Annotated in this window: 44 protein-coding genes and 2 tRNA genes (1 of these 46 only partly in view); 24 read left to right on the top strand and 22 right to left on the bottom strand. The window is 69.4% G+C overall.

Annotation, left to right across the window (positions count from 1 at the left end):
* Positions 1-458 precede the first annotated feature (458 nt).
* A complete protein-coding gene (gene trhA / locus C8263_RS10950; RefSeq protein ID WP_107138146.1) occupies positions 459-1,103 on the top strand; it encodes a PAQR family membrane homeostasis protein TrhA in 645 nt (214 codons plus the stop codon).
* Between the two features lie 86 nt (positions 1,104-1,189).
* On the opposite strand, the gene C8263_RS10945 is transcribed toward trhA, so the two are convergent.
* Genes C8263_RS10945 through C8263_RS10935 form a run of 3 tightly spaced genes read right to left on the bottom strand, consistent with a single transcriptional unit; the run spans position 1,190 to position 4,215 of the window.
* On the bottom strand, positions 1,190-1,822 hold the full coding sequence (locus tag C8263_RS10945) for a site-2 protease family protein (RefSeq protein WP_107138145.1): 633 nt from the start codon (positions 1,820-1,822) through the stop codon (positions 1,190-1,192).
* Between the two features lie 18 nt (positions 1,823-1,840).
* On the bottom strand, positions 1,841-2,950 hold the full coding sequence (locus C8263_RS10940) for a tRNA nucleotidyltransferase/poly(A) polymerase family protein (RefSeq protein WP_233218772.1): 1,110 nt from the start codon (positions 2,948-2,950) through the stop codon (positions 1,841-1,843).
* On the bottom strand, positions 2,947-4,215 hold the full coding sequence (locus tag C8263_RS10935; protein WP_107138144.1) for a S1C family serine protease: 1,269 nt from the start codon (positions 4,213-4,215) through the stop codon (positions 2,947-2,949). The genes C8263_RS10940 and C8263_RS10935 overlap by 4 nt, the downstream gene beginning before the upstream one ends.
* Positions 4,216-4,276: 61 nt before the next feature.
* Between C8263_RS10935 and C8263_RS10930 the strand changes: the two genes are divergently transcribed.
* On the top strand, positions 4,277-5,305 hold the full coding sequence (locus C8263_RS10930; protein ID WP_107138143.1) for a hypothetical protein: 1,029 nt from the start codon (positions 4,277-4,279) through the stop codon (positions 5,303-5,305).
* A 165-nt stretch (positions 5,306-5,470) separates the two neighbouring features.
* On the opposite strand, the gene C8263_RS10925 is transcribed toward C8263_RS10930, so the two are convergent.
* The gene (locus tag C8263_RS10925) at positions 5,471-9,226 is read right to left on the bottom strand and encodes an ExeM/NucH family extracellular endonuclease (protein ID WP_146160658.1); all 3,756 of its coding nucleotides are present in this window, start codon (positions 9,224-9,226) and stop codon (positions 5,471-5,473) included.
* The gene (locus C8263_RS19295; RefSeq protein WP_158263784.1) at positions 9,213-9,389 is read right to left on the bottom strand and encodes a hypothetical protein; all 177 of its coding nucleotides are present in this window, start codon (positions 9,387-9,389) and stop codon (positions 9,213-9,215) included. The genes C8263_RS10925 and C8263_RS19295 overlap by 14 nt, the downstream gene beginning before the upstream one ends.
* A 310-nt stretch (positions 9,390-9,699) precedes the next feature.
* On the opposite strand from C8263_RS19295, the gene C8263_RS10920 reads away from it, so the two are divergent.
* Entirely contained in the window at positions 9,700-10,593 is an 894-nt protein-coding gene (locus C8263_RS10920) for a hypothetical protein (protein ID WP_107138141.1), read from the top strand.
* Between the two features lie 3 nt (positions 10,594-10,596).
* On the opposite strand, the gene C8263_RS10915 is transcribed toward C8263_RS10920, so the two are convergent.
* Positions 10,597-11,982, bottom strand: a complete 1,386-nt coding sequence (locus tag C8263_RS10915; RefSeq protein ID WP_233218771.1) for a lasso peptide biosynthesis B2 protein — start codon at positions 11,980-11,982, stop codon at positions 10,597-10,599.
* On the bottom strand, positions 11,942-12,850 hold the full coding sequence (locus C8263_RS10910) for an Hsp33 family molecular chaperone HslO (protein WP_199188382.1): 909 nt from the start codon (positions 12,848-12,850) through the stop codon (positions 11,942-11,944). Before C8263_RS10910 ends, C8263_RS10915 begins: the two co-directional genes overlap by 41 nt.
* Before the next feature lie 334 nt (positions 12,851-13,184).
* On the opposite strand from C8263_RS10910, the gene C8263_RS10905 reads away from it, so the two are divergent.
* The 3 genes from C8263_RS10905 to C8263_RS10895 all read left to right on the top strand — a co-directional run bounded on the left by C8263_RS10905 (position 13,185) and on the right by C8263_RS10895 (position 18,784).
* Positions 13,185-14,936: an ABC transporter substrate-binding protein gene (locus C8263_RS10905; RefSeq protein ID WP_107138139.1), complete on the top strand. Its 1,752-nt coding sequence runs from the start codon at positions 13,185-13,187 to the stop codon at positions 14,934-14,936.
* A 69-nt stretch (positions 14,937-15,005) separates the two neighbouring features.
* Positions 15,006-15,686 (top strand): response regulator, encoded by a 681-nt coding sequence (locus tag C8263_RS10900; RefSeq protein WP_107138138.1) that lies wholly within the window; start codon positions 15,006-15,008, stop codon positions 15,684-15,686.
* A gap of 128 nt (positions 15,687-15,814) precedes the next feature.
* Positions 15,815-18,784 (top strand): GAF domain-containing sensor histidine kinase, encoded by a 2,970-nt coding sequence (locus C8263_RS10895; protein ID WP_107138137.1) that lies wholly within the window; start codon positions 15,815-15,817, stop codon positions 18,782-18,784.
* 206 nt (positions 18,785-18,990) lie between these two features.
* Here C8263_RS10895 and C8263_RS10890 read toward each other — a convergent pair whose 3' ends face one another.
* Positions 18,991-20,010, bottom strand: coding sequence for a YkoP family protein (locus C8263_RS10890; RefSeq protein ID WP_146160657.1), 1,020 nt, complete (start codon positions 20,008-20,010; stop codon positions 18,991-18,993).
* A gap of 143 nt (positions 20,011-20,153) precedes the next feature.
* Between C8263_RS10890 and C8263_RS10885 the strand changes: the two genes are divergently transcribed.
* The gene (locus C8263_RS10885; protein WP_107138169.1) at positions 20,154-21,335 is read left to right on the top strand and encodes a glycosyltransferase family 4 protein; all 1,182 of its coding nucleotides are present in this window, start codon (positions 20,154-20,156) and stop codon (positions 21,333-21,335) included.
* Here C8263_RS10885 and C8263_RS10880 read toward each other — a convergent pair.
* Complete coding sequence (locus tag C8263_RS10880; protein ID WP_107138170.1) at positions 21,295-21,969, bottom strand: glycosyltransferase family 2 protein; 675 nt, start codon at positions 21,967-21,969, stop codon at positions 21,295-21,297. The two genes, C8263_RS10885 and C8263_RS10880, sit on opposite strands and share 41 nt — an antisense overlap.
* 38 nt (positions 21,970-22,007) lie before the next feature.
* Between C8263_RS10880 and C8263_RS10875 the strand changes: the two genes are divergently transcribed.
* Positions 22,008-23,222, top strand: coding sequence for an MFS transporter (locus C8263_RS10875; RefSeq protein ID WP_233218770.1), 1,215 nt, complete (start codon positions 22,008-22,010; stop codon positions 23,220-23,222).
* A complete protein-coding gene (locus tag C8263_RS10870) occupies positions 23,215-23,919 on the top strand; it encodes a polysaccharide deacetylase family protein (protein ID WP_233218769.1) in 705 nt (234 codons plus the stop codon). Before C8263_RS10875 ends, C8263_RS10870 begins: the two co-directional genes overlap by 8 nt.
* A 66-nt stretch (positions 23,920-23,985) precedes the next feature.
* Here C8263_RS10870 and recR read toward each other — a convergent pair whose 3' ends face one another.
* A complete protein-coding gene (recR, locus tag C8263_RS10865; protein WP_107138135.1) occupies positions 23,986-24,588 on the bottom strand; it encodes a recombination mediator RecR in 603 nt (200 codons plus the stop codon).
* A gap of 118 nt (positions 24,589-24,706) precedes the next feature.
* Entirely contained in the window at positions 24,707-24,997 is a 291-nt protein-coding gene (locus tag C8263_RS10860; RefSeq protein ID WP_107138134.1) for a YbaB/EbfC family nucleoid-associated protein, read from the bottom strand.
* Positions 24,998-25,174: 177 nt separating this feature from the next.
* Here C8263_RS10860 and C8263_RS10855 point away from each other — a divergent pair, with 177 nt between their 5' ends.
* A complete protein-coding gene (locus C8263_RS10855) occupies positions 25,175-26,350 on the top strand; it encodes a metallophosphoesterase family protein (protein ID WP_107138133.1) in 1,176 nt (391 codons plus the stop codon).
* Positions 26,351-26,459: 109 nt separating this feature from the next.
* Positions 26,460-29,195: an AAA family ATPase gene (locus C8263_RS10850; protein ID WP_107138132.1), complete on the top strand. Its 2,736-nt coding sequence runs from the start codon at positions 26,460-26,462 to the stop codon at positions 29,193-29,195.
* Positions 29,196-29,261: 66 nt separating this feature from the next.
* On the opposite strand, the gene C8263_RS10845 is transcribed toward C8263_RS10850, so the two are convergent.
* The 4 genes from C8263_RS10845 to C8263_RS10830 all read right to left on the bottom strand — a co-directional run bounded on the left by C8263_RS10845 (position 29,262) and on the right by C8263_RS10830 (position 31,024).
* Positions 29,262-30,287, bottom strand: coding sequence for a PIN/TRAM domain-containing protein (locus tag C8263_RS10845; RefSeq protein ID WP_107138166.1), 1,026 nt, complete (start codon positions 30,285-30,287; stop codon positions 29,262-29,264).
* Between the two features lie 137 nt (positions 30,288-30,424).
* Positions 30,425-30,739: a hypothetical protein gene (locus C8263_RS10840; protein ID WP_146160656.1), complete on the bottom strand. Its 315-nt coding sequence runs from the start codon at positions 30,737-30,739 to the stop codon at positions 30,425-30,427.
* Between the two features lie 111 nt (positions 30,740-30,850).
* Positions 30,851-30,925 (bottom strand) — tRNA-Val (locus C8263_RS10835).
* Between the two features lie 25 nt (positions 30,926-30,950).
* Positions 30,951-31,024 (bottom strand) — tRNA-Cys (locus C8263_RS10830).
* A gap of 153 nt (positions 31,025-31,177) precedes the next feature.
* Between C8263_RS10830 and C8263_RS10825 the strand changes: the two genes are divergently transcribed.
* The 4 genes from C8263_RS10825 to C8263_RS10810 all read left to right on the top strand — a co-directional run bounded on the left by C8263_RS10825 (position 31,178) and on the right by C8263_RS10810 (position 34,734).
* Complete coding sequence (locus C8263_RS10825; RefSeq protein ID WP_107138165.1) at positions 31,178-32,050, top strand: glycerophosphodiester phosphodiesterase family protein; 873 nt, start codon at positions 31,178-31,180, stop codon at positions 32,048-32,050.
* Positions 32,051-32,071: 21 nt separating this feature from the next.
* Positions 32,072-33,097: a DsbA family protein gene (locus C8263_RS10820; protein ID WP_233218768.1), complete on the top strand. Its 1,026-nt coding sequence runs from the start codon at positions 32,072-32,074 to the stop codon at positions 33,095-33,097.
* 63 nt (positions 33,098-33,160) lie between these two features.
* A complete protein-coding gene (locus tag C8263_RS10815; protein WP_107138130.1) occupies positions 33,161-33,502 on the top strand; it encodes a PadR family transcriptional regulator in 342 nt (113 codons plus the stop codon).
* Positions 33,499-34,734 (top strand): permease prefix domain 1-containing protein, encoded by a 1,236-nt coding sequence (locus tag C8263_RS10810; RefSeq protein WP_107138129.1) that lies wholly within the window; start codon positions 33,499-33,501, stop codon positions 34,732-34,734. The genes C8263_RS10815 and C8263_RS10810 overlap by 4 nt, the downstream gene beginning before the upstream one ends.
* A 79-nt stretch (positions 34,735-34,813) precedes the next feature.
* Here the strand turns inward: C8263_RS10810 and thrS are convergent, their stop codons facing one another.
* A complete protein-coding gene (gene thrS / locus C8263_RS10805) occupies positions 34,814-36,763 on the bottom strand; it encodes a threonine--tRNA ligase (protein WP_107138128.1) in 1,950 nt (649 codons plus the stop codon).
* 248 nt (positions 36,764-37,011) lie between these two features.
* Here thrS and C8263_RS10800 point away from each other — a divergent pair, with 248 nt between their 5' ends.
* Positions 37,012-37,842, top strand: a complete 831-nt coding sequence (locus C8263_RS10800) for a PH domain-containing protein (RefSeq protein ID WP_107138127.1) — start codon at positions 37,012-37,014, stop codon at positions 37,840-37,842.
* A gap of 1 nt (position 37,843) precedes the next feature.
* Here the strand turns inward: C8263_RS10800 and C8263_RS10795 are convergent, their stop codons facing one another.
* Together C8263_RS10795 and C8263_RS10790 are read right to left on the bottom strand one after the other, a co-directional pair.
* Complete coding sequence (locus C8263_RS10795; protein ID WP_107138126.1) at positions 37,844-38,392, bottom strand: GNAT family N-acetyltransferase; 549 nt, start codon at positions 38,390-38,392, stop codon at positions 37,844-37,846.
* Complete coding sequence (locus C8263_RS10790; protein ID WP_107138125.1) at positions 38,389-38,880, bottom strand: GNAT family N-acetyltransferase; 492 nt, start codon at positions 38,878-38,880, stop codon at positions 38,389-38,391. Before C8263_RS10790 ends, C8263_RS10795 begins: the two co-directional genes overlap by 4 nt.
* A gap of 86 nt (positions 38,881-38,966) precedes the next feature.
* Here C8263_RS10790 and C8263_RS10785 point away from each other — a divergent pair, with 86 nt between their 5' ends.
* Positions 38,967-39,983 (top strand): phosphotransferase enzyme family protein, encoded by a 1,017-nt coding sequence (locus C8263_RS10785; RefSeq protein ID WP_107138124.1) that lies wholly within the window; start codon positions 38,967-38,969, stop codon positions 39,981-39,983.
* Positions 39,984-40,233: 250 nt separating this feature from the next.
* Here C8263_RS10785 and C8263_RS10780 read toward each other — a convergent pair whose 3' ends face one another.
* The gene (locus tag C8263_RS10780; protein ID WP_107138123.1) at positions 40,234-40,671 is read right to left on the bottom strand and encodes a DUF805 domain-containing protein; all 438 of its coding nucleotides are present in this window, start codon (positions 40,669-40,671) and stop codon (positions 40,234-40,236) included.
* Between the two features lie 52 nt (positions 40,672-40,723).
* Between C8263_RS10780 and C8263_RS10775 the strand changes: the two genes are divergently transcribed.
* On the top strand, positions 40,724-41,767 hold the full coding sequence (locus tag C8263_RS10775) for a metallophosphoesterase (RefSeq protein ID WP_233218767.1): 1,044 nt from the start codon (positions 40,724-40,726) through the stop codon (positions 41,765-41,767).
* A gap of 179 nt (positions 41,768-41,946) precedes the next feature.
* Here C8263_RS10775 and C8263_RS10770 read toward each other — a convergent pair whose 3' ends face one another.
* On the bottom strand, positions 41,947-42,192 hold the full coding sequence (locus C8263_RS10770; protein ID WP_107138122.1) for a glutaredoxin domain-containing protein: 246 nt from the start codon (positions 42,190-42,192) through the stop codon (positions 41,947-41,949).
* Between the two features lie 133 nt (positions 42,193-42,325).
* Positions 42,326-42,931 (bottom strand): translation initiation factor IF-3, encoded by a 606-nt coding sequence (infC, locus tag C8263_RS10765; RefSeq protein WP_107138162.1) that lies wholly within the window; start codon positions 42,929-42,931, stop codon positions 42,326-42,328.
* Positions 42,932-43,043: 112 nt separating this feature from the next.
* Here infC and C8263_RS10760 point away from each other — a divergent pair, with 112 nt between their 5' ends.
* The 6 genes from C8263_RS10760 to C8263_RS10740 all read left to right on the top strand — a co-directional run bounded on the left by C8263_RS10760 (position 43,044) and on the right by C8263_RS10740 (position 49,894).
* The gene (locus C8263_RS10760) at positions 43,044-45,125 is read left to right on the top strand and encodes an amylo-alpha-1,6-glucosidase (RefSeq protein WP_107138121.1); all 2,082 of its coding nucleotides are present in this window, start codon (positions 43,044-43,046) and stop codon (positions 45,123-45,125) included.
* Between the two features lie 178 nt (positions 45,126-45,303).
* The gene (locus C8263_RS10755) at positions 45,304-45,981 is read left to right on the top strand and encodes an NUDIX hydrolase (RefSeq protein ID WP_107138120.1); all 678 of its coding nucleotides are present in this window, start codon (positions 45,304-45,306) and stop codon (positions 45,979-45,981) included.
* Positions 45,982-46,239: 258 nt separating this feature from the next.
* Positions 46,240-48,630 (top strand): eCIS core domain-containing protein, encoded by a 2,391-nt coding sequence (locus C8263_RS10750; protein ID WP_233218766.1) that lies wholly within the window; start codon positions 46,240-46,242, stop codon positions 48,628-48,630.
* Positions 48,627-48,944, top strand: a complete 318-nt coding sequence (locus C8263_RS18925) for a hypothetical protein (protein ID WP_146160655.1) — start codon at positions 48,627-48,629, stop codon at positions 48,942-48,944. Before C8263_RS10750 ends, C8263_RS18925 begins: the two co-directional genes overlap by 4 nt.
* 234 nt (positions 48,945-49,178) lie before the next feature.
* Positions 49,179-49,451, top strand: a complete 273-nt coding sequence (locus C8263_RS18920) for a hypothetical protein (protein WP_146160654.1) — start codon at positions 49,179-49,181, stop codon at positions 49,449-49,451.
* A gap of 134 nt (positions 49,452-49,585) precedes the next feature.
* The gene (locus C8263_RS10740; RefSeq protein ID WP_107138117.1) at positions 49,586-49,894 is read left to right on the top strand and encodes a hypothetical protein; all 309 of its coding nucleotides are present in this window, start codon (positions 49,586-49,588) and stop codon (positions 49,892-49,894) included.
* A 12-nt stretch (positions 49,895-49,906) separates the two neighbouring features.
* Here the strand turns inward: C8263_RS10740 and C8263_RS10735 are convergent, their stop codons facing one another.
* On the bottom strand, positions 49,907-50,285 hold the 3' portion of the coding sequence (locus C8263_RS10735) for an SIS domain-containing protein (protein WP_107138161.1). It continues 620 nt past the right edge of the window; only the last 379 of its 999 coding nucleotides appear in the window; its start codon lies off the right edge, out of view — the gene reads right to left on this strand; its stop codon occupies positions 49,907-49,909.

The raw sequence follows: 50,285 nt of genomic DNA, 5'->3' as shown, positions 1-50,285 counted from the left end.
GGTGGTCGAATTCTGTAGGACTCAGCCCGACCAGCCGCTCAAAGGAACGTGCTCTGGACGTCAACTTCTCCAGCCGCAACACGCCTCAAGCTACCCACTTCCACTCCTACTGCGCAACAGGTCTTGAGGTGCAACGTCCTGAGGTCGCGGCTGCCCCAGCCCCCTCCCCCAGACTCGCAGAGCTGCGCCCGGCAAACGTGGACTTACGCGGGAGGGCGGCTCTCGTTCGCTCCGTGTCGTCTCGCCTGCCGATGAACAGAGGCAGACGTGCACGACGGCCTCGTCTGGACCCGGGCGGTGCGGGGGCAAGGCGTCCTGGAGCGCCCTGGAAAGTTCTCCTGATGAAGGAACCGTTATGAAGGAACAAAGAACATAGTCCTGGAGACGGGTGCCCTTTCCCGGCTGCACCACGTCCCTGCTGACAGAGTGTCATCACGTTGGAGGCGTAGGGTGGGGGGGTGAGACGCCTGCTGACTGCCCCCCGCGAACCTGTGAGTGCCCTGACCCACTGGGCGGGGGCGCTGGCGGCGCTGCTGGTGCTGTTTCCGCTGCTGGGGTGGGCGCAGCGGCGGGGGCTGGCGCTGTGGCCGTTTGCTGTATTCGGCGTGAGTATGGTGGCGCTGTACGCGGCCAGCGCCAGTTACCACTCGTTTGCGCCGGGCGAGCGCGGGCTGGTGTGGCTGCGCAAGCTGGACCACGCCGGCATCTTTCTGCTGATTGCGGGCAGCTACACCCCGGTGGCCTACTACGGCCTGGACGGCGTGTGGCAAGGCGCCGTGCTGGGGCTGGTGTGGGGGATTGCCCTCAGCGGCATCGTGCTCAAACTGGTGACCATGCGCCTGCCGCGCTGGGTCAGCACCGGGCTGTACCTGGGCATGGGCTGGCTGGCAGTGATCTTCCTGCCGCAACTGGCCCGGTCGCTGGATGGCCCCGCGCTGTTCTGGCTGGCGGCCGGTGGGGTGCTGTACTCCATCGGCGCGGTGATTTACGGCACCAAGCGCTGGAACCCGCGCCCCGGCGTGTTCGGCTTTCATGAAATCTGGCATCTGTTCGTGCTGGCCGGCACCGCTGCCCACGTGGCCATGATGTTCCACCTGGGGTAGGGGCAAGGCGGTTCATCACAGGGCGAAGGCCGGAGAAGTGGAATCCTCCGGCCTTCGCGTTGTCCCTGCCCTTTTGTCGCTGCTGCTCAGGTCACCACACTGAGAATGGTGTCACGCACGGTGCTGATCAGGGCGCCCAGCTGCTCGCTGAACAGAAAGATAAACAGCATCACGATCAGGAAGCTGAAGGGCTGGGCTTCAAACTGCGCGAGGCTGCGCCCCAGCGACGGCACCAGCCCGCCCACGATGCGGCTGCCGTCCAGCAGGGGAATGGGCAGCAAGTTGAAGATGGCCAGGCCCAGGTTCACGCTCAGCACGGTCACCACAATGGTGCCCACGGTGTTCAGGCGAAAGCCGTCTGAGAGGGCCTCGCGGGGCAGCACTGCCACCAGTGCCACACACAGCAGCGCAATCACCAGGTTGCTCAGGGGGCCAGCCGCCGCCACCCCCACGTTGCCCCAGCGGCTGAGGTTGCGGGGGTTCACCGGAACTGGCCGCGCGAACCCGAAGGGCGCGAACAGCAGCAGCAGCGAGCCGATGGGGTCTAGGTGGTTGAGCGGGTTCAGGGTGACCCGGCCGAAGCGGCGCGGGGTGGGGTCGCCCAGCCGGTCGGCCGTCCAGGCGTGCGCGAACTCGTGAATCGCCAGGGACAGCAGCAGCGCCCCGGCCACGATCAGGAAGGCGACCGGGTCGCTGCTCAGCAGTGAGATAAGGCCCATACCCCGGCATTCTAGGGGTTAGTCCTGGCGGCCTTCCGTCGCCACAAACGCTTTGAGGGCCGCGCGTTCCTCGTCCGGGCTGCGAAGGTGTCCGGCGCGGCGCAGCGCGGCCAGATGCGCCAGGGCCGCGCCCACCGCCCGCCCCGGGGGCACGCCCAGCGCCAGCACATCCTTGCCTGTCAGGCCCGCATAGGCGTCCGGGCGCAGCAGCGCGCGCAGGGTGCGCTCTGGCGTGCCCGGTGGAAAAAAGGTGTCGGACAGCGCGCGGGCCAGCAGCGCGCCGGGGCGCTCGCCCAGGGTCAGCAGGCGGGCCAGGGCGGCCGGGTCGGGGGCGGCGTGCAGCAGGGCAGCGGCATAGGCTGTGTCCGGGATGATCTGTCCCTCGTCCCGCAGCCGGTCCAGGGCCAGCAGCAGCGCCGGGTCGGGCAGCAGGCCGCCCGCTCCCCAGTCTGCCAGTTGCGCCGCCGCCTGCCCGGGCCGGGGCTCTTGCAGCAGCAGCTTCAGCTCGGCCCACAGGCGTGGGGTCTGCGGGGCCAGGGCCAGCGCCGCCGGCACCTGGGCCAGCAGCTCCGGGTGGGCGCGCAGCTCCAGGCGGGCCCCCACCCGCGCGGCGCGCACGAGGCGGCTGGGGTCGTCCTCAAAGGAGCGTCCATGCAGCGGGCGCAGCACCCGGGCCTCTAAATCGTTCAGGCCGCCGGTGGTGTCCCGCAGGGTGACCTCGCCGCTGGGGGACACCTGCAGGGCCAGGGCATTCACGCTGAAATCGCGCCGCCGCAGGTCGTCGTCCAGGGTGCCGGGTGCGGGTACCGGATTGCCGCCGGGCACCGGGTAGTGTTCGCGCCGCGCCTGCACCAGATCGGCAGTGCGGCCGTCCGGCAGGGTCAGGGTCGCGTTGCCGAAGGCCGGGTGAAAGACAAAGGGCCGCCCCGAGGCGCGGGCCAGGGCTTCCACCTGGCCCCCGGGCACCACCACGTCCAGGTCCAGCGGGGTGTGGCCCAGCAGCGCGTCGCGCACGGCGCCGCCGACCAGCGCAATGCCTTCAGGGGCGGCGCGGGCGGCCAGGGCCGAGAGCCACTGCACATCCCCGGGTTGCAGCCTCGCCCAGATGCGCTGCGCGGGGTCAGTCACTGCTGGGCGGTCCCGAACGCCGAGGCGTCCAGTGTGAGCTGGACCTGACGGGTCTGCCCGGCGCGCACCACCGTCAGGGTCACGGTGTCGCCCTCCTTGCGGTCAATCAGGGCCGATTGCAGGTCCTCGTAGGCGTCCACAGGCTGGCCGCCAGCAGCCGTGATCACGTCGCCGCCCAGCAGAATCACGCCGCCCCGGAACGCGGCCTCGCGGGTGCCGGGGCGCAGGCCGGCGCGCGCGCCGGCGCTCCCCGGCTGCACCGCCCCCACCACCAGCCCGCGTTCGGGCAGCCGCAGGTCGCGCTTGCCCCGGGTGGAGAGCACGCTCAGGCCCACCGGCAGCACCTGCCCGCGCGACTGCACCAGCAGCCCCGGCGTCACGCCGATGTCCGGGGCGCGCACCACCTGCCCCCCGGCCGCCTGCAGGCGGGGCAGCAGGCGGCGCGCCGTGTTGATGGGAATGGCAAAGCCCACCCCCGCGCTCTGGCCCACGCCCGTGGCCTGCCCGCTGGGCGAGTAGATCTGGGTGTTGATGCCAATCACGCGCCCGCTGCTGTCCAGCAGGGGCCCGCCACTGTTGCCTGGATTGATGGCGGCGTCGGTCTGAATGGCCTTCTGGGTCAGGCCCGCGCCCGCGCCAGAGGTGGAAAACCCGATGGGAATCTGGCGCGCGGTGCTGCTCACAATGCCCTCGGTGACGCTGAACTCTAGCCCAAACGGCGCGCCCATGGCAATGGCCTTCTGGCCCACCTTCAGGGTGTCGCTGTCCCCCAGCGGAATGGGCCGGATAAGGTTTTTGCTCAGCTCCGGCGCCCGAATGAGCGCGAGGTCGTACTGCGGCGCCAGCCCAATGACCTCGGCGGGCACGCTGCGCTCCTGGTTCATCACCCGCACGGTGATGCGGTCGGCGGCGCCCTGTCCGCCTTCTCCGGCCACCACGTGGTAGTTGGTCAGGATGTCGCCCGCCTCGTTCACGAAAAAGCCGCTGCCCAGGCCCTGGCGCACCTGATCGGGCGCGGCGCCGAACATCATGGCAAAGGGGTCCTGGGCCACCACATCCTCGGTGCTGATAAAGACCAGCCCCGGCTCAAAACGCCCCACCACGTCAATGGTGTTCTGTTCGTTCTGCAGCCGGGCGCCGCTCTCATTCAGTGGCGCCCGGGCTGCTGGCTGCGCCCCGCCGGTGGGCACCTGGTCCCGCAGCAGGGTGGCGCCCAGCCCCAGGCCCAGCAGCACCAGCAGCACCCCCAGTCCTTTGCTTCTCATGGGGGCATTATCCGCCAGCCGGCGGGCGCGGCCTGAAGCGGCGGTGTGCTCTGCTTTATGGATGGCAGCGACCTTTCCACTTGAAGCGGCCCAGCAGGCGCTGAAGGCGGCGCTGGGTGACGTTCTGGCCCGGGGCCGCCCGGACGGCGTGTTCGCCCTGGCGCCCGGCGGCCCTGGCAGCGTGCCCGCCCTGGCCGATCTGGACGCCCCCGAACTGCACCTGGACCTGCTGCCCGAAACGCCGACGCTGGCGCAGGTACAGCAGTTGCGTGCCCTGGGGTATGTGCCCGCGCAGGCCCCCGGCGAGTGGACCCACCCGGGCGGCTGGCGACTGGTGCTGTGTGATCACGGCAGCGGCTGGCGCGCCCAGCAGGCGGCCCTGCGCACCCTGCTACTGGCCGATGCAGCCGCTGCACAGACCTACCGCGCTGTGTTCACCCACAGCGGGCGACAGGCCGCCGACGAAGCGCTGGCCCCGGCGGCGCTGGCCCACCACGCCCGGACGGTGGGGTTCACGCCCGCCGCGCAGGTGGCCGAACTGTTCTGGCCGCTGGACGGTTTCTGGATGTTCGTGGCCGGCACCGCGCTGGACCTGCACCTGGGCCGCGTGGCCCGCCCCCACGATGACCTGGACGTGGCCCTGGAGCGCGCCGCGCAGGCCCAGCTGCCACAGCTGCTGCGCGGCTGGCGGCTGGATGTGCCGGTGGACGGGGCCTACCAGCCCTACACCGGGCCGCTGAACGCCCCGCTGCATCAGGTGCACGCCCGGCACCCGGCCCTGCCCGGCGTACAGCTGCTGGACGTGTTGCTGAGCGACCTGAGCGGCGGCCTGTGGCGCTACCGGCGCGAGCCCCGCCTGACCCTGCCTCTGGTCCGCGCCCGTCGCTTCAGCCCGGACGGCCTGCCCTATCTGGCCCCGGAAGCCGTGCTGCTGTTCAAGGCGGGCGCAGCGGACCGTCACCCCCGGGGCAAGGATCAGGGCGACTTTGAGCGGGTGGCGCCCACACTGGATAGGGCGGGCAGGGCGTGGCTGCGCGGGGCGTTGAAGGAGACGCAACCGGGGCACCGCTGGCTGGGGGAGCTGGACTAAGAAAACCGCCCCCGGGGAGGGGGCGGCGAGAGAAGGAGGGTTAAGGACGTTGCCCCTCACGTTGCGACTTTGCAGGAGAGCACCGCAAAGTCTCCACGCCCGGTGCAACGTCCTTTTTTCGAGACTCGCTTCGCTCGGTTGATCGGGGGCTTGGCAGCGAGTGACTTAGTTGGTGCCGCTAAACGTCACTGAGGTGTTTTGCGGGTTGGCCACGGTGCTGGTGCCGTCACGGAAGACAAAGTCGGTGGCGTTGTCACCCGTGTCACTGATCTGCCCGTTGGTCACACGCCGGGCCCAGCTGATCTGCGTCGTGACCCCAGTGGTCGGGCCGTTGGTCAGGCAGGTGCCCTCGCAGGCGGTGCTGCCAGCCGTCGCGAAGCCGGCCAGATCGACGATGGCACTCGTGCCGTCAAGCACGCGGATGGCGCGGTTGTCAGTAAAGCCCGTGTTGTACGTACCGTTGCCCGTGACGGTCATGCTGTAGCCACCTGAGCCGTTGTTGGTGATCAGGTAGAACTGCCCTGGTTGCAACGTCGTATTGGCGGGAACGGTGAAGCGGGTGAACCAGAAGGGGCTGGTGGTGGTGTTGGCCTGCACCAAGTACCCACCGATATTCATCGCTGCGTTGCCGGCGTTGTACAGCTCGACAAATTCATCGTTGCCACCAGCGGGGCCCCGGAAGCGGAATTCGCTGATCATCAGCCTGCCCATGGCGCCACTGGTCACCGTCACGGTGAAGGTCACACTACGGCTCTGGCCTCCACTGCCGGTGGCCGTCAGGGTCGCCGTGTAGGTGCCTGCGCTGCCGCCCGTGGCCGTGATCGTGAGGGGGGTGGTGTTCCCCGTGGTTGTTCCAGGGGTCACCGTCAGGGTTGGTGCGCCAGCACCTGCCGCCGTGGCGGTGTAGCTCAGGGTCCCCACGCCGTAGGCCGTGACTGTCGTGCTGCTGGCCCCGGTGTTATCCGAGGTGTTGTAAGAGATGTTGTTGGGCGTGCCCAGCACAATGCCGTTGACATTGACGTTGTAGGTGGACGTGGCGCTGTTGGTGCCGCCCGGCGCTGTGGTGCTCACCAGCACCCGGTATGCGCCCGGCGTGGCCTGCGCGCTGGCATTGACCGTGACGTCAAAGGTGCCGTTGGCGGGCGCGCTGGTCGGTGCAGTCACCGTGGGATTGGTGCCTGCGGCGGCGCCGTCCACCTTGCTCAGGCTGGTGCTGACCACCAGATTGTCGCTGACATTGGTGCTGCTGGTGGTGAAGGTCTGGGTCACGCTGTTGCCGGGCGTCACGTCACTTGTGGGCGAGGTGGGGGTCAGCGTGGTGGAGGGGGCCGTCACGGGCAGCGGCGCCTGTGCCGTCAGGTCCATACCCACCAGGATGGGGTCGTGGTCACTGCTGCGGAAGGGGTCGGCGTTGAACAGGCTGGTGATCTGCCCGGCGCTCTTGAACTCCTTGTTGTAGTCCAGAACGATGGGCTCATCGGCGTTGATGTGCCACTTGGTCTTTCCAGTTACCTGCGCGGCCATGGTGGCCGAGGCGGTGGCCTGGTCCAGGCTGCCCCACTGGCCGTCAAACTGGTAGGAATAGGTGCTGGCGCTGAACAGGTTGCCGTAGCCACCCGTTGCCAGGATGCTCAGGGGTTCTTCCTGGGCATAAGCGTTGTAGTCGCCCATCAGAATGCGGTCGTCTTCCTGGACGCCAGTGGGGTTGGTGCCCAGCCAGCTCACAATGGCGTTGGCGGCGTTGCGCCGGGCAATGTAGCCGTTGCCCTGGCCGTCTCCGGTGTCGCCGTCATTCAGGCCGCTGCACGCACTGCCCTTACTCTTGAGGTGCATCATGACGGCCGTGAAGCGCCCGCCGTTGGCCTTGCTCTGGAAGGTCTGGGCCCAGGTGGGGCGGTTACAGGTGTCGGTGTACGTGGCGTTCACCGAGTTATCCAGAATGGCCAGATTGCCCACGGGGTCCACGGCGGCGGGCTTGTAGATCATGGCCACGCTGATAGCGTCGCTGCCGATCTTGCGCCCGGGATTGATGTAGGCGTAGGTGCCCGCGCCCAGCTCAGTGTTCAGGGCGTTGACCAGGGCAGCCACGGAGCTGTAGGCGCCCTTGTCGAAGTCGTTCTGCATCTCCAGAATGCCCAGCACGTCGGGGTTCAGGCCCGCGATGGCCTTGACAGTCTTGGTCTGCTGGCGCAGGAACTCCTCGCAGTCGTTGGCGCCGCGCGAGTTCACGCTGTCCACTCCGTTCGGGGTGCAGCCGCTGTTGCTGCTCACCAGTGTGGTGAAGTAGTTCAGCACGTTCATGCTGCCCACGCGCAGGCTGCCGCCGACAGCATCCGGGCTTGCCGTGCGCGAATTGGTGCCGGTGAACGCCGCACTCTCCGACATGATGCGGTACAGGAAGTTGCTGCCGCTGCGGTTGCCAAAGCCGTCGTGGTCGTAGTGCAGCACGCCAGTGGCTGTGCCGGTGTCGCCGCCGCGCAGGGTATTGCTCGCGCTCAGAGGCTGGCCGTTACGACCGAAGAGCGGATCGGGGTTCTGGGCCATCGTAAGGTCGTCCACGCGCAGCATCTGGTCGGGCAGAGCCGCGGTAAAAGCGCTGTAGGCGTTGACGTCTGGTGCATTGACCTGGGTAAAGTTGGCAATGCGCGTCTGGGCCAGGTCCACACTGTTGAAGCGGCCCAGCGAGAAGTTATTGGTGACCACGCCCGAGGTGCTCACGCGCATCCCTTCGAAACGCTCACGCTGGGCCACAGGCAGGTTGGGCGCAATGCTGATGGCGTCGGGCCGCGGCGCGCCGCTGCTCAGCACCGTTACCGTGGGCGTGGTCAGCTGTGTGGTGGTGAAAGGCGCCGTCACAGTAACGGGCGTAACGTTGCCGTTGGCGTCGCGGTCGTTGTAGGTCTGGCTGCGCCGGAACTCGGCCACCGTGCCGCTTACCCGCACGCGGTCACCCGCGGCCAGGCCCGTGGGGCAGGCATTGCCGCAGAACACGAACACCCCTTCGCTGGTGGCCGGAATGCCGTCAGTGTCAATGACCTCTTCCTGCACAAAGAACCCGGACAGGCCGGGAGCCACCTGGGTCACCACGCCTTCAATCGTCTGGGTGCCGCTCAGGGGGGAAGCCGCGTCGCCGCTCGGGGTGCTGCCCTGCACCTCGTGAATGCCGCGCAGGCCCGCCACGGTGCCGGGATTGTCCGCCACCGAGAACACCAGGCTGAAGCTGAAGGGATCAGCGTCGCTGATATCGTTGCCCTGCAGCGGCACACGCGCGGCGAAGGTCACGATCTGCGAGGCGCCCGGGGCCAGGGCCGCCGCGCTCTGCCAGCCCCGGTGGCCCACATTGGGCGCGGTGGTGCCGGCCGGCAGGCCCAGAGTCACGGTGCCGCTGTCAATGTTGGTCAGGAAGGGAGTGGCGTTGGGGTCCGGCTGAATCTGGCCGCCGCTGTTGCTGTAGCCCTGCTCCACGGCCATGCCACCAGCACTGACCGGCGCGCCGGTGCGGGTCTTGACATTGCGAAAGGGCGTCTGGCCGTCGGTGGCGTAGCTGCCGTCGGTGTCCACGGGAATGAAGGTGGGCAGCGTGATGGTGCCCCCCGTGTTGTTGGTCACCTGAAAGCCGGCGGTCATGTGCACCACACGGTTGACGGGGTCCACCAGATTGCTCATGCTGATGCGGGTAAAGCTCAGCTGGTCAAAGGGCACCTCGGCCGCCTGGGCACCCAGGCCCACGCGCGCCACGCTGGCCTGGCTCTGGGCACTCAGGCCGTTCACGCGCAGTTCGTACAGGCCAAAGGTCTTGGCCGGGTTGGGCTTGGCGGGTGTGGTGGCCACCGGGGGAGCGGGCGGCGTCACGGTGGTGGGCGCGCTGCAGGCACTTAGGGCCAGCAGGCCCACCAGCATCAGGGCATTAACGGACTTCATGATCTCCTCCGGGGAACGGCACGCCGGGCAGGCCGTTAAAGCCCACCGAACCCACCAGGGTAACGGCCTGCCAGGGGCCCAGGGGCGTCAGAAGGGGCGTTGTATAGGCGGGAAAGGACAGGGCGGCGGAAGGCCGCTGCTGCTCAGAGGTGTCGTGCTGCACGAAAACTCCTTGACCTGCTTGCGTAGGATCTGTCGAGTGAGGTTGTCTTGAAAATGAGACGAGCGCGAATATATGGCAAAGATGTCAGCGAATGTTGAGACGGCGGCGTTAGGCCTTGGGGGGTGCCCCGGGGGGGGAGGGTTTACCCTGGGCCGCGCCGAGCCGTCAAAAGCCCAGCGCTGCGGCCCGGCCGCCTGCCGCCACGGCAAAGGGGAATCATGACCGAACAAGTCTTCACACGTCAGCCGGGCCTGGCCCACCCGCGCCCTGGGCACGCCACCTGCTGGGTCCACCGGCCAGGGCGCGGCCAATGACCGGCACCCCCCCGCCCAGCTGGCGCAGTCTGGACGCGGCCGTGGCGCTCAGCGGCGTGGCGCCTGCCGTACAGGCCGCGCTGCACGCGGACTGGCACACCCCGGGTGAGGCCGGGGCAGAACCGCCCCGGCGCCGCATGGAGATCACGGCGGGACCAGGCGGCTGGCCGCCTGGGCTGGCGCGCCAGTCTGTCCCCCTGATGGACCGCGTGGCGGCGGTGGCGGCGCAGGGCAATGTGTTCTGGCTGGACGGGCAGCTGCGGGGCAAGGTTGACCCCCAGGAGGTCCGGCTGCAGGCGGCGCCCGGCGCGGCGCGCGACGCGTGGGCCCTGGCCCTGACCGAGGCCCACCGCGCCGGAGGCTGGCTGCCCCTGCACGCGGCGCTGGTGGCGGGCCCGGGGGGCGCCGCCGCCGTGCTGGGGGTCAGCGGGGCCGGCAAAAGCACAGCGGCGCTGCGCCTGCGCGCGGGCGGCTGGACGGTGCTGGCCGAGGACCGCGCCTGGGTGGACCCGCACGGGCAGGCCACGGGGCTGGACCGCACCCTGCGGGCCTACCGCGACAGCGTGGAACGTTTTGCCCCCGCCCTGCTGACCGAATTCGGCGCCGCGCCGCGTGATCCCCGGGGCAAGGCGCTGCTGGCCCTGGCGCCTGCGCCGCCCGCGCCCCTGCGCGCCGTGCTGGTCCTGGCCCCGCTGGGCGCAGGCGAGGTGACGCCCGCCGAGCGGGTGCGGTCCCTGTGGGAGGCCAGTGGGGTGCCGCTGACCGCGCTGGGCCGGGTGCAGGCGGCGCAGGCGGTGGCGCGGCTGGCCCAGGGCCCGGTGTGGCGCCGCGTCACGCGCGACGAGGTGCCCGGCGCGGTGGCCGCGCTGCTGGGCCCGCCCGGCCCCTGAAGCTCAGCGCTCGTTGGACTCGGGCACCTGGAACAGCACCCGGAAGTGCTGGCGGTTAAACGGCTCGCCGTATTCCTCCAGCGGGCCCCGGGGCCCCTCGACCCAGGCGTGGCTGCTCAGCTGGGCGCCGCGCCGCGCCACGCCGCTGACAAACACGGCCGGGTACCCTGCGCGGCGCAGCGCCCGGTAGGTGGCGTAGGCGCGCGGCACGCACACCCCCTCGCGCTTCTGGCGGGGGTGCAGCCAGCGGCTCCACAGCCGCGCGGCACTCACCACGCCGTCGCGCCTCGCCACATTCAGTCCGGTATGCACCGGGGTGGGCGGGGTCCAGGCGCGCAGGTGGGTGCGCGGGTCGCCGCCCTGGCGCACCGCCCACATGGCCCCCAGCATGTCCCCCAGCCCTGAGGCCAGAAAGGGCGCCAGCGTCAGGGCGCGCTGCACCCGGCCGCCCAGGGCCGGCGGGGGGCGCACGCCGTCCCGGGCCGCCCCGGCCAGCAGGCGCGCGCGGGTGTGCCCTGGGCGCAGTTCCAGCTGGGCGCGCGCCGGGTTGCACAGGGCCTGAAAAGCCGCCCAGGTGTGGCGGGCCCCCAGGCGCGCGGCGTGGGCGCGCAACTCGTCTTCTCGCAGGGCGTGGCGGCGCTGCAGCACCTCCAGATCCAGATAGTCGGCGGCTTTCAGGCCGCCCCGGTCCCCGCCCCAGCAGCGGCCCAGGGCCAGGGCCACCACCGCCTCGTCCAGGGGGTGCAGGCGCAGCGTGGGTTGCCCGGCCCAGTCCACCACCCGCGCCCGCTGCCACAGCCCCCGGGTGATGGCGGCGCTGCGCGCGGTGCCCGCGGCCTGATGGCTGGGCAGGAACCGGTGAACATCCAGCCGCACCTGCCCGTCCGGGCTGTACAGATGGGCTGTCTCATGGGTCCACAGCCGGGGCCAGGCGTGCAGGCCGTCGCTGTGCCAGCCGTGGGCCAGGGCCACCTGGACGGCGCGCGTCACTGTGGCCTCGTTGGGGGGCAGCAGCACGTCCACATCGCCGTAAAAGCGGGCGCCGGGCACGGGGTATTCAAATTCCGCCAGCGCAAAACCCTTGACCAGCAGGGCCGGAATGCCTACTGCGGCCCAGTGCCGGTGCAACTCGCGCACCCAGGTGCGAATGACCGTGTGGCGCGCGGCCAGCGCCAGGGCGTCGGGGCGCAGGGGCGCGCGCCACGGGTGGTCATGGGGCAACCGGGCGCGCAGTGGGCCACCCAGCCCCGCCGCGCGCACGTGGGGCAGCCATTCGGGGGCCAGGGTGTGGGCGGGCGCCTGCAGGGCGCGCGCCACCAGCTCAGGGTCCGGGGCGTTCACCGGGGGCTCACGCCCGCGCGGGCGCGCCACCCTGATCCAGCGCGTCAATCTCTTCCGGGGTGATCTGATAGCGCTCGCCGCACCAGTGGCACACGATTTCCTGCCCGCCGGTCTCGATCATGTCCTGACGTTCGGCGGCGCTGAAGAACTTCAGGCTGTCCTGGGCTTTCTGGCGGGAGCAGCGGCAGGCAAAGTGTGCGGGCTGCGCCTCGGCGGCCAGGCGCAGGTCCAGGCCCTCGGCGGCGCGTTCCAGGGCGGCCAGCAGCCCCCCCCGGCGCAGGTGGTCAGTCAGTTGCCCCATGGCGCGCACATTCGCTTCCAGGCGACCCAGCGTCTCGTCGCTGGCGCCGGGCATGGCCTGAATCAGCAGCCCGCCGGCGTGGGCCACGCGCCCGCCTTCCTCATACACGCCCAGCAGCACCGCGTTGGGAATCTGCTCGGAAACCCCCAGGTAGGTGCTCACGTCCTCGGCAATCTCGCCGCTGACCAGGTGGGCGCTGCCGGTGTAGGGCTCGCCGTTGTCCAGCAGTCGGGTCACGGCAATTTCGCCCTCTTGGCCCACGATGCCGCTCACATCCAGCTTGCCGTCGCGCTCGCGCAGCGGCAGGTCGGCGTCGGGGTGGCGCACGTAGCCGCGCACGCGGCCGTCGGTGCTGCCCTCGGCCACCACCCAGCCCACCGGGCCATCCCCCTCAATGCGCAGGTTCACGCGGCTGTCGGTGCGCTTGCCCAGCACCACGGCCAGTAGGGCGCTGGCGGTCAGCGTGCGGCCCAGGGCGGCGGTGGCGGTTTTGCTCAGGCCATGGCGCAGCCGGGCGTCCTCGACCAGCCGCGAGGACTCCATGCCCACCAGCCGCAGGGTGCCGCCCGCCGCTGTGCCGCGCAGAATGTAGGAATCAGGCAAAGTAACCGTCATGGGGCCCACCTTACCTGCGCGCCCGGCAAAGGGGTGTGCAGCCCCTCGCATTCCCAGGGGCGTGGCCGGGCCGGCGTTCCTTTTCTCCAGGCAGGAGCCCGGTCCAGTCAGAACCCTGGTCAGCTGAGAACCCGGCCAGTAACATTCTTTGCCTTTTTCTTCAGGGGCCAGGACAACACTTCTCACTCGCCTTGCCTAACATGAGAAGTCACGCTGCTGGGTCCAGAAGGGCACCGCAAGGACAACAGCAGCGCTCTTCGCCACCTGAGTTTTTCCACACCTGAATCTGAGTGTGCGCTGGCTGACCTGCCGCCCCGCTCTGCAAGGAGACCCCATGAACCGCACCCCTCTTGGCGCCCTGGCGCTGACCACCCTGGCCCTCACCCTGGCCGCCTGCAACAACCGCAGTGGCGGCGAGCAGAGCACCAAAGGTCCGCAAGACACCCTGGTGATTCAGCAGTCGTCGGATGTGCCCACCCTGGACCCGGGCACCACCTACGACACCGGCAGCGGCCAGATCGTGGAGAACCTGTACGAGACCCTGCTGACCTACAAGGGCAACAGCCTGGACGAACTGGAGCCGCTGCTGGCCACCGAGTGGGCGGAGGGCAACGGCGGGCGCGAATACCGCTTTACCCTGCGCGAGGGCGTGAAGTTCCACTCGGGCAACCCCATGACCTGCGCCGACGCCGAGTACTCCTTCCGGCGCAATCTGGTCACGAACACCGGGGAAAGCGGCAACTGGTTCATTGCCGAGTCGCTGCTGGGCACGGGCGCGAATGCCAACGACGACAAGAGCGTCACCTGGCAGCGCATCACGGACGCCGTGAAGTGTGACGGCGAAACCCTGGTGTTCACCCTGCCCAGAACCGACCCCGCCTTCCTGGCCAAGCTCGCCTACGTGGGCCAGAGCATCGTGGACAGCAAGCACGCCGCCGAGGTGGGCGAGTGGGACGGTACCGAGGCCACCTGGAAAGAGGCGGTGGGCAAGGACCTGGCCAACAGTCCCCTGTCGCAGAAGCCCAGCGGCACGGGCGCCTACCGGCTGCTGGAGAAATCGGCCACCTCGGTCAGCGCCACCGCCTTTGAGGACTACTGGGGCGAAAAGCCCAAGATCAAGAACGTGATTCTGCAGAAGGTGCCGGAACTCGCGCCCCGCGTGCAGGCGTTCCTGAAAGGCGACGCCGACCTCATCGAGACGGGTGGGCGGCCGATTATCAAAGAGCAGCTGGAGGGCGAACAGGGCGTGGTGGTGCTGGACGACCTGCCCGATACCACTGCCTCGGCGCTGAGTCTGAACCAGAACATCAAGGGCACGGCCATTGGCAGCGGCAAGCTGGACGGCCAGGGCATTCCGGCCAACTTCTTCAGCGATGTGGACGTGCGCCGGGGCTTCGTGGCGGCCTTTGACATTCCTACCTATATCAAGGAGGTGCAGCTGGGCAAGGGCGAGGCGCGCAACTTCCTGCTGCCCGAAACCTTCCCCGGCTACGACTCCTCGGTGGACGCCGCCAGGTTTGACCCCGAAATTGCCAGGGCCGCCTTCCAGCGCGCCTGGAACGGTCAGGTGTGGGCCAACGGCTTTACCGTGAAGATCTCCTACCGCGCGGGCAGCGAAACGGCCAAAACCGCCATGGAACTGCTCAAGAGGAACATCGAGGACCTGAACCCCAAGTTCAAGGTCAATATCGTGGCGCGCGAATGGAGTGAGCTGATCAAGGCGGGCAACGCGGGCACCGAGCCCATGATCACCACCGCCTGGGCCCCGGACTACGCCGACCCGGACAACTTCGTGCACACCTTCTATTCGTCCGAGGGCTATTACAACCCGCGCATCAACGCCGGGGACCCGCAGATTGACGCCTGGATCAACGAGGCCCGCGCCACCACCGATACGGCCCGCCGCGACGAGCTGTATTCGCAGATTGCCCGCCGCGCGCAGGAACTGGCGCTGTACATCATCCTGCCCAGCAACCCCACGGTGGTGGTGCACCGCGACAACCTGCAGGGCGTCAGCGCCGAGACCTTCAACCCCATGACCTCATTCGTGACCGGCACCCTCTGGCGCAAGCTCAGCAAGAGCTGAAGGCCCCTGAAGCCCACCCCGCGCGCCGCCCTGTCCAGCACAGGGCGGCGCGCGGGCTATGCTGCGCGCATGCTGGAACACACGCTGGACACCCCGGGCCGCCCCATCACGCTGCTGCTGGTGGACGACCATCCGGTGGTGCGCAAGGGCACGCGCGAACTGCTGGAAAGTGAAGCCGATCTGCGCGTGGTGGGCGAGGCCGGCAGCGGCGAGGAAGCCATTGCCCGCGCCCGCGAACTGACCCCCGACGTGATCTTGATGGACGTGTCCATGCCCGGCATGAACGGCATTGACGCCACCCGGGCCATCAAGGCCATTCAGCCGGGCGTGGGCGTGCTGGTGCTGACCAGCTACGACGATGACGCTTACGTGTTCGCGCTGCTGGAAGCGGGCGCGGCCGGCTACCTGCTGAAAAACGCTTCCGAGGACGACCTGCTGGGCGCGGTGCGGGCGGTGGCGGCCGGCGAGAGTGCGCTGCACCCCAGCGTGGCCAGGAAGGTGCTGGAGCGCTTTTCCACCCATACCACCCCCACGCCCCCCGAAGATGACCTCTCGCCGCGCGAGCTGGAGGTGCTGCGGGTGGCCGCCACCGGGCGCACCAACAAGGAAATTGCCCGGGACCTGGACATCAGCCCGCGCACGGTGCAGGTGCATCTGGCCAACATCTTTTCCAAGCTGGGGGTGGGCAGCCGCACCGAGGCCGTGCTGTACGGCATCAAGCGTGGCTGGATTGATCCCCAGAGCCTGTAGGGGGTGTGGGCCGTGGGGTGTGGGGTGTGGGAACAACCCTGTGGAGCGCCCGGGGCGGGGGGCACCGGCTGGGCTGAGCGCCGGACGTGGCCTGAGCGCCGCACCTGGGCAGGGCAGAGGCAGGCAGGATGACAGAGTGGCCGGCAGGCGCAGGAGGGCGCGGCGCAGAGGCGCGGGGCGGCCCCTCGCCGGGCCCGGAGGTCGCCCCGGCCCTGCCCCCCTTTCCCCCCGGCCTGTCGGCGGCGACCAGTCTGGGACAGTTTGGCGAGGTGCTGGCGGGCTACGCCTGCCGGGTGGCGCACGCGCATGGGGTGCGGGTGTGGATCGTGGTGGACGGCACGCCCAGCCCGGTGGCCGAGGACGGGCGCGGCCTGGGACTGAGTGACCCGGCGCTGGTGCAGGACACCCTGACCCTGGGCGCGGTGCAGGAGGCCGGCATGCTGTGCGCCCTGCCCTTCGGCTGCGGGGTGCTGGAATTTGTGGGGGCCGAGCCCGGCGGCGTGCGGGCCCTGCTGGGCGCCGCCCCGCTGCTGGCCCTGGCTGTGGAGGGCGTGCAGGCCCGCGAAGCCCGGCGCGGCCACGGGCGCATTGCCGAGACGGTGGAGGGGCTGGTGCGCCGCCTGGGGGGCAGCCTGAACCTGGCCGAGGTGCTGACCGTGACCGCCCAGAGTGCGGCGCTGGCCCTGGGATTTCGCCGGGCCTTTGTGGCGCTGTTCAGCGAACTGCGCGAGGGCGGCGCGCGCACCGGCGAAGTGTTTACCTACGGCTTTACAGAGCCCTTCAGCGGCGGCATTGGCGTGGGGCCCGTGACCTTTGAAACGCTGGTGCGCCGGGGCGAGGCCATTCGCTTTGAGCGGACCCGCGACGCGGGCACGCCGCTGGCCCGGGGCCTGCGGGAACTGAACCCTGGCGCCGCCGTGATTGCGCCCCTGTCGGCGCGGGGGCAGGCGCTGGGGCTGCTGTACGTGGATACGAACGCCCTGGGCGCCAGCGCCAGCGAGGACGACGCCCGGCTGGTGCTGGCACTGGCCGAACAGGCGTCGCTGGCCATTGACAATGCCCGGCTGTACGGCATCGAAACCCGCAAACGTGAGGCCGCCGAGGCGCTGCGTGAAGCGGGCGAGGCGCTGGCGGGCAGCCTGCACCTGTCCGATACCCTGGAGCGGGTGCTGGAACGCGCCGTGACCCTGTTCCGGGCGGACGCGGCGGCCGTGTACGAACGCCAGCCGGACGGCCGCACTGTGAACATCCGCTCGGCGCTGGGGCTGCCCAGCGAATACATGCTGCGGGTGCGTGCCAAGGTGGGCGTGGGCGTGACCGGGCGCGCCATTGCCGAATGCGCGCCGGTGGCCGCGCGCGACCTGAACACCGAGCATTACGGGGGCAGCAGCCGCTACACCCGGCAGCTGCTGGCAGCGGGGCGCTACCCCTACCGGGGCGTGCTGAGCCTGCCGCTGATCACGCGCGCGGGGGTGTTCGGGGCCCTGACACTGTACTGGGAAGCGGCGTTGCCCCTGGACGGCGACGATCTGGCACTGGCCTCGGTGTTCGCCTCACAGGCGGGCCTGGCCATTGAGAATGCCCGGCTGTATGAAGAGGAACTGCGCCGCGAGAACGAGGCGGCCGCGCTGCTGAGCGTGGCGCGGGTGCTGGGGGAAAACCAGAGCGACGCGGCGCTGGGCGACACCGCCCGGCTGGTCACGCACGCCCTGAACGCCTCGCGCGGGCTGATCGCCCTGACCGATGACGGCGGCGAGTTCTCCCGCTGCGCGACCTACAACCTGCATGTGCCCTCGCGCGCCGACCTGCTGGCGCTGGCCGGGCAACTGGGCCGGGGTCCACGCGCCCTGACGCGCCGCCACACCCTGCCTGTGGCGGGCAGCGCTCTGATCGTGCCGCTGCATGGCCCGGACCGCAGCGTGCCCCCGGAGCGTCCCGAGCCGCCCCTGCTGGGGTTTCTGTACCTGGACGATCCCGGTACGGCGCCGCCCGGCGAGCACCTGCTGCACCTGGCGCGCTCCATTGCCGAGCAGATTGCCCAGACCCTCACCCGCGAGCGTCTGCTCTCGGCGCTGGCGCGCGAGGAAGCCCGTTACCGCCAGCTGGCCGAGGGCGCCCACGACCTGATTATCTCCACCGACGACCGGGGCGTGGTCACCTACGCCAACCCGGCGGCGCGCGCGCTGCTTGAACCCCTGACCGGTTCCCTGGACGGCGCCAACCTGCTCTCGCTGCCCACCCCCGACACCCGGGGCGCCCTGGGGGCCGCGTGGCATCTGGCGCGCACCCAGTCCGGCAGCCGCGCCGACATTCAGGTGGGGCCCTACCGGCTGGAGGTGCGCCTGAGCCCGGTGGACGGGGGCCGGGGCGTACTGACGGTCAGCCGCGACCTCTCGGAACTGCAGACCCTGGCCGACGAGATCGCGCGCCGGGGGCAGGCCCTGGAAGCCGCCGCCAGCCGCACCGTCGAAATGCGCGCGTTCCTGACCCTGTTCACCCAGGCCCAGGAAGAAGAGCGCAGGCGCATCAGCCGCGAGCTGCACGACGACACCGCGCAGGTGCTGACCGCCACCACCCGCCGCGTGGCCCGGCTGGCGCGCGACCTGAGCGGCGAGCAGCGGGCGCGCGCCGACGACATTCAGCAGGACCTGAACGCGGCCATTGACGGTGTGCGCCGCTTTGCCCGCAACCTGCGCCCCAGCGTGCTGGACGATCTGGGCCTGCTGCCCGCGCTGGAGTGGCTGGCGTCGTCGTCGGCCACGCCCACCCGCCTGGAGGTCAGCGGCCAGGACCGCCGCCTGCACGCGGCCACTGAACTCACGCTGTTCCGGCTGGCGCAGGAGGCCCTGAATAACGTGGACAAGCACGCCCGCGCCTCCACCGCCGCCATCCGCGTGGCCTTTGACGGGGCCCACGTGCGCCTGGCCATCACCGACGACGGCCAGGGCTTCACCCCCGAACAGGCCCGCGACCGCGCCGAGGCCGGCCACCTGGGCCTGATCGGCCTGCGCGAACGCGTGACCCTCACCGGCGGCACCCTGGAAGTGCACAGCAGCCCCGGTGCTGGCACCACGCTGGTGTTTACGCTGCCGGGGTAGGGAAGGGTGGGGGCCATGGGCTCTGGGCCGTGGGCTTTGAGCCATGGGCCACGGGGCAACAGCGCTGGGACCGGAGGGGCGGGGAAAATTCGGGGGAGGGGGCGGAGCAGGGGAGAACCCCGCCCCCTCGCCTTCAGCGCACGGCGCAGGATCCGCCCAGCCCACCGGTCTTCCTCATGGCCCAGCGCTCATGGCCCATGGCCCCTTCACCCATGCAGCTGCAGGAACGCTTCCCGGCCCAGCCACGCCATTTTCGGCACGCCCTCGCTGGGGGTGCGGTGGGTGCCGTAGGCCACGCGCAGCAGGCGAAAGCCCAGGCCATACCAGCGGGCGCGCGCCGGGGGCAGGTCCAGGATTTCAAAGCCCGCCTGGGCCAGCGGGGTATGAAACAGGGTTACGGCAAACACCGCCTGGGCCGCGTGCAGTTCGGGGCGCGCCTGCAGGGCCTGGGCCACGTCCTTCAGGCTGCGGCGGTAGGCGCGGTAGGCCACCAGGGCGCTGCGGGCGCTCAGGCCCACCAGCCGGGGCGAATGCACATGCAGCTCGGCCGTGGGCGCCGTGCGGGGCAGCGGCAACGGCGCGGGCGCGTGGTTCAGGGGCGCCACCCGCATGACCCCGTCGGCGCGGGCGGTCAGGTCAATCACACGGTGCTGGCGGGCGAAACGGTCCTCCACCAGCCGGGCATACACGCGCGGCCACAGGTCGCCCGGCTGGCCAGGGCGCAACTCCGGCACGGCCCGCACCGGCACCGGCTGGTAGCCCCCCGCCTTCAGGGTGGCCAGGGTGGCAGCCAGCTGCGCCGGGGGCACGCTCAGCAGGGCGCCGGGCGCTGGCTGGGCCGGGCTGCTGGGCAGGGCACGCAGGCCCCGCGTGCCCAGGTCCCGCAGGGCGCGCAGGCCAGCGGGCGTGGCCCAGGTGGTCACGGGCTGCGCCGCCACGTCCAGTGCGCTCACACCAGCCGGGTTGCCCAGGCCGCCCAGCTCGTGCCCCTCGGCCCCGGCGGCGCGCAGCTCGTCCGGCGCGTGCCCGGCCAGGGCCGGGGGCAGCAGTAGGGTGGCGCGGACCCCCGCCGCCGCCAGGGCCTGCCGCGCGGCGCGCAGCTCGTTCAGGTCCAAGATGGGCACCGCCAGCCCCACCCGGGGATCGCCCGGGTGCCCGCCGTGCAGGGCGCCGCCCAGGCCCGAGTGCAGCGCTACGCGCAACCAGGGAGAAGGAAGGGGCGTCATGGAGGTCACTGTACGGCACCCCTGGGCGGGGCCAGAGGGGCACCCATTTCTGGCCCCACTCTCATCTCTGGCGTCGTATGCTCCTGTCTAGTGATGCTTCAGGAATCCTTAAACTTTCACGGTCACCGTGCCCTGGAGCGCGCATGAAGCCGCTGCGAATCGGGCTGTTTACCGACACGTTCCTGCCGGATCAGAACGGCATCGTGACCAGCGTGGGGCTCCTGAGCGACGAGTTGCGCGCCCAGGGGCACCATGTGGACGTGGTGGCCCCAGATTTCCCCGAGCATGTGGACATCCGCCCCGACGTGGTGCGCGTGGATTCGGTGCGCTACATGTTCCTGCCCACCTACCGCCTCGCGTGGCCCACCCGCAAGGACTTCACCCAGAAGTACGACGTGGTGCACACCCACACCCCCCTGACCCTGGGGCTGGCGGGCGCGCGGCTGGCCCGGAAGTGGAACGTGCCGCATGTGGCGACCTACCACACCCACATTGAGGCCTACACCCATTACGTGCCCGGCGCCACCGCCCTGCAGCGCCACACCGGCGTGGTGACCAAGGCCATGAGCCGGCTGTATGGCCGCGCCGACGCCGTGATTACCCCCACGGCGGGCATGCTGGACGTGCTGCGCGCCATGCGGGTGCGCCGCCCGGTGGTGATTCCCACCTCTATTGATCCGCGCGTGCTGCGCGCCGCGCCCCCCATCCAGAGCCCCTGGCCCGAGGGCAAGCGGCGCCTGCTCAGCGTGGGGCGGCTGGCCCGGGAAAAACGCTTTGACCATGTGCTGGACACGGTCGCCGCCCTGCCCGACACCCACCTCGTGATGCTGGGTGAGGGCCCCGAGCGCGCCCACCTGGAAGCGCACGCCCAGCGGCTGGGCATTGCCGAGCGCGTGACCTTCCTGGGCGTGCGGCCCTGGACCGAGATCGGGGCGTATTACCGCCTGGCCGAACTGTTTCTGTTTGCCAGCGACACCGAAACGCAGGGGCTGGTGCTGCAGGAAGCGCAGCTGATGGGCGTGCCGGTGGTGGCGGTGGGCGCGCGCGGCACCCTCAGCGGCGTGGCGCATGAACGCAGCGGCTACCTGGTTCGCCCGGCCGACGTGAACGCCCTGATTCGCCACGCCCGCCAGATTCTGGATGATCCGGCGTTGTGGGCGCGGCTGTCGGCGGGCGCACGCGCCTTCGGGGCTTCCACCACGCCGGCCGGCGTGGCGAATCAGGTGCTGGATGTCTACCGGCAGGTGCTGGGCCGCCCGCTGGAAATCCCTTTTCCCGAAGGGGCTAGCGGTCATCCCCGAAATAGCCTCGTGTATGACCGCTGATGTTGCGCAGGTGCTGCCACAAAAACGGCGCCACCCCCCGGTCCAGGCGGCGCGGACTGGTTTCCACCAGCGCGCCGCGCACGTAGGCCACCTCGCCCAGCCGCGCCAGCGCCTGCCCCAGAATCACGTCTTCATAGGCTTCGACGTCCGGGTAGCCGCCGGCCAGCAGGGCCGCCTCGCGCGAGTAGGCCATGTTGGCGCCGGCCAGATTGGGGCGGTTCAGCAGCCGGGCGCCGTGGAGAAAGCCGCTGTAGGCCGCCTGCGAAAGCGCCGACCAGTGCGGCGCCACCCCCGAGAAGCGCATGGGGCCGTACAGGGCCGCGCGCCCGGGCGTGGCCGCCCCCAGGCGCTCAAGCCACTCGGGGGCGGGCAGCGAATCGGCGTCGGTGGTGGCCACCCAGGGCGTCTGCGCCGCTTCCAGGCCAAGTTGCCGGGCGCGGGCCACGCCCTTTTCGGTGCAGCGCAGCACCTGCGCGCCCCAGGCGCGGGCCAGGGCCACGGTGTCGTCGGTGCTGCCGTTGTCCACCACCAGCACGGCGTCCGGCGCGCGGGTCTGGCGTTCCAGGGCCCGCAGGGTCTGGGGCAGGTAGTTCGCCTCGTTGCGGGCCGGAATCACGACGGTAAACGCGGGCACGGCCACAACCTAGCAGACCGCCTGCCAGGAGCGCGGCAGTGACCCCGGCGCGCTCCCGCCGCAACCGCCTGCCGCTGCGCGCCGAGGGCCTGGCCCCGGTGGGCGCAGCGGCGGCGGCCCTGGCCTGCGCCGAATTCGTGCGCAGCGGCCTGTACGGCGCCTACCTGACCCAGGTGATTGACAGCCAGTTTGGTCTGCCCGTGACGGCCGCCGCCGGCGCCTGGACTGCCCACTTTCTCACCGACACCGTCATGCGCAGTCCGGCGGGCGCGCTGCTGGGCCGCTATGGCCTGCGGCCCGTGGCGCTGGGCGGCGCCGCCCTGAGCGCCCTGGCCCTGGCGCTGATGCTGCTGGCCCCGCCCAGCGTGGGGCTGCTCCTGCTGGCCTCGGCCCTGCACGGCGCCGGCTTTTCGGTGATGTGGCCGGTGGCCATGAACCTGACCGCCGACGCTGCCCGGGAAGGGTACCAGGGCCGGGCGCTGGCGATGGTGGCCAACGGGATTCTGCCCCTGTCGGGGGTGGGCTTCCTGGTGTTTGGCGCCCTGGCCGGGCGCGGGGACCTGTTCGCCCTCGGGCTGGGTCTGGGGCTGCTGCTGCTCTCGGCCGGGCTGACGCTGCTGTTGCCGCTGCGCCGGGTGCTGCCCCCTGGCCCCGATCCCTCCGAGGCCCGGCCGGCGCGCTCGGTGGTGGGGGCCCTGGTGCCGCTGCTGCCCGCCGCCTTCATGCAAACCCTCAGCATGACGCTGCTGGGGCCGTGGCTGTTCCGCATTGCCGAGGAGGGCCTGAACCTCTCCTACTGGAGCCTCGTGGCGATGCTGGGCCTGGGCGGGGCGGTGGCCTACGGCATCATGCCGCTCACCGGCCGCTTTGCCGACCGGGACCAGGGCCGCGCCCGCGCCGGGGTCATGATCGGGTACGGACTGGTTAGCCTGGCCTTTGCCGGGTTTGCCTTCTTGCCTGCCCCCTGGCTGCTGTTCGTGCTCTCGGCGGTGGCCGGGCTGGGCTACGCCTTTCTGTCGCCGGCCTGGGCGGCGCTGGTGGCGCGCGTGCTGCCGGTGGCCCAGCGCCCCGCCGCCTGGGGCGTGCTGATGACCGTGGAAAACGCCGGCACCGCCCTGGGGCCGCTGCTGGGGGGGCTGGCGCTGGCCCAGGCGGGGGTACCGGGTCCCTTTGTGCTGGGCGCGGTGCTGGCCGGGCTGACCTCGGCGGGGTACGTGGTGTTCCGGCGGGTGTTTCAGGAGGCGCGTGGCTAGGCGCGGCGCGCTGCTGCTGCCGCTGTTGCTGCCCCTGCTGGGCGAACTGTGGGGCCGCGCGGCGGGCTGGGGGGCCCTGGGGCCCGGCGATGGCCAGCACCCCCGTGTGGCCCTGACCTTCGACGATGGCCCCAGCCTCCAGACCCCTGCCCTACTGGCGGTGCTGGCGCGCCACGGGGCCTGTGCCACCTTCTTTGTGACTGCGCCGGCCTGCGCGGCCTTTCCCGCTGAGCTGGCCGCCATTGAGGCCGCTGGGCACCGTCTGGAGGCCCACGGCCGCTGGCACCGCCACGCCCTGCTGCTGCTCCCCTGGCAGGAATGGGCCCAGGTGCGCTGGCACCCCCGTCCCGGGCAGTCAGGGCCCCTGCTGTACCGTCCGCCCTACGGCGGCCACAGTCCCTGGACGCGGCTGCTGGCCCGCGCTGCCGGGCGGCAGGTGGCCCTGTGGGACGTGGAGGGCCGCGACTGGACGGCGGCCGACCCCGGAACCCTGGCCCAGCAGACCCTGGCGCGGGTGCGGCCCGGCAGTGTGCTGCTGCTGCACGACGGCCCGGCCGTCACGCCAGCGCTTCTGGACGGCTTGCTTGCTGGCCTGCGCGAGCGTGGCCTGAGCGCCGTCCCCCTGCACGCCCTGCCGCCCCGGCGCATCGGCTGGTGGGCGGGCTGGCGGCGGCTGCAGACCAGTTACGGCCGGTAGAGGGCCCCGCAAAGCGAACAGGCCGCGCCCCACAGCGGGGTGCGGCCTGCTCTGCCGGGGCGAAGCTCAGCCCAGTTTGGTCACGCGGGTGCGCCCGGCCAGAGCCCGGCCCAGGGTCACCTCGTCGGCGTATTCCAGGGCGCCGCCCACCGGCAGGCCGTAGGCGATGCGGCTGACCACGGCGCCCAGGGGTTCAAGCAGCCGCTGCAGGTACAGGGCGGTGGCGTCGCCCTCCACGGTGGTGCCGGTGGCCAGGATAACTTCATGGCCTTCTTGCACCCGGGGCAGCAGCGGCTTGATGTGCAGGCGGTCGGGGCCCACGCCGTTCATGGGGCTCAGCACGCCGTGCAGCACGTGGTACAGGCCCCGGTACTCGCCGCTGCGCTCAATGGCAATCACGTCGCCGGGTTCTTCCACCACGCAGATCACGCTCTGGTCGCGCGCGGGGTCACTGCACACGTCGCAGCGCTCGGCGTCGGTGATGTTAAAGCACACCGGGCAGGTGTGCAGGTCGCGCTTGGCGTCCAGCAGCGCCCGGGAGAGGCGCTCGATGTCCTCGCGCGGCTGCTCGAACAGGTAAAAGGCCAGTCGCTGCGCGCTCTTGGGCCCAATGCCCGGCAGGCGCGAGAGTTCGCGAATCAGGGCCACCAGCGAGGGGGGGTACTTCATGGCTGTGCCGCCACAGGCCGGTGGCCGCTGGCCGGTCGCTCATGGCCCACGGCCCACAGTCCACAGCCCATGGCCCGTGGCTTCACCCGCTGCGGGGTGAACGCGGGGGACGCGCCCATCAGAAGCCGGGGATGCCCAGGCCGCGCGTGGCGTCCTGTTGCAGGGCGTCGGCCTTGGCGCTGGCGTCCTGCAGGGCCACCAGCAGCAGGTCTTCCAGGGCTTCCACATCGCCCGGGTCCACGGCTTCCGGCTTGATCTTCAGGGCCGTCACCTTGCCGTGGCCGTTCATGGTCACCGTGACCAGCCCGCTGGCGGTGCCTTCTACAGACTTGGCGGCGAGGTCTTCCTGAATCTTGGCCGCAGCGGCCTGGGCCTGCTGCATCTGTTTCATCAGCTTCTTCATGTCCATGCTTTGCAGTTTACCGGGCAGGGCCACGGGACAAGGTGCCGGAAGCCAGAAGGGGGAAGGGGCCTCCGGGGTCCGCGCCGCACCCCGCAGCGCCACAGGCCGGCAGGAGCGGCGCGGGCCTGGCCCGCCTTGACCCTCCATTCTGCCCCCGATGCCCCCCATGCTATTTTTTCTGTGATGCGCGTACTCCATACCGCTGATTTCCATGCGGGCCGTTCGCTGCGCGGCTTTGACCGCACGCCGGAAGTGCATGAGGCCCTCACCGAAATCGCCGCTCTGGCCCGCACCGAACGCGCTGACGCCGTGCTGGTGGCCGGGGACCTGTTCGATACCGCCAACCCGTCGGCCGACGCCGAGCACGCCGTGTTCGACTTTTTCCTGCGCCTGCGCGACGCAGGCATTCCCAGTGTGGTGATTGCCGGCAACCACGACAGCGCCGCAAGGTTGCAGTCGGTGACCGGGCTGCTGGGCTGGGTGGGGGTGCAGGTGGTCGCGCAGCCCAGTGCCAACGCCGCCGAGATGGTGCGCACGGTGCAGACCAAGGCGGGTGAGACGCTGGTGGTGGGCGCCCTGCCCCACCTCTCGGAGCGGCGGCTGGTGAAGGCGGCCGACCTGATGGGCGGCGACACCGGCACCTGGCGCCAGAAATACCGCGAGGGCATGGGCTTTTTCCTGCGGCGCCTGGGCGAGGGCTTCCGGCCCGGGGCCGTGAACATGCTGATGGCCCACGCCACCATGGACGGCGCGGTGCCCAGCGGCTCGGAGCGCACGCTGCAGTTTGACCTGACCAACGCCTACACCCTCTCGGGGCTGCAACTGCCGCCCGGCGCGCAGTACGTGGCGCTGGGGCATGTTCACAAGCCGCAGCAGGTGGGCGAGTCGCCTGTGGCCGCGTACTCCGGCAGCGTGATTCAGCTGGATTTTGGAGAGAGCGGCGAGAAAAAGAGCGTGAATCTGGTGGAGGTGGAGCCCGGTCGCCCGGCGCGGCTGCACCCCATTGCGCTGGCCAGTGGCCGCGAACTCCGCACGGTCCGGGTGGACCTTGACCAGGTGGAGGCCCGGCTGGCGCGCGAACAGGGCTTCACAGGCCTGATGAAGGTGGTGGTGCGCGCACCGGCTGGCACCGCCCTGCCGGGCCTGAAAGACCGCGTGCTGCGCCTGGCCCCGGGCACGCTGGCCGTGGACCTGGACGCCCAGCAGGAGGACCTTGCCACCCCGGACCTCAGGCGCGAGGGCCTGAGCCTGCTGGACCTCTACGAGCGCTATCACCGCGAGCGCCGGGGCGAACTGCCCGCCGACCTGCGCGCCGCTTTTCAGCAGGCGGATGAATGGGCGCGGCAGGAGGAGGGATGAGGGCGGTTAAAGGTCCACGGTTGATGGACCACCCAAGAGACAAAGGGGGCCCGCTCCCCCTCTCCGCCACCCATCAACGATCAACCATCACTCGCCCGGAGGGCCCCCCATGCGCCCACTGAACCTCGAACTCCAGGGTTTCACCGCCTTCCGGCAGTTCACGGCGCTGGATTTCAGCGGTCTGGACCTGTTCGCGCTGGTAGGCCCCACCGGCAGCGGCAAGAGCAGCCTGCTGGACGCCATGACCTTTGCGCTCTACGGGCAGACCGCGCGGCTGGGGGCCTCGGGGCTGGACGCGCTGATTGCCCAGGGCGAGCGCGGCCTGTCGGTCAGCCTCACCTTCGAGGTGGGCGGGCAGACCTACCGCGCCTCGCGCACCAAGGGCCGCAAGCAGGCCGAGAACGAGGTGCGCTTCGAGCGGCTGGACGAGGACGGCCGCTGGACCAATCTCTCGGACGGCGGGGCCAAGGGCATCAGCGAGCGCATCCGCCGGGTGGTGGGGCTGGATTTCAAGACCTTCGTGCGCAGCGTGATGCTGCCGCAGGGCGAGTTCTCGCGGGTGCTGCACGGCACCGGCAAGGAGCGCCAGACCCTGCTGGGCGAGCTGACCGGGCTGGATCATGTGGCGGCCATGCAGCGCGTGTCATCCGACCGGGCCAAGGAACTGAAGCACGAGGCCCAGAGCCTGAACGCCGTGCTGGCAGGCGAATACGCGGGCGTGACCCCGGAAGCCGCCGCCACACTGCGCGCCGAGCGCGACGAGGTGCACACGGCCGCTGAGCGCCTGACCGACGAGCGCGAGCGCCTGCAGGTGGCCCAGACCCGCCTGCGCGAGCAGGAGCGCGTGTGGAAGGCGCGCGAGGAGGCCGCCCGGCGCCTGAGCGCGCTGGAAGCGCGCGCCGCCAGCGTGCAGGCCGGGGCCGCGCGCGCCGCGCAGGCCCGGCGGGTGGCCGCCCTTCTGCCGCTGCTGGACGCCGCCGAGCGCGCCCGGATCGCCGCCGAACGTGAGGGGCGGGACAGCCTGCAGGCCGAACAGGCGCTGCACCGGGCGCAGCAGGCCGAACGGGCTGCCCAGGCCGCCCTGAGCGCCGCCCAGTCCCAGGAGGCGCGTATTCCCGAACTGGAAGCCCGCGCCGATACCCTGCGCGAGGCCGAGGGCGACGCAGCCCGGTTGCGCCGCGCGGGCGGCACCCCCCAGACCACCCATCCCCAGCCGCTGCCCTGGGACGAGGACGTCTTTCTGACGGCCCGCGACGGCGCCCAGAAGGCCGAGAAGAACCGCCAGGAGCGCGTGCAGATTGAGGCCCAGCGCGCCGCGTGGCAGGCCGACCAGGAACGCCAGCGCACCGAGCAGGCCCAGATGGAGGCGCTGACCGCCGAGCAGGGCCGGGCAGAGCGCGAGGGCAAGGCCGCCAAGGCTGAACTGGACCGCGCCGAGGCCGCGTTAAAAGAGGCGCAGGTGACGGCCGGGGCCGCCGCCTACCGCGCGCACCTGCACCTGGGCGAGCCCTGCCCGCTGTGCGAGCAGCCCGTTCAGGCCCTGCCCGGCGGCGAGGTGCCGGATCTGGGCGCCCTGGAACGGGACGTCTCGGCCCGCCGCTCAGCGCTGGAGGGGCGGCGCCTGCGCTACAAGGAGATTGGCCTGGAACTGACCGCCCTGCGCCGCGCCACCGAGGCCCGGGCCGCCACCCTGCGCGACTGGGAAGAGCAACTGGCCGCCCGCGAAACCGATCTGCGCGCCGCCGAGGCCCTGGTGAGTGGTGATCCGCAGACCCAGGCTGCCCGGCTGCTGGCCGGACTGGCGGCCCGGGTGCGCGCGGCCGGTCCGGATGCGGCCCGCGCCCGGCAGCAGACCCTGCACGACATTGCGGCCATTCGCACGGCGCTGCAGCGCGCCCAGACCGAACTGGCCCGCACCCAGGCCGAGGCCAGCGCGGCGGGGGCCACCCTGCGCGGGGTGCAGGCGGGGGCCGCGCGCCGCACCCAGGAAGCCGAGGACGCCCGCGTGGCCCTGCTGCAGGCCCTCACCGCAGTGGGTCTGGACGCCGCCCAGGCCCGCGCCGCCGCCCTGCCCGAGGCCGAGGTGGCCGCGCTGGAGGAGGCTGCGCGCACCCACACTGCGCAGCTGGCCCAGGGGCGGGTGGCCCTGGCCGACCTGGACCGCCAGCTGGGCGCCGCGCCCTTTGACCCCGCGGAACTGGCCCAGGTGGCGCGCGACCTGATCGCCACCGACGCTGCCCTGAGCGCCGCCCGCGAGCGTGCCGGGCAGCTGGCCGAGCAGGAACGTGCCCTGCGCGAGCGCCTGGAACGCAAGGCCGGGATCGAGGCCCGCGCGTTGGTGGCCTCGCAGACCTTCGACACCTGGCAGACCCTGACGGGCAGTCTGAAGGCCAACGAATTCCAGCAATTCCTGCTGGCCGAGGTGGAAGCGCAGCTGCTGACCCGCGCGGGGCTGCTGCTGCACGAGATCAGCGATGGGCGCTACCGGCTGGCCCTCCAGAATGGCGACTACGTGGTGCAGGACCTGTGGAACGCGGGCGAGGTGCGCGGCGTGCGCACCCTCTCAGGTGGGGAAACCTTCCTGGCGTCCCTGTCCCTGGCCATTGCCCTGAGCGACTATCTGGCGGGCAACAAGGTGCTGGGGGCCCTCTTTCTGGACGAGGGGTTTGGCACCCTGGACCCCCAGGCCCTGGAAGCTGTGGCCGGCGCCCTGGAAAATCTGCGCACCCAGGGCCGCATGGTGGGCGTGGTCACCCACGTCGAAAGCCTCTCCGAGCGCCTGCCCAGCCGCCTGCTGGTAACAAAAAGCGTGGCGGGCAGCAGCGTGCAGAGGTTAGAGGGGTAAGGAAGCAGGAAGCGGCGCGCGGGACGCGGTGAGCACCACCGCGCCCCGCTTCCTGCCTCCCTCGCCTTACGCCGCCCCTTCTTCCCGGTCCACCTTGGCAAAGATCATGCGGCCCACGTTGGTCTGCACGTTGTTCACCACCAGCACGCGGGCGGGCTTGCCGCGCAGCTTCAGGCCGTCTTCCACCACCACCATCGTGCCGTCTTCCAGGTACCCCACGCCCTGGCCCTGCTGCTGGCCGCTCTTGGTCACGGTGATGGTCAGGTGGTCGCCGGCCTGAATCTGGGGGCGCAGGGCCACGGCCGCCTCGTGAATGCTCAGCACCTCTACTCCATGCAGGCGGGCGATCTTGCCCAGGTTGCTGTCGTTGGTGACAATCCGGGCGCCGGTTTCGCGCGCAAAGCGAATCAGCTTGTCGTCGGTGGTGGGCAGCGCCGTGTCCCAGTCCTCCACCCGAATGGGCCGCAGCGCCCGCAACTCCTCAAGCACGTTCAGGCCCCGCTTGCCCCGGGTGCGTTTCTGGGGGTCCTGGTGATCGGCCAGGGTCTGGATCTCGCGCAGAATGAAAGACGGCACCAGCAGATCGCCGTCCAGAAACCCCGCGCGAATCAGGTCCAGGACCCGGCCGTCAATAATCACGTTGCTGTCCAGCACCTTGGCCCCGGGTTTGCGCCGCACCTGCGGAAAGGCCAGCAGGCCGAATGCCTCGGCGTTGCGCACCGCAAACGACACGAAAAACACCGCCAGCACCGCCGTGACCGCCACATTCAGCACCCAGGTGTAAAAGGGAAGACTGCGCAGCAGACTGCTGAGCAGCACACTCAGCAGCAGCGCCACAATCAGGCCGAAGGTGGCGGCTGCAACGGTGCGGGGCGAGAGGGTGGTGTACCAGCGCGAAAAGCGCTGGACAAACACGCCCAGCAGGGATTCGGCGCGGGGCGCCAGCAGCAGGGCGGTCAGGGTGCCCGCCAGCATCAGGCTCAGGGTGTTAACGGTGCCCAGGCCGCCCGGCTGATCGGCCGCCAGTGCGTTTCCGGCCAGGTAGCCCAGCGCCAGCCCCAGCAGCATGACCAACAGTCGAACAGCAAGCACGCCCAGCAGTGTACCCCTTTGCACCGGAGCGGCGCCCTGCAGGGAATGAACGGACCTTCAGCCGGACGGGGCCTGGGGCGCGGTGACCGCCCCCGGCCGATCCGGTGCCGTATGGCAAAGAGACACTGCCCCGGGGTTCAGGACGAACGCTGGGTGCGGTAGGCCCAGCGCACCAGCCGGTTCGGCTCCTGCTCAATGAACCATGCGGCGGCGGCGCTCAGGGCGCCCACCGCGGCCGACAGCCCAAACAGGCCCGGGGTCCTCCCACTGAGCAGGCCGTAGCCGGCCACGCCCATGGCCAGAGCCAGCAGCACCAGAGGCAGCGCCGCGCCGCGCCAGTACAGCGGGCGGTCACGGTAATGCAGCCGCGCCGCCCCAGCGCGCAGGGTGAGAAAAGCATAGAGCGCACAGAAGCCACAGCCGGCCAGCATCAACCATTCCAGGTCCGTCATTCGAAGGCAAATTGTAAATGAGGGGCGTTCAACCTGGCGCGCGCTTATCCTTATAGCTGGACACACAGAACTCAAAGAAAGACCCAGCTTTCGTTAAGAAAGCCGGGCACTTGGTAGAACCGAGGGGATTTGAACCCCTGACCCCTACCGTGTCAAGGTAGTGCTCTACCCCTGAGCTACGGTTCTGTGCAGGATGGTCTGCGGGGTATGTTGGAGGCGCTGACCGGACTCGAACCGGTGGTGGAGGTTTTGCAGACCTCTGCCTTACCACTTGGCTACAGCGCCGACACTGGCTGTTGCTGGCCCTTGCGGGAGGGCTGGCAGGTCTTTCCTCTTCCAGCGGAAGGAATGTTAGCACGCCCCCACGGGGCTGTAAACCGCTGGGCGCGCGCAGGGGCGCTGACGCCCACGGGACACGCCATGTATTACGCTACGCCCATGCACAACAGGTGGGTGGGAGCGGCGCTGGCCGGAGTGCTGGTGTCGTGTGGCGCGGGGCAGGCCCCGGACAATCCGTTTGTAACGGGCACGACGCTGAATATTGCGCACCAGGGCGGTGAACTGCTGTGGCCCAGCAACACCCTGCTGGCCTACCGCAATGCGGCGGCCCTGGGCGTGGACCTGCTGGAAATGGACATGCACGCCACGCGCGACGGCGTGCTGGTGCTCTCGCACGACGCCACGCTGGACCGCCTGACGGACCGGCAAGGGCGCATTGCCGACCTCACACTGGCCGAGGTGCTGGCGGCCGATGCCGGCTACGCCCTGTCCACCGACAGCGGCCAGACCTTTCCCTTCCGGGGCCAGGGAGTGCAGGTGGCGCAGCTGGACGAGGTGCTGACAGCCTTTCCCAACCTTCCCCTGATCATTGAACTCAAGCAGACCCGGCCCAGCATCGCCGCGCCCTTTTGCAAGGCGCTGCGCGGCGCCGGCGCCACCGGGCGCGTGATTGCTGCGAGCTTCAGCGACGAGGCCCTGAATGAGTTCCGCCGGGTGTGCCCGGAAGTCATGACCTCCATGACCGAGCGCGAATTGCGGCCCCTGGTGCTGCTGAGCAAGGTGGGCCTGGCCGCCCTGGCCCCTGCACCGGGGCGCGTGGCGCAGGTGCCGGTGCGGGCCGGCGGCATCGAGGTGGTCACGCCGGGCTTCGTGCGCGCCATGCACGCGCGCGGCATTGCCGTGCAGGTATGGACCATCAACGACCCCGCCGAGATGCGCCGCCTGATCGCCATGGGCGTGGACGGCATCATCACCGACCGGCCGGACCTCCTGAAACAGGTGCTGACCGAGGGGGCGGCAGAGCGCCGCTAAGGGCTGTTCTACACTGGGCGGGTGAAGCGTTTCTCTCTGTCTGCTGCCCTGCGGGGCGCCGCCCTGATGCTGAGTCTGGGGGGCGCTGCGCAGGCCCAACTGCTGTCCACCCCGCAGGAAACGGTGGCCCAGCCCATCCTCAAAGGCTTTGCTCCGGACGGCCCGGTGCTGCGCCGGGGCGCCACCACGATCACCCTGGACGTGGCGGGTGGTCATGTGGTGGGCGTGCTGACCGAAACCGACAACCTGAACGATCTGGCGCGCGGGATTGCGGTGGGCTGGGGGATGGGGGAAGCCGACGTGCCCCGGCTGGCCCAGAGCCTGGGGCAACCGCAGGTGCTGGCGCAGCTCCGCAAGGGCCTGCAGGATTTCAGCGACGAGAACGCCACCGACTTTTTTGTGATCAAGGCGAGTGGGGAAGGGGCCGCCACGCGCTACCGCGCCTACACGGCCGTGCAGATCTGGCCGGACAGCGCCTTTCCGGCCACGAAGAACGTGACGGGGAGCGTGGGCGCCCCCAACACCCTGCGCATCTTCAGCGATTTTCAGTGCCCCTATTGCAAGCAGCTGTGGGACACGGCGCTGCCCGGCTGGGAAGGGCAGGCGGGGGTGTACCGCACGGCGCATTACCAGTTTCCGCTGGACTTTCACAAGAATGCCTTCAGCGCCGCCGAGGCCAGCGAATGCGCCGGCGCCCAGGGCAAGTTCTGGCCCTACGCCGACGTGCTGTTCGACCAGTTCAGCAGCTGGACGCGCCTGGACCCCAAGGACGCCCCGGGCCGCTACAGCGCCTACGCCAAGACGGCGGGGCTGGACACCGCCGCCTTCAAGACCTGTCTGGGCCAGCGCACCTTCAAGACCAGCGTGGAGGCGCAGTACAAGGCCGGGCAGGCGCTGGGCGTGCGCGGGACCCCCACGGTGTTTCTGAACGGCGTGAAGCTGCTGGATTACCGCAGCCCCGAAGAGCAGGCCGTGGTGCGGGCCATTACCCGGGCCACGCCCTCGGCCAGCAGTGTGATTGACGCGCGGCTCAGGACCCTGCGCTGAGTTGAGGGCGAGAGGAGGGCAGACCAGGCATGGTCTGCCTCTTTTTTGTGTCACTCTATAGTCATGCAAAGTAGAGATCTGGACGGTAACTTGTTGCGCGGCAGCCTGGAATTCCTGCTGCTGGCCAGCCTGGAAGGGGGGGCGCTGTATGGCCTGCGCATCATTCAGGACGTGCAGAACAGGACGGGCGGCCACTTCAGCTTCAAGGAGGGCACGCTGTACCCGGCCCTGCACCGCCTGGAAAAGCGCGGCCTGATCCGCGCCGAGGTGCAGCCCAGCGACGTGGGCGGCCCGCCCCGCAAGTACTACCACCTGACCGACAGCGGCGTGCGCGAACTGAGCCGCCAGCGTGACGCCCAGCGCGCCCACGCCGCCGCCCTGCGCCCTTTCCTGGAGTTCGCATGAGCCCTGAGGAACGCTTTGTGCGCGCCGCCACGCGGGGCCTGCGGGGTCAGGCCCGCCGCGACGCCCAAGCCGAGTTGCGCTCGCACATCCATGAGCGGGCCGCGCAACTGCAACTGATTCTGGGTGCCACCGCCGAGGCCGACGCCCGCGCCCAGGCGATGCGGGAACTGGGCGCGCCGGCCCACATTGCCCGGGGTCTGCGCCGCACCCACTGGCGCTGGTCGGCGGGCATGGGGGTGCTGGTCGCCTCGGTGCTGCTGACCAGCTGGGTGGCGAATGCCTACAGCCGGGGGCAGGCTGAGGTCACCCAGCTGGTCGACCAGGTGTTGTTTCCTTCGGCGCAGTGGGTAAATCCCTGTCAGGGGCGCCGGGCCTGTGTGGCCCTGCAGAGCGCTGGGGTGCCCCTTGAGTCTGAACTGCGCAGCCAGGGCCTCATGCACCGCTCGCAGGCGCGGCCTTTCCTGAGCGGTCTGGGGATTCAGACGCACGGCCTGTTTCAAAAAACGCTGGTGCTGCCAGGAAACGCCGCGCTGTCGGCCCGGCCTTTCGAGGTGGAGGTGGGGCGGCTGGGGTATCCCGGACGCCGGCGGGGGTACCTGAACGTGTCTGGCGTGCTGGCCCAGGGGGCGCGGCAGGGCTGGCCGCTGCAGGTAGACGGCTCCACCTTAGCGGTGCGGGTGGCTGGGCGGCCCATTGCCCCAGACACGCAGATGAACCTCCGCACCATTGAGGCCTACCTGGAAATCGAACTGGACCAGAAGTTGCTTCCAGCCGTCCGGGCCGCCGCCCAGGTGCAGGAGTCGCCCGGCGAGCCCCCTTTCGCCTCAAGGGCCTGGGCGGCGGCGACGCTGCGGCCCGCCCTGCAAAACCGGGTGAACCTGGCGGTGTCGCGTCCCGGGCACCTTTACGCACTGGTCACCTTCAGCCCGCGCCGTGTCTTTTCAAATCAGGTCTGGCTGCCCGAGTTGAGGGCGCTGGTGGTGCCTTCGCATGGTGGCCGCCTTTCCTTTCCGGTCGTCGCGTGGGGCGACGAACAGGCCCAACTCAACTTCGTGGCGTCCCAGGCGCAGTTTCTGAAGGAACTCCGGGCGGGGCGCGAGGCGGCGATGCTGCTGGCCGTCCCCAACGACCTGACGCCCATGAGCCAGCTGCAGGTCGTGCCGCTGCCCCCGGGGCCCGTGGCCGCAGGGTGTAGCGCCTGCCCAGAGGCGCGCACAGTGCAGGTGCCGTAAAGCATAAAGAAGGGGCCTCGACAGACGAACGCCAGGGACGATTGCACCGTCCCTGGCGTTTCAGCGTGGTCGCTCCGGTTTACGCCCGGCTCTTGTAGCGCTCCAGCAACTCGGCTTTCAGGTCGTCAAAGGCCACGCCCTTGCGCTCCTTGTGGCCCTCGGGCGTGCGCTCGCGCACACTCACCTCGCGCGCTTCAGCTTCTCTGTCGCCCACGATCAGCATGACCGGAATCTTGCTCAGCTCGGCCGTGCGCACCTTGGCCTGCATGCGGTTACTGCTGTCGTCCACCTCGGCGCGCAGACCGGCCGCGTGCAGTTCGGCGCGCAGGGCCTCGGCATACTCGTTGTGGCGGTCGGCAATGGGGATGATCATCACCTGCCGGGGGGCCAGCCACAGCGGAAAGTCCCCGGCGTAGTGCTCGATCAGAATGCCCACGAAGCGTTCCAGACTGCCAAACGGCGCGCGGTGAATCACGATGGGGCGGTGGTCCTGGCCGTCCTCGCCCACATAGGTCAGGTCGAAGCGCTCGGGCAGGTTGGGGTCCACCTGAATGGTGCCCAGCTGCCACTCGCGGCCCAGCACGTCCTTGACCACGAAATCCAGCTTGGGGCCGTAGAAGGCGGCGTCGCCGGGCTCCACCGAGTAGGGCAGGCCCACCTCTTCCACGGCGGCGATGATCTGCCCCTCGGCCATCTCCCAGTAGCTGGTCTCGCCCACGTACTTCTCGCTCCCCGGGTCGCGGGTGCCCACGCGGAAGCGCACGTCGTTCATGCCAAACGTCTTCAGGACCAGCACCGTCAGGTCCAGCACGTTCAGGAACTCGCTTTTCAGCTGGTCCGGGCGGCAGAAGATGTGCGCGTCGTCCTGCGTGAAGCCGCGCACGCGCGTCAGGCCGTTCAGTTCACCGGACTGCTCGTAGCGGTACACCGTGCCGAACTCCGCGAGGCGCACCGGCAGGTCGCGGTAGCTGCGCGGCTTGCTGGCGTAAATGCGCATGTGGTGCGGGCAGTTCATCGGCTTGAGCATGTACTCCTCGTCATCCACCGTGATGGGCGAGAAGTTGGAGTCGCTGTAATTCTGGTAATGCCCGCTGGTCTTGTACAGCTCCAGGTTGCCGATGTTCGGCGTGATGACGCCCTGGTAGCCGCGCTGGAACTGCTGCGCCTTCAGAAAGGCCGCCAGTTCCTCGCGCAGCACCGTGCCGCCCGGCAGCCACAGGGGCAGACCCCGGCCCACCAGCGGGTCAATGGTGAACAGTTCCAGTTCCTTGCCCAGCTTGCGGTGATCGCGCCTCTTGGCTTCCTCCAGGGCGTGCAGGTACTCCTCCAGTTCCTTCTGCGTGGCAAACGCCACCCCGTACACCCGCTGCAGAATGGGGTTTTTCTCGTTGCCGCGCCAGTAGGCGCCGGAGGTGCTCATCAGCTTGAAGCTGCCCGGCAGCCGGCCCGTGCTGGGAAAGTGCGGGCCCCGGCACAGGTCCACGTAATCGCCCTGCGCGTACAGGGTGATGGCCTCATCGTCAGGCAGGCCCGCAATCAGTTCCTGCTTGTAAGGGTCGTGGGGAAACTGGGCCAGTGCCTCGGCCTTCTGCACCTCGCGGCGGTTGAAGGGCAGGCCCCGGGCGATGATCTCGCGCATCAGCCGCTCGATTTCCGGCAGGTCTTCCTCGCGCAGCGGCTCGGGCAGGTCAAAGTCCTGATACCAGCCGTTCTCGATACTGGGGCCCACCCCGCGCTTGATGGCCTCGGCGGCGTGGCCCCGGGCACGGTAGAACTCGCCCACCGCCTGGCTCATGACGTGGCCCAGCGAGTGCCGGAACACAGGCGCGGCCTCGGCCGGATTCTTCTTGGTGATCAGCGTGATGCGCGCGCCGTCGGGCAGTGGCGTCATCAGGTCCACCAGTTCACCGTTGGCGGTGGCGGCCAGGGCGTCCTGCGCCAGGCGCGGGCCAATGGCCTGGGCGGCGTCCAGCGCCGTGGCGCCCTGGGGCAAGTCAAGTTGTTTTCCGTCGGGCAGCGTTATGTGCATGTTCAACCTCAGGTGAGAGCAATAGAGAAAGCCCGGTCTGGCCGCGTGTCCAGCAAAGGCGCCTGAAAACCGCGTGGGGTTTTCAGGCGCGCAGAGTTCGCGTGATCAGTCCGGGCTGTGCAGGCATTCGCTGCTGCCACACGCCGCCTATCACCAGACCGGAGTGATGGCAGGGGGGCTTCATGGGGGCAGGATAGCGGCCCAGGTGGGGCAGCGGCAAGGGCGGGCGCCGGGTCTAGAATGAACCCATGTCTCCGGTGGATGTCGCCGTTCATACAGAAGCCATTCCCCGCTGGTGGCCCTGGGCGCGGCTGGCCCTGGTGTTGCCCCTGCTCGTGGTGCCCGCGCTGACCCTGGGCCCGGTGCTGCTGGGGCTACCGGCGTACCATGTGCAGGGCGGCCAGATTACGGCCCGCTCGCTGGGGGCGCGCACCGTCATTCCGGCGGGCACGCCGGTGGAGCGCCGTCCGGTCACCCTGGGTCGCAAATCGGTGGGTTCGGCCCTGCCCGGCTATGCGGTGGGCCTGTTTCGCACCGACCTGGGGCGCGCGCAGGTGTTCAGTGATGGCTCGCAGGGCGCGGCGGCGCTGGTGTTCGCCACCCGGCCCCCCACGGTCCTGACCCCCGCCGACCCGGACGCCCTGCTGCGGGCGTGGCGGGCGGGGGAGACGGCGGCCTTTCGCCCCGCGCAGCCCGCGCGCCCCGGGTGGGAGGCGCTGCTGCTGTTGCCCCTGCTGCCGCTGGTGGTCTTTCTGTACAGCCGGCCCCGGGTGCGCTACCTGCTGGACGGCGACACGCTGGTGGTGAAGACCGCCGGCAGCACCACCCGCTTTCCCCGCACGGGCACGCGCGCCACGCTCACCACCGCGCCGCTGGGTCTGCGGCTGTTCGGCACCGCGCTGCCCGGCTATTACAGCGGCACCTTCGGCACGGGGGCCATCCCCGGTGGCCGGGTCCAGGCCGCCGCCGGAAGCAACCGCCCCGCGCAGGCCCTGCTGCTGGAGGCCGGTGGGCGCACCTTTTACCTCACCCCACAGGACCCGGAAACGCTGGCCGCGTGGTTTACGCCGGCCCCCTGACTCACCAGGGCAGGCCCCGCAGATGCACGGTGCCGGGCGGCCAGTCGCTCAGGGCGCGGCGCACCGGCAGAATCAGCGTGGGCCCGGCGTTGGTCACCCACCTGTCCTCGTCCGGGTCCAGGTAGTGGGCGGGGCCCTGCACCCGGGTAAAGCCGCCGCGCTCGTAAAAAGGAGCCACCTCTTCGCGGCACTGCAGAAAGGCGAAGTCGGTCAGGGCCTGGGTGTGCAACACCGCGGCCAGTTCCCCCAGGAGCTGCCGGCCCAGCCCGCGCCCCTGCCAGTCCGGGTGCGTGGCGACCCCGCCCACCCCGGCCAGCATGACGGCCTGCCCGCCCACCTCTGCCGCGCGCCGCCCAAACCCCAGCTGGGCCATGGGCGAGCCGCCCGGCCCCGCCAGCCACAGGTGCCACTCTGGCTCGCTGCCCCAGAAGGAGGTGCCGGCCCAGAAATCAGCCCACTGCGGGTAGGCGGCCTGCAGCAGGGCGCGCAGGCCCCGCTCCAGCTCTGGGGTGATGCTGGCGCGCGGGGTGAGGTGCGCCGTCCAGGTCACTGGCCCCGCTCCGGGTGGGGGCGGCGGGTGTTCTCTGCGCCAAAGTCCAGCTCGAAGAGGCGGTAGCCCTCCTGCACCTCCTCGCTGGGGACGTAGCCCATGCCCACGTAGGCGGGAGTCGCTTCACGCAGATTGGCGTACCAGTACAGGTAGCGCAGCCCACGTCCCCGGGCCCAGGCTTCCACCCCGCGCATGAGGCGGCGCCCCACCCCCTGCCGCCGGGCCCCCGGGGCGGTGTACAGGTCGTGCAGCTTGGCGGTGCGGTGGGCATGGCCCGACCGCAGGTCCGGCCCGGTGTCGTGCGCGGCGGCGTAGCCCAGCAACGTCTCGCCGGCAAAGGCCCCCAGCACCGCCCAGTCGGGGTGGGCACAGAAGGCCGGAAAGCGCGCGGCCAGCGCCGCCTCGCTGTCCACGAAGCCCATGTTCAGCAGCATGGGGCGCACCTGCGTGAAGTGGGCAGGCGTGAGGGGCTGAACGGTGGGGGGCATGGGGGCAGTCTGGCGAGAAGGCGGCGCCGCCGGCCTCTGCCAATTGGCGCATTTCGCCCGGGGGCTGGGCTGCCTACGCTCTGGGCATGTCCAGTTCCTTTGCCCAGCTGTCCCGCTCCACCCAGGTGGCGCGCCTGCGCGCCTCGGCCCAGGCGGCCCTGCGGGCGTACCCGTTGAGCGTGCGGCGCCTGACCCTCCTGAACCACGGCTTCAACACCACCTTCCGGGTGGATGCCGAGAGCGGCGAACGCTACGCCCTGCGCCTGAACGTGAATTCCCGGCGCGCCCCGGCGCAGCTGGCGGCCGAGGTGGCGTGGCTGTCGGCCCTGGCCCGGGACACCGACCTGACGCTGCCGGTGCCCCAGCCCCGCCGCGACGGCACCCTGCTGGGCGAGGTCTGGAACGAGGCGCTGGGCGCGCACCTGCCGGCCACCCTGTATTCCTGGCTGCCGGGGCGCGACCTGGGCGAGAGAGCGACGCCTGCCCAGCTGCGCGAGGTGGGGCGCGCGGCGGCCATCCTGCACGCGCATGCACAGACCTTCGACCTGCCCGCCGGAGCCGCGCTGCTCTCCCTGCGCGATCCCCTGATGGGCATGGGCGACAATCTGCGGCCCGGCCCGCTGCTGACCGAGGAGGGTCTGGCGGTGGTTCAGACCGTGCGCGCCCAGGTGGACGCCGTGCTGGGCCGCCTGTACGCCGCGCAGGCCCCGCGCCCCCTGCACGCGGATCTGCACCTGTGGAACGTGAAGTGGCACCGGGGCCGCCTGAGCGTGTTTGATTTCGATGACTCTGGCCTGGGGTTGCCGGTGCAGGACCTGACCATCAGCGCGTATTACCTGCGGCCCAGGGCCGAGCTGGAAGCCGCCCTGCTGGAAGGCTACGCCGCTGCCGCCCCAGTGCCTGGCGTGAACGCGGCCGACTACGAAACCCTGGTGGCCGGGCGGGCGGTGGTGCTGCTGAACGACCTGCTGGTGAACACGAACGCCGAGTTGCAGGCCATCCTGCCGCGCTACGTGCCCAACAGCGTCACCAAGCTGCGCGCTTACCTGGACAGCGGCGTGTTCCGTCACGACGTGCCGGGTCTGCTGAAAGCAGAAGAGTAATACGGCCGGCCGTGCCTTTCCGTCACATCCGGGAAGAAGGGGGTGTTTCTCCAATTCCCGGACATCCGCATTTTTTCTTTCTCTGCTCCGCAGCTCTGCGAGCCCCTCTGGTCAGAACAATTCCGTAATGTGCTACGGAATTGTTCGGAACTCGTCTCAGGGACAGCCACTGAAAGAGCTGGGCACTGACCGGGCAACAACACAGGCGCCCCGGCCATGCCGTGGCCGGGGCGCAGAGAAACGGTTGGGGTTACCAGTTGGCAGCGGGCGCGGCGCCGGTGTCCAGCCCCTTGGGGTTGGGGCCCCACTTGTTGGCGCGGGGTTCACTGTCCAGCACCATAAACACCAGAATGACGATACTGCCGAACGGAATGAGGTTCAGCAGGTACCACCAGCCGCTCTTGCCAGTGTCGTGCAGTCGGCGCACAGACACGGCCAGAGAGGGCAGGAAGATGGCCAGTGCGTACAGCACGTACAGCAGGGCAAAGATGCCCGCCACGCCGCCCAGACCGATCGGCAGGCCAGTTTCGCCCTGCGAGACGGACGACATGTAAGCCGGATACCAGGGCAGGGCCAGCAGCACCATGATGATCGTGTTGATCAGCGTGAACATCCAGTATTCACGGCGGCGGGCGCGGCCCCGGAAGTTGGCGTAATTGTTCTTGAGCACCTTCATGTATTCGTTCATAAGCAGACCTCCACCTGTTGCGTGAGAACAGTCTAAGCGTCACATTGGATCTATGTGGAAAGATCTGTGGCGCGTGATGGGGGTACTGCTGGTGGGGGGGCTGATGGCCTGCGCTCCGGCCGTCAGCGGCCCGTCTCAGGCCGCTCTGGCCGCGCCGCGCGTGGCCCTGGAAGCGGGCCACCCGGAGCGCCTGCGGCTGGTGGTGATGGGCGACCAGGGCACCGGCACCGAGACCCAGTGGCAGGTGGCCCGGGCCATGGCTGCGGTTTGCGCCGCGCAGGGCTGCGATCTGGGGGCGGCGCTGGGCGACAACTTTTATCCGGCGGGTCCCCGGGAGGTCACTTCGCCCCTGTTCCGCGAGCGCTTTGAGGTGCCGTATGGCCCGCTGGGCATTCCCTTCATCATGGTGCCCGGCAACCACGACGAGTCCTGGCTGTGGGGCGGCGACGGCGCCAGCCCGCGCGGCGCAGAAGTGCAGGTGGCCTACAGCCGCGTCAATCCGCAGTGGGTGATGCCCGCGCGCCAGTATCAGGCCAGCGTGAGCGGGCTGCTGGACCTGTTCGTGGTGGACACCGCCCCGCTGGCCGCCTACCTGCCGTCGGTGCGGCCCCAGGAACGGCCCGGCGGCCCCTGGGACGCGGCGCAGCGGGCCTGGCTGGCGCAGGCAGTGAACCAGAGTGCCGCCCGCTGGCGGCTGGTGCTGGGGCACCATCCCCTGTACAGCAACGGCAAACACGGCGACGCCGGGGCCTATGACCACCTGCCCTTCACCTTTCAGCGGGGCGGCGCGGTGCAGGCGCTGTACGCGGTGGCCTGCGGGCAGGCCGACCTGCTGCTCAGCGGCCACGACCACGCCCTGCAGCTGTTTGCCCCGCAGCCCGACTGCCCGGGCACCTGGACCGCAGTCAGCGGCGCGGCTGGCGAGGTAGGGGGTGAGCGCCGGGGCCGCCGCCCGGCTGCTTTCGAGGTGTACGGTCAACCCGGGTTTCTGTGGCTGGAGATCACCCCACAGACGCTGACCCTCTGGGCCTATGTGGTGGGGGAAGGGGGCGCCGTGACCGGCACCGAGATCGCCCGGCTGAGCAAGGGGTCTTAAAGGAAGGTGCGTGGCGGCCACCATGACCGTCCACGCACCGCTGCCAGTGCCTTGAAGCGGGACGCTGGCCTCTGTGCCGCGCAGGGCAACACCAGCATTCGCTCAGCCTTCACCCTGCCCCCAGACTGCAGGGCGCGGAAGGCAACCTCTCCCGCACCCTGCTCTCTGCCGCCCTTCTCTTACAGCCCGGCCTGCGCCAGAAACGCGTCAAGCTTCTGCGGGCGGAAACCGCTGAGGCTGGCCGCCACTTCACCGTGCACCAGCGTGGGCACGCTGCGCTTGCCGCCGTTCACGCTCATCACGTACTGGGCAGCTTGTTCATCCTGCTCAATGTTGATTTCCTCGTAGGCCAGGCCCTTGCTGGTCAGGGCGCGCTTGGCCGCGTGGCAATCCGGGCACCAGCTCGTCGTGTACATCTTGATCATGGTCGTCCTCCGGGTCGGTGCCGCTTGGCGCCTTGCCTATAGTTTACAAAATAAAGCATGTCAACCGCATAGCGTGTCCTGAGACGGCGAACAGCCCACCCCGGCGCGCGGCGGTGGGCTGAACAGAGGCAGCTCAGGCGCTGGCGGCCGGGGCGCTGTCTTCGGTGGGCGCCGGGGCCACGTCGTCGGAGGCGGCTGCGCGCTCCTTCTTGGGGGCCGGGGCGGCTTTGGGGGTCATGATCATATTCATGTCCATGCCCATCATGCTGGGGTTGCTTTCAGGCGCGCCCACATCGGCCAGGACCTCGGCCACTCGAACCAGAATGCGCTCACCCAGTTCGGGGTGGGTGCGCTCGCGGCCACGGAACATGATGGTGACCTTGACCTTGTGGCCTTCTTCCAGAAAGCGCCGAACGTGCCCGGTTTTGGTGTTGAAGTCGTGGTCGTCAATCTTGACGCGGAACTTGATCGCCTTGACTTCCTGCGCGCGGGCCCGCTTGCGGTTTTCCTTCTCGTTCTGCTGCTGTTCGTAGCGGAACCGGCCATAGTCGAGCAGGCGGCAGACAGGGGGCACAGCCTGCGGACTGACCATAACGAGGTCCATCCCGGCCTCGCGGGCCATCTGCATGGCGTCGCGCGTGTCAATGATGCCCACCTGCTCGCCTTCCGCGCCAATCAGTCGAATCTGGCGCACGCGAATCTGCTCGTTGACCTTGTGTTCTTTCGCTATGTTCATCACCTCCGCCGCGCTCCGGGGCACGCTGGCTCTCCGGGCGGCTTCGCCTACGTCCAACGGGACGAGATAGGTCAGTCTACCACGCCCCCCATCCCGGTATCCCCGGCGCTCTGGCATGCTGGGCGGCGTGACTGCGCCCGATTTCCCTGCCCCCGAGCCGTCCGCGCTCCGTCTGCCCGCGTCTGACCCGGCGCCTGCCTGGCCGGTGGCGGCCACGTTCGGCCCCCAGGCGGCGCGCAACCCCGACCTGGAAGTGCTGCTGGCCGATGGTCTGGGCGGCTTTGCCCTGAGCAGCCTCGCCGGGGTCCCCACCCGCTGCTATTCGGGGCTGGTGGTGAGCGCCCAGCCGCCCGTGCAGCGCGCGGCGCAGTTGGTCTCGCCGTACGAGGTGCTGCGCCTGGACACCCGCCAGGGGGTGCGGGAGGTGGCCCTGCACGCCCTGGAAATCGCCCCCGGGGTCTTCGAGGGGCAGGGCCTGGACGTGCTGAGCGGCGCGGCCCTGCTGGACCTGCTGCCCGAACGGGAACAGGCGGTGGGCGGCGTGACCGTGCGGCGCCGCGCCTTCAGTCCGCGCGGGTCGGGGGCGGTGGTGTTTCTGTACGAGGTGCACAGCCGCGAGCCCGTGAATCTGGTGCTGGGCGGGTACTTTGTGGACCGCGACATGCACGCCGTGCACCGCCACGCCCCGGACCTGGCCTTCAGCGCTGCTGGGCGCGAGGTGGCGGTGCAGGGCGAGCGCCTGACCCGCGTGACGGTGCACGCGCCGGGCGCCGCCCTGGGCACGCTGGCGCCCCGGCCCTTTACCCAGCGCGTGTACTACCGCCACGACGCGGCGCGCGGCGAGAGCGACCACGAGTATGTGCGCGGCGCTGCCCTGTGGGACCTGAGTTTCCCGGCCGGTGGCGGGCGCGCGGCGCTGGTGGTGCAGGGCCTGACCCCCGCCACGGGTGAGGTCGCCGTGGACGACCCCTGGGCCGCCTATGCCCAGGAAGCCGCCCGCCGCCGCGCCCTGGCCGCTCAGGCCCAGGCCGTCACCGGGGTCCGGGACGATCTGGTGGCCACGCTGGCGGTCGCGGCCGACGCCTATCTGGTGCGCCGCGCGCAGCCGGCCGGCACCACGGTCATGGCGGGCTATCCCTGGTTTGCCGACTGGGGCCGCGACACCATGATCGCCCTGACCGGCCTGACCCTGCTGACCGGCCGCTGGGCCGAGGCCCGCGACATCCTGCAGACGTTCCTGCGGACGCTGCGCCGGGGCCTGATTCCCAACAACTTTCACGAGGACGGCGCCGGGGCCGGCTACAACACCGTGGACGGCGCGCTGTGGCTGGCGGTGGCGCTGGAGCGCTACGTGGCCGTCACGGGTGACCTGGACTTTGCCCGCGCCACGCTGCCCCGGCTGCGCGAGGTGCTGGACTGGCACCGGCGCGGCACCGACCACGGCATTCGCGCCGACACCGACGGGCTGCTGCTGGCCGGCGAAGCGGGCGTGCAGCTGACCTGGATGGACGTGAAGATTGGCGACTGGGTGGTCACGCCCCGGCACGGCAAACCGGTGGAGATTCAGGGTCTGTGGCTGGGGGCACTGGGGGCCGAGGGGCGACTGGCGGCGGCCCTGGGCCAGGACGCGCAGTTTGCCCTGCTCCTGGCGCAGGCCCAGGCCAGCTTCGCGCGCTTCTGGCAGGCGGGCGCCTACGCCGACACCCTGAGCGCCCAGGGGCAGCCCGACCACAGCCTGCGCCCCAACGTGGCGCTGGCGCTGGCCCTGCCCGACACGCCCACCACCCCGGCCCAGGTGGCCGCCGCCGTGGGCGACCTGGAACGCGAACTCCTGACCCCCCTGGGCCTGCATACCCTCTCGCCGCTGGACCCCCGCTACAAAGGGAACTACGGCGGCGCGCAGGTGCAGCGCGACGCGGCCTACCACCAGGGGACGGTGTGGCCCTGGCCGCTGACCGCCTTCGTGGAACTGCTGCTGGCCCGGGGCGAGGTGGCCCAGGCGCGCGCCGCCCTGCACGGGCTCCTGGGGCACGTCTGGGAGGCGGGCCTGGGGCACGTCTCGGAGGTGTTCAGCGGCCAGGGCCTGCGCCCGGGCGGCTGCCCCTTTCAGGCGTGGAGTGTGGCGGAGCTGTTGCGGGCCCACGTGCTGGTTGCGCGGGCCGAGGCGCAACTGTCGGGCACGCAAACCCGGAACTGACGTGCGCCTCGGCCCGCACAGGGCCCGCGCCGGCCAGACCCTTTCCCTGACTTGACGTCCCCAGGACACGAATCCTACGATCAGCCCATGCGGCGGCTTTGGCGTTCGGTGGCGGGTGCCCAGGGTGTGGGCGGGCGGGGTCGGGGTGCCGCCGGTCTGCTGGCGCTCTGGGCGCGCGGTGAGTGACCTGCTGCTGCCGCCCCAGGCCACCCAGGTGGGGCTGGCGGTGGATGTGGCGGCCTTTGCCATGCACGCCGGCGAACTGCGGGTGCTGCTGGTGCAGCGCGGCGAACTGCCCCACGCCCGCGACTGGGCGCTGCCCGGCGGTTTTGTTCACCCTGGCGAGGAACTGCACGAGGCCGCTCTGCGCGAACTGCGCACCGAAACCACGGTGGAACTGGAACCCCGGCACCTGGAACAGTTTTTTACCTTTGGTGAGGTGAACCGCGATCCGCGCGGGCGCATCGTGAGCGTGGCGCACCTGGCGGTGCTGCCGGCCGGCGCGGTGGAGGTCAGCGGTGGGGGCCACACCCTGGGGGCCGCGTGGCTGAGCGCGCACGACCCGCCCCGGCTGGCCTTTGACCATCAGGCCATCCTGGACCGCGCCCTGGGGCGGCTGCAACTGCGGCTGGAATACGCCAATCTGGCCCTGGAATTTCTGCCCGATACCTTCACCCTGCCCGAGTTGCAAGGCGTCTTTGAAGCCATCCTGAACCGCAAACTGGACAAACGCAATTTCCGCAAGCGCGTGCTCTCGCAGGGCGCCCTGCTGCCCAGCGGCGAGCGCCGCAGCGGCGTGGGCCGCCCGGCCCAGCTGTACCGCCGCGCCAAAAACGCCCGCACCCCGGCGCTGTAGGGGGGCAGCCCCAGGCCCGAAGCCGCACATGCGGCGTCTTCCCGCGTGGACCTTTGCCATGATGCGAAAGACCATCCGGGGAGGGCCATGACCTTTATTCGCCGACACCGACCAACCCGCCTTCAACCTCAGGCCCAGCGGCTGCCCGTGCTGGCCCCCGCACCTGACCCGGCCACCGTCCTGAACGAGCGCCGCCGGCTTGCCCTGCGCCGCCTGATGGCCCGGCCCATGACTGCCCAGCGGCAGGCGGTCCGGCCGGTGCTGCGGGCCCTGGAATTGGAGCGCGCGGAGGTCTCGCGCCTTGAGCTGCAGCGGCAGGCCGCCACGGAGCAACTGGGTGCACTCTCGCCGGCGGCGATCCGCCCTATTCAGCCGCAGGCAGCGCCCTTGCCGACCCGCCCCCAGACCCCGGGTGAGTGGGTCACCGTGATGCGCTGCCGGGCCGAGCAGGTGGAAGGCAAAGCGTTGGATACGCGGCAGTACGCCCAGTTCACGGCCCTGCAACGCCGGGTGGCGCAGACCCTCGCGCAAGGCTTCAGGGCCGACCAGGGCCCGGCTCAGGTGCGCTACGAGACCTACGGTGAGTACCTGGCAACCCTGCAGCGGCATGAGGGGAGTGCTTCCGTATGCCGGGCGGTGCTGGGCATGGTCCCGCCCAGCGAACGGCTGGCCTTGCAACGCGCGCTGGACACAGCGGCGCAGCGGTTGACCGTGCAGGCGCAGCAGACAGACCTTCTGGCCCACCGCCAGACCTTGCAGCGGCAACTGGCCGAACTGGACGCCGAAGCCACGCAACCCGTCTTGCAACGCATTCAAGCCAGACGGGGCAGCGGTAATCCCTTGCCTGAAGCCATTCAACGGCACCTCGAACAAGGCTTGAACCACGACCTCTCCCGTGTGCGCATCCACGATGATGCGGAAGCAAACACCCTGGCAAAATCTGTCAATGCCATTGCGTTCACGACGGGCACAGATATTTTCTTCCAATCTGGGCGCTTCAATCCGAATACCCAGTCGGGCTTGGAACTGCTGGCCCATGAGGTGACGCATACGGTGCAGCAAGCGCGTGGGCTCGTGGGCCCAGGGGTGGACCCCGATGCCGGCCTGGAAGCCGAAGCCCGCAAGATGGGCCAGCGCCTGAGCCTCTGGCCCCCGGTGCCGCACCAGTCCCAGGCCCTGGCCCGCCCTGCTCGGCTCACCCCTGTCTCAGGTGCTGGCCGGCTTCAGCGCAAAGCCGCCGACCCCACCACGAACCTTCTGGCAGCCGTCAAAGCCGTTCAGCAGCAAGTGGACAGCGGGCAGATAGACGCGGCGGTGCGCCGTGTTCAGACACTGCCTCAGGCGCAGCGAGACACCGTGATCGGGGTGCTGGCGGCCCTGAAACTGCCCAACTGGGCCCGGTTTCGGCAGGCCCTGGTCAGGGCCAAGGTCAGCAGCCCCAGCATTGATTTCTGCCTCGCTGGTCCCGCGCTTTATGACCCCTTGAAGGGACAGGCGCTGGCCACGGTGTCGCTGCAGGTGGCGGCCCGCTACATCAACATGCCGCTGGGTGCGAAACTGCAACAGGCCATCCAGTACGCTCCAGTCGGCGAAGCTTTCCGCAAGCAGTTTCTGAGCATGATCAGCCTGGGCGCCCTGGCGGGTGCTGCTGCCGTTTTTGTCGTCCTGCAACTCACGCCAGCGGGCTGGGCCCTGGATGCGGCTGTGGTCATCATTGCCCTGGCGACCTACGGTCCGGCCGCCTTTGCTCTGGGTGAGCACCTGGGCGCTTTTTTCCGCATCGCCGACCGGGCCACCAGTGAAGCCGATCTGAAAGTGGCCGGGAATCACTTTGCGCAGGCCGCTGCTCTCCTGGGCACGGCCGGGCTGGCAGGTCTGATTGGCAAAGCTGCGGGCAAGGCCACGGCCAAAGGCGTGGTGGCCCAGCAGCAACGGGGCCTGGGGGTGCCCACGGCCGCGCAGCGCAGCCTTCCCCTGTGGCAAAACCAATACAGCGCCGCCATCAAGCAGGGCTTGACCCCTCAGCAGGCCAGCCTGTCGGCGACCATGAAGGTGCAGGCACCCACGGCCAAGCCCTTGCAGCCTTCAGGGAACCTGAACGCGGTCTACGAGGGCAGTCGGGTGGCCAATAGGGAGTTGCTGCCCTTAACAGACACCCTGGCCCGGCGCTACGGCGTGAAGTTCCAGACCCGCGATGGCTTAAAAGGCGAAGCGCGCTCGGCGGAAAAGGTCAACTCAGAATACAAAGGGAGCGCCGCGCAGTTGTTGGACGTTGCAGGCTCTCGACTGCTATTTAACAGTTTGGATGATCTTTACGCAGCCCTTACTTACATTCGAAGTAAATACAATGTCGTCCAGATTAAAGACCGCTTTGTGGAGCCGATGGCAACGGGGTATAGGGATATTGTGCTGAATATCCGCGCCAGTAATGGCTATGTGGTCGAGCTTCGGCTGGAACTAAGTAAGATTTCTGGGTTCGCGGCAACTGAGCATAAGATTTATCAAGAAATCAGGACTATAAGGGCGAATGCTGCTTTGGGTGGACGATTGCTCACCTCGGCAGAACAGGCCAGAGTGAATGAATTGATTTCAACTTCTAAGAACGGCTACAAACTCATCTGGAGTCAGATTATAGAGGCGCAGAAGTGAAAAGCGTAAACGTCACGTACTTTATCTTTGGCCTAAGGCCTGTAAAAGTCATTCATCTTGATGATGAGCTTCTGTCTGGAACTCCATACTCATTCGACTGGCATGATGGAAATTTCAAGATTGACTATAAATATATGGATGACCTCTGGGGGCCGCCAGCTAGCTACAATCACGACTTTGAACAATTGGGGCAGCATGAGTTTGATGCGGTTGTTTCGGAGATCAGAGCCGGGAGGGGGATGGTCAACATCGATGATTCGGACTTCGAGAGTGGGCTCCGTTATTATCGTGACGTTTTGGCTTTGGGTAAATAGGTGGCGACATTTGCGTGAGTGCCTTTAGTGATTTTTGGTCGAAAGATGATCTGCGATTTGGATTTGAAATTGCGATTCGTTCGGCTGTTAACAAGTCTCGCTCCGGCGACTCCTCTACGGATGAGTTATCTTCTTATGAAATATGGTGGGTGAACAGTGCGAGTCGCTCAGTCTATCTTAGATCGTGTGGTCTAATAAATCAATCAAGTGCAGATTAAATATTTTCTCCGGGAGATGTTGCCAATCAAACTCATTCAGCTAAATGAAGAGGTTCTTCCTGGGGCGGCCTATGCAATGGATTGGAGTAATGGAAATTTCGGACTTAATCAGAAACTTTTGAGTGAAATATGGAGCGGCCCTGGCAAAGACGGTGTGAACGAAATTTCAAAGCAGGAATTTGATACCTTAGTGCAGGAGTACCGCCGCGAAAAAGGCTTTCTGCACTTCGATGATTCTGCCTTCGAAGAGGGCCTTCGCTATTACCTCGAGGTTCTGGCTAAGGGCTGACGCGCCGTTCTTTTGCCCGTTCTATAGCAGAATCGCCCCCCAACGGCACAGGAGAAAGCCCGACTGCAAGAGCTTAAGCAACTTGCCGAAGGCGGCTACGCGAAAATCTGGGAAGAGATCAAGAGGGGAAATAAATGAGCGACGTCATCCTTCGCTATTTTCTTATTGGTGTGAGACCTGTCAAGCATATTGGATTGAAGGACAGCATTTACCTGAGTGCCGCCTATGCACTGGACTGGCAGACGGGCACCTTCATATCTCATGATGATTATCTCGACAACATCTACGGACGCCCCTCTAAGGATGAAGCCGAGGAAATCTCTCAGGAGGAATTTGATACCTTAGTGCAGGAATACCGCCGTGAAAAAGGCTTTCTGCACTTTGATGATTCTGCCTTCAAAGAAGGCCTTCGTTACTACCGCGAGGTTCTGGCTCAGGACTAACAGCCCCTTCCCTTACTCTTCTCCCTCATCCTCGTCGTGGTCGGGGTCTTCGTCCTTCTGGTCATCGTCCCCGGTCCAGCTCCGTTCCACGGGCGCGCGGCGCAGATCGTCGCGCGGCGCACTCAGGCGGGCCTCGTCGCGGTCCTCACCACTCATGACGCCCTGGGCGCGGGCCAGCACCGCCACGTCGGCGGCGTCCACGCCGTAGCGCTCGGCCAGATAGGCGGCCACCCACGCGCCGAAGTACCACAGCGCCAGCAAACCCGGGTAGCCCTGCGCGCCCCCTGGGTAGGGCACATGAAGAATCTCGTCAATGCGCGATTCCAGCACCTCGCGCGCCAGGTGCAGGGTGTCGTCGGCGTCGCCCAGCAGCAGCGCCACCTTGGCGTCG

This window comes from Deinococcus arcticus (assembly GCF_003028415.1).
GTDB lineage: Bacteria > Deinococcota > Deinococci > Deinococcales > Deinococcaceae > Deinococcus > Deinococcus arcticus.
The sequence above is the reverse complement of the archived record's forward strand: the minus strand, read 5'-3'. Positions and strand labels throughout refer to the sequence as shown.

What these genes read in the sequence shown, in the direction of transcription:
- C8263_RS10860 (WP_107138134.1), bottom strand. Translation starts at nt 24,997, where the DNA reads ATGGACATGAAGAAGCTGATGAAACAGATGCAGCAGGCCCAGGCCGCT.
- C8263_RS10780 (WP_107138123.1), bottom strand. Translation starts at nt 40,671, where the DNA reads ATGAACGAATACATGAAGGTGCTCAAGAACAATTACGCCAACTTCCGG.
- C8263_RS10855 (WP_107138133.1), top strand. Translation starts at nt 25,175, where the DNA reads ATGCGCGTACTCCATACCGCTGATTTCCATGCGGGCCGTTCGCTGCGC.
- C8263_RS10800 (WP_107138127.1), top strand. Translation starts at nt 37,012, where the DNA reads ATGTCTCCGGTGGATGTCGCCGTTCATACAGAAGCCATTCCCCGCTGG.
- C8263_RS10945 (WP_107138145.1), bottom strand. Translation starts at nt 1,822, where the DNA reads ATGGGCCTTATCTCACTGCTGAGCAGCGACCCGGTCGCCTTCCTGATC.
- C8263_RS10905 (WP_107138139.1), top strand. Translation starts at nt 13,185, where the DNA reads ATGAACCGCACCCCTCTTGGCGCCCTGGCGCTGACCACCCTGGCCCTC.
- C8263_RS10900 (WP_107138138.1), top strand. Translation starts at nt 15,006, where the DNA reads ATGCTGGAACACACGCTGGACACCCCGGGCCGCCCCATCACGCTGCTG.
- C8263_RS10770 (WP_107138122.1), bottom strand. Translation starts at nt 42,192, where the DNA reads ATGATCAAGATGTACACGACGAGCTGGTGCCCGGATTGCCACGCGGCC.
- C8263_RS10790 (WP_107138125.1), bottom strand. Translation starts at nt 38,880, where the DNA reads ATGCCCCCCACCGTTCAGCCCCTCACGCCTGCCCACTTCACGCAGGTG.
- C8263_RS10815 (WP_107138130.1), top strand. Translation starts at nt 33,161, where the DNA reads ATGCAAAGTAGAGATCTGGACGGTAACTTGTTGCGCGGCAGCCTGGAA.
- C8263_RS10910 (WP_199188382.1), bottom strand. Translation starts at nt 12,850, where the DNA reads ATGACGGTTACTTTGCCTGATTCCTACATTCTGCGCGGCACAGCGGCG.
- C8263_RS18920 (WP_146160654.1), top strand. Translation starts at nt 49,179, where the DNA reads ATGTTGCCAATCAAACTCATTCAGCTAAATGAAGAGGTTCTTCCTGGG.
- C8263_RS10920 (WP_107138141.1), top strand. Translation starts at nt 9,700, where the DNA reads ATGACCGGCACCCCCCCGCCCAGCTGGCGCAGTCTGGACGCGGCCGTG.
- recR (WP_107138135.1), bottom strand. Translation starts at nt 24,588, where the DNA reads ATGAAGTACCCCCCCTCGCTGGTGGCCCTGATTCGCGAACTCTCGCGC.
- C8263_RS10740 (WP_107138117.1), top strand. Translation starts at nt 49,586, where the DNA reads ATGAGCGACGTCATCCTTCGCTATTTTCTTATTGGTGTGAGACCTGTC.
- C8263_RS10810 (WP_107138129.1), top strand. Translation starts at nt 33,499, where the DNA reads ATGAGCCCTGAGGAACGCTTTGTGCGCGCCGCCACGCGGGGCCTGCGG.
- C8263_RS10930 (WP_107138143.1), top strand. Translation starts at nt 4,277, where the DNA reads ATGGCAGCGACCTTTCCACTTGAAGCGGCCCAGCAGGCGCTGAAGGCG.
- C8263_RS10890 (WP_146160657.1), bottom strand. Translation starts at nt 20,010, where the DNA reads ATGACGCCCCTTCCTTCTCCCTGGTTGCGCGTAGCGCTGCACTCGGGC.
- C8263_RS10775 (WP_233218767.1), top strand. Translation starts at nt 40,724, where the DNA reads ATGTGGAAAGATCTGTGGCGCGTGATGGGGGTACTGCTGGTGGGGGGG.
- C8263_RS10840 (WP_146160656.1), bottom strand. Translation starts at nt 30,739, where the DNA reads ATGACGGACCTGGAATGGTTGATGCTGGCCGGCTGTGGCTTCTGTGCG.
- C8263_RS10850 (WP_107138132.1), top strand. Translation starts at nt 26,460, where the DNA reads ATGCGCCCACTGAACCTCGAACTCCAGGGTTTCACCGCCTTCCGGCAG.
- C8263_RS10760 (WP_107138121.1), top strand. Translation starts at nt 43,044, where the DNA reads ATGCTGGGCGGCGTGACTGCGCCCGATTTCCCTGCCCCCGAGCCGTCC.
- C8263_RS10925 (WP_146160658.1), bottom strand. Translation starts at nt 9,226, where the DNA reads ATGAAGTCCGTTAATGCCCTGATGCTGGTGGGCCTGCTGGCCCTAAGT.
- C8263_RS10895 (WP_107138137.1), top strand. Translation starts at nt 15,815, where the DNA reads ATGACAGAGTGGCCGGCAGGCGCAGGAGGGCGCGGCGCAGAGGCGCGG.
- C8263_RS10785 (WP_107138124.1), top strand. Translation starts at nt 38,967, where the DNA reads ATGTCCAGTTCCTTTGCCCAGCTGTCCCGCTCCACCCAGGTGGCGCGC.
- thrS (WP_107138128.1), bottom strand. Translation starts at nt 36,763, where the DNA reads ATGCACATAACGCTGCCCGACGGAAAACAACTTGACTTGCCCCAGGGC.
- C8263_RS10935 (WP_107138144.1), bottom strand. Translation starts at nt 4,215, where the DNA reads ATGAGAAGCAAAGGACTGGGGGTGCTGCTGGTGCTGCTGGGCCTGGGG.
- C8263_RS10885 (WP_107138169.1), top strand. Translation starts at nt 20,154, where the DNA reads ATGAAGCCGCTGCGAATCGGGCTGTTTACCGACACGTTCCTGCCGGAT.
- C8263_RS10825 (WP_107138165.1), top strand. Translation starts at nt 31,178, where the DNA reads ATGCACAACAGGTGGGTGGGAGCGGCGCTGGCCGGAGTGCTGGTGTCG.